The sequence below is a fragment of the Geobacillus sp. DSP4a genome (genome assembly GCF_013096875.1).
GTDB lineage: Bacteria > Bacillota > Bacilli > Bacillales > Anoxybacillaceae > Geobacillus > Geobacillus thermophilus.
Genome location: NZ_SDLD01000024.1, coordinates 1 through 53,904, shown reverse-complemented (window position 1 = coordinate 53,904; position 53,904 = coordinate 1). Strand labels below are relative to the sequence as shown.

Annotated in this window: 43 protein-coding genes, 2 rRNA genes, 2 pseudogenes, 1 CRISPR repeat array and 1 riboswitch; of the genes and pseudogenes, 13 read left to right on the top strand and 34 right to left on the bottom strand. The window is 53.8% G+C overall.

Translation table 11 applies throughout. The features are described 5' to 3' along the window. Positions 1–265 precede the first annotated feature (265 nt). From ETC02_RS10045 to ETC02_RS10035, 3 genes and pseudogenes are all read right to left on the bottom strand, one after another. The gene (locus ETC02_RS10045; protein ID WP_021321902.1) at positions 266–1,150 is read right to left on the bottom strand and encodes an Rpn family recombination-promoting nuclease/putative transposase; all 885 of its coding nucleotides are present in this window, start codon (positions 1,148–1,150) and stop codon (positions 266–268) included. Positions 1,151–1,316: 166 nt separating this feature from the next. Then, positions 1,317–1,526, bottom strand: coding sequence for a hypothetical protein (locus ETC02_RS10040; RefSeq protein ID WP_042382650.1), 210 nt, complete (start codon positions 1,524–1,526; stop codon positions 1,317–1,319). A 545-nt stretch (positions 1,527–2,071) separates the two neighbouring features. Then, a pseudogene (locus ETC02_RS10035) lies at positions 2,072–2,533 on the bottom strand (RpnC/YadD family protein); the annotation flags it as partial. A gap of 309 nt (positions 2,534–2,842) precedes the next feature. Between ETC02_RS10035 and cas9 the strand changes: the two are divergent. The 3 genes from cas9 to cas2 are packed head-to-tail and all read left to right on the top strand — an operon-like array spanning position 2,843 to position 7,248. After that, positions 2,843–6,106: a type II CRISPR RNA-guided endonuclease Cas9 gene (gene cas9 / locus ETC02_RS10030; protein ID WP_050368141.1), complete on the top strand. Its 3,264-nt coding sequence runs from the start codon at positions 2,843–2,845 to the stop codon at positions 6,104–6,106. Continuing rightward, the gene (gene cas1, locus ETC02_RS10025) at positions 6,036–6,935 is read left to right on the top strand and encodes a type II CRISPR-associated endonuclease Cas1 (protein WP_050368140.1); all 900 of its coding nucleotides are present in this window, start codon (positions 6,036–6,038) and stop codon (positions 6,933–6,935) included. The genes cas9 and cas1 overlap by 71 nt, the downstream gene beginning before the upstream one ends. A 4-nt stretch (positions 6,936–6,939) precedes the next feature. Further along, positions 6,940–7,248, top strand: a complete 309-nt coding sequence (cas2, locus tag ETC02_RS10020) for a CRISPR-associated endonuclease Cas2 (RefSeq protein WP_033016933.1) — start codon at positions 6,940–6,942, stop codon at positions 7,246–7,248. Positions 7,249–7,348: 100 nt separating this feature from the next. After that, a CRISPR array of direct repeats spans positions 7,349–8,833; the repeat unit is 36 nt; unit sequence ATTATACCACAGCGATAATCTCAGGGGAACTATGAC. 90 nt (positions 8,834–8,923) lie between these two features. On the opposite strand, the pseudogene ETC02_RS10015 reads toward cas2, so the two are convergent. The 5 genes and pseudogenes from ETC02_RS10015 to ETC02_RS09995 form a co-directional block, all read right to left on the bottom strand. Beyond that, positions 8,924–9,307: pseudogene (locus ETC02_RS10015) on the bottom strand (RpnC/YadD family protein); the annotation flags it as partial. A 49-nt stretch (positions 9,308–9,356) separates the two neighbouring features. Then, positions 9,357–10,577, bottom strand: coding sequence for a TIGR02679 family protein (locus tag ETC02_RS10010; protein WP_050368139.1), 1,221 nt, complete (start codon positions 10,575–10,577; stop codon positions 9,357–9,359). Beyond that, positions 10,574–14,695: a TIGR02680 family protein gene (locus ETC02_RS10005; RefSeq protein WP_050368138.1), complete on the bottom strand. Its 4,122-nt coding sequence runs from the start codon at positions 14,693–14,695 to the stop codon at positions 10,574–10,576. Before ETC02_RS10005 ends, ETC02_RS10010 begins: the two co-directional genes overlap by 4 nt. Beyond that, entirely contained in the window at positions 14,655–15,851 is a 1,197-nt protein-coding gene (locus ETC02_RS10000; protein WP_050368137.1) for a TIGR02678 family protein, read from the bottom strand. The genes ETC02_RS10005 and ETC02_RS10000 overlap by 41 nt, the downstream gene beginning before the upstream one ends. 2 nt (positions 15,852–15,853) lie before the next feature. Then, positions 15,854–17,344 (bottom strand): TIGR02677 family protein, encoded by a 1,491-nt coding sequence (locus tag ETC02_RS09995; protein WP_171698243.1) that lies wholly within the window; start codon positions 17,342–17,344, stop codon positions 15,854–15,856. Between the two features lie 145 nt (positions 17,345–17,489). On the opposite strand from ETC02_RS09995, the gene ETC02_RS09990 reads away from it, so the two are divergent. The 4 genes from ETC02_RS09990 (at position 17,490) to ETC02_RS09975 (ending at position 21,515) form a co-directional block, all read left to right on the top strand. Further along, complete coding sequence (locus ETC02_RS09990; protein WP_050368135.1) at positions 17,490–18,179, top strand: hypothetical protein; 690 nt, start codon at positions 17,490–17,492, stop codon at positions 18,177–18,179. 435 nt (positions 18,180–18,614) lie between these two features. Then, positions 18,615–19,517: a glycine betaine ABC transporter substrate-binding protein gene (locus tag ETC02_RS09985; RefSeq protein WP_050368133.1), complete on the top strand. Its 903-nt coding sequence runs from the start codon at positions 18,615–18,617 to the stop codon at positions 19,515–19,517. A 16-nt stretch (positions 19,518–19,533) separates the two neighbouring features. After that, positions 19,534–20,661 (top strand): ABC transporter ATP-binding protein, encoded by a 1,128-nt coding sequence (locus ETC02_RS09980; RefSeq protein WP_050368132.1) that lies wholly within the window; start codon positions 19,534–19,536, stop codon positions 20,659–20,661. A 224-nt stretch (positions 20,662–20,885) separates the two neighbouring features. After that, entirely contained in the window at positions 20,886–21,515 is a 630-nt protein-coding gene (locus tag ETC02_RS09975) for an ABC transporter permease (RefSeq protein ID WP_050368131.1), read from the top strand. A 216-nt stretch (positions 21,516–21,731) separates the two neighbouring features. On the opposite strand, the gene ETC02_RS09970 is transcribed toward ETC02_RS09975, so the two are convergent. The 4 genes from ETC02_RS09970 to gatC form a co-directional block, all read right to left on the bottom strand. Further along, complete coding sequence (locus ETC02_RS09970; protein ID WP_050368130.1) at positions 21,732–23,036, bottom strand: homocysteine synthase; 1,305 nt, start codon at positions 23,034–23,036, stop codon at positions 21,732–21,734. Between the two features lie 177 nt (positions 23,037–23,213). Beyond that, on the bottom strand, positions 23,214–24,644 hold the full coding sequence (gene gatB / locus ETC02_RS09965; protein ID WP_063210864.1) for an Asp-tRNA(Asn)/Glu-tRNA(Gln) amidotransferase subunit GatB: 1,431 nt from the start codon (positions 24,642–24,644) through the stop codon (positions 23,214–23,216). 13 nt (positions 24,645–24,657) lie between these two features. After that, on the bottom strand, positions 24,658–26,115 hold the full coding sequence (gatA, locus tag ETC02_RS09960; protein ID WP_050368129.1) for an Asp-tRNA(Asn)/Glu-tRNA(Gln) amidotransferase subunit GatA: 1,458 nt from the start codon (positions 26,113–26,115) through the stop codon (positions 24,658–24,660). Positions 26,116–26,127: 12 nt separating this feature from the next. After that, positions 26,128–26,418, bottom strand: a complete 291-nt coding sequence (gene gatC / locus ETC02_RS09955) for an Asp-tRNA(Asn)/Glu-tRNA(Gln) amidotransferase subunit GatC (RefSeq protein ID WP_014194780.1) — start codon at positions 26,416–26,418, stop codon at positions 26,128–26,130. 365 nt (positions 26,419–26,783) lie between these two features. Between gatC and ETC02_RS09950 the strand changes: the two genes are divergently transcribed. The 3 genes from ETC02_RS09950 (at position 26,784) to ETC02_RS09940 (ending at position 28,903) form a co-directional block, all read left to right on the top strand. After that, entirely contained in the window at positions 26,784–27,359 is a 576-nt protein-coding gene (locus tag ETC02_RS09950; protein WP_044742364.1) for a Uma2 family endonuclease, read from the top strand. A 169-nt stretch (positions 27,360–27,528) separates the two neighbouring features. Further along, positions 27,529–28,098 (top strand): hypothetical protein, encoded by a 570-nt coding sequence (locus ETC02_RS09945; protein WP_050368128.1) that lies wholly within the window; start codon positions 27,529–27,531, stop codon positions 28,096–28,098. Positions 28,099–28,126: 28 nt separating this feature from the next. Beyond that, positions 28,127–28,903 (top strand): VOC family protein, encoded by a 777-nt coding sequence (locus tag ETC02_RS09940; RefSeq protein WP_050368127.1) that lies wholly within the window; start codon positions 28,127–28,129, stop codon positions 28,901–28,903. A gap of 121 nt (positions 28,904–29,024) precedes the next feature. On the opposite strand, the gene ETC02_RS09935 is transcribed toward ETC02_RS09940, so the two are convergent. The 8 genes from ETC02_RS09935 to ETC02_RS09900 form a co-directional block, all read right to left on the bottom strand. After that, positions 29,025–29,291 (bottom strand): LOG family protein, encoded by a 267-nt coding sequence (locus ETC02_RS09935; RefSeq protein WP_445236771.1) that lies wholly within the window; start codon positions 29,289–29,291, stop codon positions 29,025–29,027. A 240-nt stretch (positions 29,292–29,531) separates the two neighbouring features. After that, on the bottom strand, positions 29,532–30,755 hold the full coding sequence (locus ETC02_RS09930; RefSeq protein ID WP_050368126.1) for a CamS family sex pheromone protein: 1,224 nt from the start codon (positions 30,753–30,755) through the stop codon (positions 29,532–29,534). Beyond that, complete coding sequence (ligA, locus tag ETC02_RS09925; protein WP_033016671.1) at positions 30,752–32,764, bottom strand: NAD-dependent DNA ligase LigA; 2,013 nt, start codon at positions 32,762–32,764, stop codon at positions 30,752–30,754. Before ligA ends, ETC02_RS09930 begins: the two co-directional genes overlap by 4 nt. A 21-nt stretch (positions 32,765–32,785) precedes the next feature. Then, entirely contained in the window at positions 32,786–34,960 is a 2,175-nt protein-coding gene (gene pcrA, locus ETC02_RS09920) for a DNA helicase PcrA (protein WP_044744023.1), read from the bottom strand. Between the two features lie 28 nt (positions 34,961–34,988). Beyond that, complete coding sequence (gene pcrB, locus ETC02_RS09915) at positions 34,989–35,690, bottom strand: heptaprenylglyceryl phosphate synthase (RefSeq protein WP_033009957.1); 702 nt, start codon at positions 35,688–35,690, stop codon at positions 34,989–34,991. 99 nt (positions 35,691–35,789) lie between these two features. Continuing rightward, positions 35,790–36,116, bottom strand: a complete 327-nt coding sequence (locus ETC02_RS09910; protein ID WP_050368125.1) for a YerC/YecD family TrpR-related protein — start codon at positions 36,114–36,116, stop codon at positions 35,790–35,792. A 102-nt stretch (positions 36,117–36,218) separates the two neighbouring features. Then, positions 36,219–37,235: a DUF3048 domain-containing protein gene (locus tag ETC02_RS09905; RefSeq protein ID WP_050368124.1), complete on the bottom strand. Its 1,017-nt coding sequence runs from the start codon at positions 37,233–37,235 to the stop codon at positions 36,219–36,221. A gap of 27 nt (positions 37,236–37,262) precedes the next feature. Beyond that, complete coding sequence (locus ETC02_RS09900; protein WP_050368123.1) at positions 37,263–39,008, bottom strand: adenine deaminase C-terminal domain-containing protein; 1,746 nt, start codon at positions 39,006–39,008, stop codon at positions 37,263–37,265. 94 nt (positions 39,009–39,102) lie between these two features. Here ETC02_RS09900 and ETC02_RS09895 point away from each other — a divergent pair, with 94 nt between their 5' ends. Beyond that, a complete protein-coding gene (locus ETC02_RS09895; protein ID WP_033009953.1) occupies positions 39,103–39,348 on the top strand; it encodes a YgaP family membrane protein in 246 nt (81 codons plus the stop codon). A gap of 294 nt (positions 39,349–39,642) precedes the next feature. Next, complete coding sequence (locus ETC02_RS18375; protein WP_325048220.1) at positions 39,643–39,747, top strand: EYxxD motif small membrane protein; 105 nt, start codon at positions 39,643–39,645, stop codon at positions 39,745–39,747. Here ETC02_RS18375 and purD read toward each other — a convergent pair. The 12 genes from purD to purE all read right to left on the bottom strand — a co-directional run bounded on the left by purD (position 39,701) and on the right by purE (position 52,506). Then, positions 39,701–40,993: a phosphoribosylamine--glycine ligase gene (gene purD / locus ETC02_RS09890; protein ID WP_050368122.1), complete on the bottom strand. Its 1,293-nt coding sequence runs from the start codon at positions 40,991–40,993 to the stop codon at positions 39,701–39,703. The two genes, ETC02_RS18375 and purD, sit on opposite strands and share 47 nt — an antisense overlap. Positions 40,994–41,019: 26 nt before the next feature. Beyond that, positions 41,020–42,558 carry a bifunctional phosphoribosylaminoimidazolecarboxamide formyltransferase/IMP cyclohydrolase gene (gene purH / locus ETC02_RS09885; RefSeq protein WP_044744031.1) on the bottom strand — a complete coding sequence of 513 codons (1,539 nt, stop codon included), beginning with the start codon at positions 42,556–42,558 and terminating at the stop codon, positions 41,020–41,022. Beyond that, positions 42,521–43,153: a phosphoribosylglycinamide formyltransferase gene (gene purN, locus ETC02_RS09880; RefSeq protein ID WP_049624731.1), complete on the bottom strand. Its 633-nt coding sequence runs from the start codon at positions 43,151–43,153 to the stop codon at positions 42,521–42,523. The genes purH and purN overlap by 38 nt, the downstream gene beginning before the upstream one ends. Further along, entirely contained in the window at positions 43,150–44,190 is a 1,041-nt protein-coding gene (gene purM, locus ETC02_RS09875) for a phosphoribosylformylglycinamidine cyclo-ligase (protein WP_050368121.1), read from the bottom strand. Before purM ends, purN begins: the two co-directional genes overlap by 4 nt. Positions 44,191–44,255: 65 nt before the next feature. Continuing rightward, a complete protein-coding gene (purF, locus tag ETC02_RS09870) occupies positions 44,256–45,668 on the bottom strand; it encodes an amidophosphoribosyltransferase (protein WP_033009946.1) in 1,413 nt (470 codons plus the stop codon). Further along, on the bottom strand, positions 45,644–47,872 hold the full coding sequence (gene purL, locus ETC02_RS09865; RefSeq protein ID WP_050368120.1) for a phosphoribosylformylglycinamidine synthase subunit PurL: 2,229 nt from the start codon (positions 47,870–47,872) through the stop codon (positions 45,644–45,646). Before purL ends, purF begins: the two co-directional genes overlap by 25 nt. Beyond that, positions 47,856–48,542 (bottom strand): phosphoribosylformylglycinamidine synthase subunit PurQ, encoded by a 687-nt coding sequence (purQ, locus tag ETC02_RS09860; protein ID WP_033016682.1) that lies wholly within the window; start codon positions 48,540–48,542, stop codon positions 47,856–47,858. The genes purL and purQ overlap by 17 nt, the downstream gene beginning before the upstream one ends. After that, positions 48,539–48,793: a phosphoribosylformylglycinamidine synthase subunit PurS gene (purS, locus tag ETC02_RS09855; protein WP_025948703.1), complete on the bottom strand. Its 255-nt coding sequence runs from the start codon at positions 48,791–48,793 to the stop codon at positions 48,539–48,541. Before purS ends, purQ begins: the two co-directional genes overlap by 4 nt. Continuing rightward, entirely contained in the window at positions 48,781–49,509 is a 729-nt protein-coding gene (gene purC, locus ETC02_RS09850; RefSeq protein WP_050368119.1) for a phosphoribosylaminoimidazolesuccinocarboxamide synthase, read from the bottom strand. Before purC ends, purS begins: the two co-directional genes overlap by 13 nt. Before the next feature lie 75 nt (positions 49,510–49,584). Then, positions 49,585–50,880: an adenylosuccinate lyase gene (purB, locus tag ETC02_RS09845; RefSeq protein ID WP_033009942.1), complete on the bottom strand. Its 1,296-nt coding sequence runs from the start codon at positions 50,878–50,880 to the stop codon at positions 49,585–49,587. Then, a complete protein-coding gene (gene purK, locus ETC02_RS09840; RefSeq protein WP_050368118.1) occupies positions 50,877–52,034 on the bottom strand; it encodes a 5-(carboxyamino)imidazole ribonucleotide synthase in 1,158 nt (385 codons plus the stop codon). Before purK ends, purB begins: the two co-directional genes overlap by 4 nt. After that, positions 52,018–52,506 (bottom strand): 5-(carboxyamino)imidazole ribonucleotide mutase, encoded by a 489-nt coding sequence (purE, locus tag ETC02_RS09835; protein ID WP_033009939.1) that lies wholly within the window; start codon positions 52,504–52,506, stop codon positions 52,018–52,020. The genes purK and purE overlap by 17 nt, the downstream gene beginning before the upstream one ends. A 110-nt stretch (positions 52,507–52,616) precedes the next feature. After that, a riboswitch (purine riboswitch) is annotated at positions 52,617–52,718 on the bottom strand. A 147-nt stretch (positions 52,719–52,865) separates the two neighbouring features. Here purE and ETC02_RS09830 point away from each other — a divergent pair. After that, entirely contained in the window at positions 52,866–53,309 is a 444-nt protein-coding gene (locus ETC02_RS09830) for an Hsp20/alpha crystallin family protein (protein ID WP_050368117.1), read from the top strand. Positions 53,310–53,549: 240 nt separating this feature from the next. Here the strand turns inward: ETC02_RS09830 and rrf are convergent. Both rrf and ETC02_RS09820 read right to left on the bottom strand, forming a co-directional pair. Then, positions 53,550–53,666: ribosomal RNA gene (gene rrf, locus ETC02_RS09825) — 5S ribosomal RNA — on the bottom strand. Between the two features lie 105 nt (positions 53,667–53,771). Beyond that, positions 53,772–53,904, bottom strand: a 23S ribosomal RNA gene (locus ETC02_RS09820); the annotation flags it as partial.

Sequence of the window (53,904 nt, the reverse complement as noted above, 5' to 3'; positions counted from 1 at the left end):
ACTATATTATACTATATTTTACTGAATCTATCCTATTTTCAGCAAAATATAGTTAAGGCGATTCATCTCCCACTTACTCCGCTTCGCTTCGTTGAAGTGGGAGTCTTCTCGCCTAATTAAGATAAAAATCACGTGGTACGATTCTCACGGAACAAGCGGCTGAAGTCAAACTTCATGAAAAAAAGGCGGTGGATAACCGCCTTCTTCTTTCCCTCTTACTCATTCAACAGGAAACACCAGGATGAGATCGACCCCCCTTTCCCTCTTACTCGCTCAGCAAGCTTCGAACCTCTTCTTCAGAAAGATCAACCAACCGGGCAATCTCGGCGGCCGTCATCCCTTTTTGCGCCATCGTCTCAATGAGCCGCTTCATTCCTTGCTTCATCCCTTGCTCAAGGCCGCGTTTTACCCCTTCTTCCAGCCCCTCTTTCTTCCCTTTTTGCTCGTAGGAGATGATCAGCTCCAACACTTTCTCTCGTTCTTTCGTTTCCATCGCCTTCACCTCGCTTTGCAGCTGTTGTTCCTCTTCCTCCGTCAGCTTCACGTACGTCTCAAAAAACCCAAGCAGCAGCCGCTGCCTTGCCTCATCGAGCTCCAACCGCACCAGCATGCGCAAAAACTCTTTTTTCAGCTCCACCTTCTCTCTTTCAGTATACCCCATTTGACTGAGCAGCGCAGCCGCGACCGGGTTGTCGTGCCGGATGTACTCCCGCCACTGCTTCTTCCGCAACGCCACCGGAAAAAAGCGAAACTGCAGCACTTCCCCAAACGGAAATTCCATCGAAAACACAGACGGTTCCTCGCGGAGAGAATCATAGTGGAAGACGGCGATCGGGACGATGCGGGTCCGGTAGGTTTCATACAAGCGGCTGAAATAGAGGAACATGCGCTCGGCAAACGTCGGCTGGACATACCCTTGCGTTTCCACGTGCACGATGATCAGCCCGTCTTCGCCTTTCAACTTCGTCTCGACCAGCAAATCAACGCGGTACTTTTCACCGGCCGTCACATCGGTAAACAGCTCTTCGGATAAAAAGGACAGATGGTGGAAATCGATATGCTCGTGCATGTCGGGGAAAAAGAGGAGCAGAAACTCTTCGAAAAACGTGCGGATCAGCTCTTTGAACAGCCGATCATGGTCAATCGCCATTCAATCACCTCACCTTGATGGTCTCTCTTTTTCTATTCGCCGTCCCCAAGGCGGCATCCTGCTCACAGTGAGAAATTCGTCATAGGTACGATAAAAACGGCAGAAGGAACTCCAATTGTCACGACCGGGATGACGTTTCAATCCCTTTATAGGTACGATAAAAACTTCACATTTTAAGACCGTACATATCCACAAAAAACTGGTACACTTTAGGTTCGCCTAGTTGTAGGATTTCGACCACCGCTTTTTTGACTTCTTCTTTCACCTGTGATGTCCAGACAGACGTTTGAAAGTACCATCGACTGATGATTTCATCCAATTTGTCCATGTTGTCCATGTTTTGAATGTAGCCGATCAAGTCATAGATCGTGATCATGGTTTCTTCACCCCCAGTTCATTCATTGCAACTAGTAGACACAAGCAGATTTCCCGGTTCGCTGTGCCGAATCTAATCCCGGATTCCAGGCCTTCTTTGATCATCTGCCGAAGTTTCAATCCCTCATAGGTACGATAAAAACCGAAGTGTTATTTGGCAATTCGGTTACGAAAGAAACACCGTTTCAATCCCTCATAGGTACGATAAAAACTTGATCCAGTTCCCCGATATGAAAATGAGGCTCCTGAGTTTCAATCCCTCATAGGTGCGATAAAAACTGTCAACGTCTCGGAATTCCTTATCACTATTTCCAAGTTTCAATCCCTCATAGGTACGATAAAAACCCCAAAAATGCTTGTTCCATCAAGCTTTTCGGTTTGGAGCTGTTTTCAGCATACCACGTTTCGAAAATTCTGTCAACGGCTTTCAACCTTGATGGCTGTAGGTTTAGGGCGCTAAAAACCATTGTCGTCGATCCCCGGGGATTTTTGCACGATTGGGGGTCGACGACAATGTGAGGCTCGACGGCGAAGAGTCTGCTCTGCTTACCCCTTCACCCGTTCGATCTTCTCAACCGGTAGCCCGGTCAGTTCGTGGATCGTGTCGACATCATACCCTTTCGCCAGCATTCTCTTCACCACGTCGAGCTTCCCTTCCTCAATCCCTTGTTGGCGCCCTTGTTTAATACCTTGTTTGATCCCTTGTTTGACCCCTTGTTCGATTCCCTTCTCGATTCCCTTTTCCATTCCCCGCTGTTCGTATGAGACGATGAGCTCCATCACACGTTTCGCTTCCTTCGTTTCCATTTGGCTCACCTCGTTTCGCCGTTTTGCTTCCTCCTCTTCAGATAGCCGCAAATACGTCTCGAAAAAACCGAACAACAGCCGCTGTTTCGCTTCATCCAGCTCGAGACGGACGAGCATGCGCAAAAATTCCTTTTTCACGTCGACTTTCTCCTCTTCATTATACCCCATTTTGCTTAGCAAGACGGTGGCAACCGAATTATTTGGTGGATGCAGCGCTAGGGCAGACCCATACGAGTGGGTTTCCCTCCACTCAAAATGATCTAACTTTTGAAAAAATGCTTGCGTTTTCTAAAATTCCCCATTATTATAGTAATAGGATCATACCACAGCAATGATCTCAGGGTTACTATGATAAGGGCTTTCTGCCTAAGGCAGACTGACCCGCGGCGTTGGGGATCGCCTGTCGCCCGCTTTTGGCGGGCATTCCCCATCCTTGCGCAAACTCAGACCTTGGCGGAAAACGCTAAGGTCTTTTTTACTACATATCTCTATTAACGGGAGGGGATCGACATGAGATACAAAATCGGCCTTGATATCGGCATTACCTCTGTGGGGTGGGCAGTCATTAACTTGGATATTCCTCGCATCGAAGATTTGGGCGTCCGCATTTTTGACAGAGCCGAAAATCCGCAGACGGGAGAATCCCTAGCTCTTCCCCGACGCCTCGCCCGCTCCGCCCGGCGTCGCCTGCGCCGCCGCAAGCATCGGCTGGAGCGCATTCGCCGTCTGATCATTCGTGAAGGAATTTTAACGAAAGAGGAACTGGACAAGCTATTCGAGGAAAAACACGAAATCGACGTCTGGCAGCTGCGTGTTGAGGCATTGGATCGAAAATTAAACAACGACGAGCTGGCTCGCGTCCTCCTTCATCTAGCCAAGCGGCGCGGTTTCAAATCCAACCGCAAAAGCGAGCGCAGCAACAAAGAAAACAGCACGATGCTCAAACATATCGAAGAAAACCGGGCCATTCTCTCAAGCTACCGGACCGTCGGCGAAATGATTGTGAAAGATCCAAAGTTTGCTCTCCATAAGCGCAATAAAGGAGAAAATTATACAAACACGATCGCCCGCGATGACTTAGAACGCGAGATCCGACTCATTTTCTCCAAACAGCGTGAGTTTGGAAACATGAGTTGCACGGAAGAGTTTGAGAATGAATATATCGCCATTTGGGCTTCCCAGCGTCCTGTCGCTTCCAAAGATGACATCGAGAAAAAGGTCGGCTTTTGTACCTTTGAACCGAAAGAAAAACGGGCGCCAAAAGCAACCTATACATTCCAATCGTTCATCGCCTGGGAGCACATCAATAAATTGCGGCTCATCTCCCCATCAGGAACACGGGGGCTCACCGATGAGGAACGACGCCTTTTGTATGAACAGGCATTCCAAAAAAACAAAATCACCTACCATGATATACGGACGTTGCTCCATTTGCCTGATGACACTTACTTTAAAGGCATTGTGTATGATCGAGGTGAATCACGAAAGCAAAATGAAAACATCCGATTCCTTGAACTCGACGCCTATCATCAAATTCGGAAAGCCGTCGATAAAGTGTATGGAAAGGGGAAGTCAAGTTCATTTCTCCCCATCGATTTTGATACATTCGGTTACGCCCTGACATTGTTTAAAGATGATGCCGACATTCGCAGCTACTTGCGAAACGAATATGAACAAAACGGAAAACGGATGCCAAATTTAGCGAACAAGGTATATGACAACGAGCTAATTGAGGAACTATTGAACTTGTCATTCACCAAATTCGGCCATTTGTCGCTAAAGGCGCTTCGCAGCATTCTCCCGTACATGGAACAAGGAGAAGTCTACTCTTCGGCTTGTGAGCGGGCGGGATACACATTTACAGGGCCAAAGAAGAAACAAAAAACAATGTTGCTACCAAATATTCCGCCGATCGCCAATCCGGTCGTCATGCGTGCATTGACACAGGCGCGGAAAGTGGTGAATGCTATTATTAAAAAGTACGGTTCGCCGGTATCCATTCATATCGAGTTGGCCCGCGATTTATCACAAACGTTTGACGAACGGCGGAAAACAAAAAAAGAACAAGACGAAAACCGGAAGAAAAACGAAACCGCCATCCGCCAACTCATGGAGTATGGATTGACGCTAAACCCAACCGGCCATGACATTGTCAAGTTCAAACTTTGGAGTGAGCAAAATGGGAGGTGCGCCTACTCGCTTCAACCGATCGAAATCGAGCGGCTGCTTGAACCAGGGTACACGGAAGTAGACCATGTAATTCCATATAGCCGGAGCCTAGATGACAGCTATACCAATAAAGTGTTGGTATTGACAAAAGAAAACCGCGAAAAAGGCAACCGCATTCCTGCCGAATATTTAGGCGTCGGAACCGAACGCTGGCAACAGTTTGAAACGTTTGTGTTAACAAACAAGCAGTTTTCCAAAAAGAAACGGGATCGGCTGCTCCGACTCCATTATGATGAAAATGAAGAAACAGAATTTAAAAATCGAAATTTAAATGACACCCGGTATATTTCACGCTTTTTCGCCAACTTTATTCGCGAACATCTGAAATTCGCCGAAAGTGATGACAAGCAAAAAGTCTATACGGTCAACGGCCGCGTTACCGCCCATTTGCGAAGCCGCTGGGAGTTTAACAAAAACCGTGAAGAATCGGATTTGCATCATGCCGTCGATGCCGTGATCGTCGCTTGCACAACGCCAAGCGATATCGCCAAAGTCACCGCCTTTTACCAACGGCGCGAACAAAACAAAGAACTGGCCAAAAAGACAGAACCGCACTTCCCGCAGCCTTGGCCGCACTTCGCCGACGAACTGCGGGCGCGTTTATCCAAACATCCAAAAGAGAGTATAAAAGCTCTCAATCTTGGAAATTATGATGATCAGAAACTCGAATCGCTACAGCCGGTTTTTGTATCCCGAATGCCGAAGCGGAGCGTTACAGGGGCGGCTCATCAAGAAACATTACGGCGCTACGTCGGTATCGATGAACGGAGCGGGAAAATCCAAACTGTTGTCAAAACGAAACTGTCCGAAATCAAGTTGGATGCGAGCGGGCATTTTCCGATGTACGGCAAAGAAAGCGACCCAAGGACATACGAAGCGATCCGCCAGCGTCTGCTTGAACATAACAATGACCCGAAAAAGGCATTCCAAGAGCCTTTGTACAAGCCGAAAAAGAACGGCGAACCCGGGCCTGTCATTCGGACCGTAAAAATCATCGACACAAAAAACCAGGTCATCCCGCTCAATGACGGCAAAACCGTCGCCTACAACAGCAACATCGTTCGGGTTGACGTATTTGAAAAGGATGGGAAATATTATTGTGTCCCTGTCTACACCATGGACATCATGAAAGGGATTTTGCCAAACAAAGCCATCGAGCCGAACAAGCCGTACTCCGAATGGAAGGAAATGACAGAGGACTATACGTTCCGATTCAGCCTGTACCCAAATGATCTCATTCGCATTGAGCTTCCGCGGGAAAAAATAATCAAAACCGCCGGAGGCGAGGAAATCAAAATTAAGGATCTTTTTGCCTACTATAAAACCATTCATTCGGGAACAGCAGGACTGGAATTAGTCAGCCATGACTGTAGCTTCTCCCTCTCAGGCGTCGGTTCAAGAACCCTCAAACGATTCGAGAAATACCAAGTAGATGTGCTCGGCAACATCTACAAAGTGAGAGGGGAAAAAAGAGTTGGGTTGGCGTCATCTGCTCATTCGAAAACCGGGGAAACTATCCGTCCGTTACAATCAACTCGTGATTGAACAAGAAGAAAAAGTTTCGATCCCGCTCGAGGATATTTGTTCCATTATCATCGAGGAACAAGCTGTCAGCGTGACAGCAGCCGCTTTAAGCAAAATGGCCGAACATAACATTACATTATTCACCTGTGACCAAAAACGGCTTCCCAATGGGGTGCTGCAGCCATTTCAAAAACATTCCCGCCAAGTGGGCGTGCTGCACATGCAGTACGCCTACTCCAAGCCTTTTAAAAAGCGAATTTGGCAGCGAATCGTGATTCAAAAACTCATCAATCAAGGAAAGTGTTTGGAGTTCCTGAACAAAGAAGGAGCCGACGACCTATACCGCATCAGCAAAACCGTCGACTCTGGGGACAGCAATAACCGTGAAGCGTATGGAGCGAAAAAGTACTTCCAGTATTTATTTGGCAGCGAATTTACTCGGCGAAGCGACTCTGTGGTGAACGCTTCTTTGAATTATGGATACGCCATTATGCGGGGACTCGTCGCCCGCTCTCTCGTTGGGTATGGTTTTCTCCCATGCTTAGGAATTTACCATGATAACGAGTTGAACAAATTTAATCTCGCCGACGACTTTATGGAAGTATTGCGTCCGCTCGTTGACCTATACGTGGCTCAACATATTCAACCGGATGATGAATTTTCTCCATCCATTCGGGCAGACTTATATAATTTAGTCAACATGGACATACTAGTGAATGGAGAGAAACTGACCGTCGTGAACGCGGTGGAAGAGATGACAAAAAGCTTCGTCACGGCAAGCCGAAGCCAAGACCCTTCGTTGTTGAAATTGCCGGAACTTCTCCCGTTGCAACTGCACGTATATGAGTAAGTTTATGCGGTTGCTCGTCTTTTTCGATCTTCCCGTCGTGACCAACCGGGAGAAGCGCGAATACCGGCGATTTCGCACATTCCTGCTGAACGAAGGGTACGATATGTTGCAATTTTCGGTCTACAGCCGCGTCTGCCACGGACATGAAGCAACGGACAAACATTTGGCAAGATTAAAACGCAACTTGCCCCCTCGAGGATCGATTCGGGCGATGGTCGTAACGGAAAAGCAGTACGCAAAAATGCAGCTGCTTCTCGGGGAACCAACGGCGCAAGAAAAGAAAGTGACATCCACCCAGCTGACGCTTTTTTAAAAAAAACAGAAATGGTTCCTCTTTTTGCATAAGCGCCTTTGCATTTTTTGAAAGCAAAAAAGCCTGCGATCCTTGAGATTGCAGGCTTTTTTGGATACGTATTATACCACAGCGATAATCTCAGGGGAACTATGACTTTATTTGTTGACTATAAAAATCTAGGACAATTATACCACAGCGATAATCTCAGGGGAACTATGACAAGATACAGACGATATTCACTTGAAGCGAAATTATACCACAGCGATAATCTCAGGGGAACTATGACTTTTTCTGAAAATGGAGCGAGGTGCTCCAAATTATACCACAGCGATAATCTCAGGGGAACTATGACAACCTCCATCGCCCTTTCTACTTGCTCAACATTATACCACAGCGATAATCTCAGGGGAACTATGACTCCGTGTGCGTGCTGATCGGCTGGCCGACCATTATACCACAGCGATAATCTCAGGGGAACTATGACAAAGGCGTCACTCAGTTCAAGGGGAACAGTATTATACCACAGCGATAATCTCAGGGGAACTATGACTTTATTTGTTGACTGTAGAAGTCAAGAACAATTATACCACAGCGATAATCTCAGGGGAACTATGACACCATACGGCACCAATGAGACTAAAGACATATTATACCACAGCGATAATCTCAGGGGAACTATGACCCGTATTCGAGCCGCTACGGCCTAAAAACTATTATACCACAGCGATAATCTCAGGGGAACTATGACGCAGTTTGTCGTCAAAAGACTGCTGGAAATATTATACCACAGCGATAATCTCAGGGGAACTATGACCCCACAGCCGGCCAAGGTGGATAAAAAAGCATTATACCACAGCGATAATCTCAGGGGAACTATGACGAAATGAAGGAGCATGCCGTCGCATGGGCAATTATACCACAGCGATAATCTCAGGGGAACTATGACCTGATTTGAAGATGTCAGAGTTTCATATTTATTATACCACAGCGATAATCTCAGGGGAACTATGACTTACCACCGGCGTAGGGAAAATCATTGTTATTATACCACAGCGATAATCTCAGGGGAACTATGACTTATGTCTGTAGTCCCCGTCTATCATTTGTATTATACCACAGCGATAATCTCAGGGGAACTATGACATCACCTGCGCCAGCATTCTCATGTCTTTGATTATACCACAGCGATAATCTCAGGGGAACTATGACCAGCGCTTCGGTTATGTCCCTCACCAACGATTATACCACAGCGATAATCTCAGGGGAACTATGACACTAACTGATGAATTATAGCTTTATCGCTGATTATACCACAGCGATAATCTCAGGGGAACTATGACTAGGGATTTGCGTTATTGGCGATTATCGATATTATACCACAGCGATAATCTCAGGGGAACTATGACCTTCTGGTTTTCGTGTAAATGCATACTGCGATTATACCACAGCGATAATCTCAGGGGAACTATGACCCATAAATCAACTAAGTAATCATAAGCCTTATTATACCACAGCGATAATCTCAGGGGAACTATGACGGACATGGTGGAAACTGTTGCGAGTGAGGATTATACCACAGCGATAATCTCAGGGGAACTATGACAAACGCATAAAACCATTGTCGTCGATCCCCCGGGGTTTTGGCACGATTGGAGGTCGACGACAATGTGGGGCTTGACGGCGAAGGGCCGTCTCACCCCTTCATCCTTTCAATCTTCTCCATCGGCAGCCCGGTCAGTTCGTGGATCGTGTCGACATCGTATCCTTTCGCCAGCATTCTCTTCACCACGTCGAGCTTCCCTTCCTCGATCCCTTCTTGGCGTCCTTGCTTCATCCCTTGCTTTAACCCCTGTTCGATTCCTTGTTGGATTCCCTTTTCCATCCCCCGCTGTTCGTATGAGACGATGAGCTCCATCACACGCTTTGCTTCCTTCGTTTCCATTTGGCTCACCTCGTGTCGCCGTTTTGCTTCCTCCTCTTCGGATCGCCGCAAATACGTCTCGAAAAAACCGAACAACAGCCGCTGTTTCGCTTCGTCCAGTTCGAGACGGACAAGCATGCGCCAAAATTCCTTTTGGAGAAGGAGACCCGATCGCTCCGGGCTCCTTCTCTGGCTCGTGGATGGACTACCCGTTGATATCCTCTGTCAGCCTCCCGATAATTGCCTCTTGATACCCCGCTTTTTTCGTTTCCGCCATCTCCTCTTTCAGCGGCTGCAGCGGCGTCGACGTTACGGATGCGAGCTTGGCGAGGCGCTCGGGGGTGAGGTCGACGACAGGGTTGGCGGCCCTATAATCCTCGACGGAAAAGCGCCAAAGGGTGACGGCCTGTCCATACCGTTCAAGCAGCCGCTCTGCCATGGCCAATCCTTCCGGATCGAAGTCGCCGGAATAATACAGCTTGGCGCCAGAGGCCGCGAGCAAATCGAGCAGCTTCATCGTCGCCAAATTCATTTGCCCGTTCGTGCTGACAAGCGGGGCGCGGGTGTCAAGCAACGTCGAAAAGACGCCCGCGTTTTCGACGATGTACACCGTCCCCCCATGGGCAGGGCGGGCGCGGACAAGCGACAGCACATCTCTAAGCGGCATGTTCAGCGCCGTGTTCGCCTCCCAGGCAGCGGAGAAAACAGGATGCGGGCCGCCCTCGGTTTCAGCGAGGATGTTGGCGCATGTGACAAAGTTCAGGATATCCTCACGGAGCAAGCCGACGGACTGGAGCAACTCGTTGACGCTCTCTACAGATGCCATGTCCCAATCCCCGGGCACGGTCGCTTGCAATGCCGAAAGCAACAATCTCCCCGGTAGCGTGGACAAATCGAACGCATGCGGGTCTCCCGCCACTTGCTGGGCAAAGAGCGGGAGGCGCATGTATGACGGGAGCGGGAGGCGGCCCAAAGCCGCGCTGACAAGGCGGATGGCCTCCTTCAGGCTGCGGCGGTCGGTTTCGTACGCCGTTTGGACGAAGCGCTGAGGGCGGACAGACTCAACCCAATGATGCTCCTCGGTCAGACGCGCAAAAAAACGATCCCGTTCCTCTTCCTCCGCCTGGCGCCGTTCTTTGTTTGAGACAAGCGGGGCGCCGAAATACTGTTCAAGCAGCTCGACAAGCCCAACGCCCGCAAACCTCGTCTGTCCGAGCTGTTTTTCAAACGCGATAAGGGAGACGCGGGAGACGTCTTTGCCGAAAAAGGCGGCCACCGCCTCCCGCTCTTCATCGGTGAACGCCTCTAAAGACACCGCGCCGCCGACGCGGCCGAGCGACTCGTACTTGTGCTTCATCTCGATAAACAGACGGCGGAAGCCCGGTTCAGAGCGGAAAAAGGCAGCCGCCTCCTTGGCCGTGCTCACGTCTCGATCGTCTCCCATTCTTTATCATTGACCATCAGCTGTTTGACGCGGCCGTTCCAACGGTAATGAATGACGGTCACAAACGACGCATTGCGCGGGCGGACGAGTTCGCAAATGGACAACGCGGGCACGGTGTCGTAGTCGCCCCAAAGCGCCTGCGAGTTCATGATGTAGTTAAAGCCGAGCTGTTCGACAAGTCCGAACAGGTTGCGGATGTTGTTTTCATCGACGCCGGCGAACGCCTCGTCGAGCGAAATGATGTACGGGGCATCATCGCCCGCTTCTTGGTAGCGCGAATACGCCGCGGCGAAAAGCGGAATGTACATCGCCATCGCCTTTTCCCCACCGCTGAATTGGTAAAAGCGGTGGTTCGTCAGCTCGCGTTTCGGCTCGTTTGTTTTTTCATAGTACAAAGTGAAGGAAAACCATTTCCGATAGTCGAGCACTTCTTTAATGATTTGATGGAGCGTGCTGCCTTGGCCGCGCTCTTCAAGCAATTCACGGGCGCGGGCGATTTTCGAGCGGAAATGGTTCGTCACTCGCTGTAAATCTTCCTCTCTAAGCAGCCGCGGATCGAGCCGCAACAGGCGCACCAATTCTTTCGTATCGAGCTCCGCTTCCGTCTCCGCCGTTTTCGGCTTCCATTGAATGGACAGCACAAGCCCTGATGATGTGTCGAGGCCGCCCATCAGTTTATTCATCTCATTCACCCACCGTTCGGCGCGCTGAATGCGGCTGCGCAAAATGCGGCCGACTGATTTTAAGATGACGTCCTCATACAGCTCGCGGTCTTGTTCTTTCATATACTCGTGCTGCAAGACGATGTCGCGCTCCACTTCCGCCAGCACCGCAAACGGCGTGGCGCGCTCGCCTTTGTAGTCGAGGTAAATGACGTGCCGTTCTTGTTTCTCCCGCCAGTCCGCGGCTTTCATGGCCATCTCATCGTCTGGGGCAGCGGCGGTCCATTCGGGCTTCGTTTGTTCTTCCAGCGGCTCGAAGGACGCCCGGTATTCGGTCAAGTTGGACGACTCTTGGAAAAAGACGGTGTTCAGCCGCGCCAGAAGCGAGGAACGCGTCTCTTTTAACACTGCTTCGTACCGTTGTTTCGCTTCTTTCGCCTGCTCCAGGAGGGAGCGGGAACGATCAAGATCCACAAGCCCAAGCGCCGCTTCACGGGCAAACGACTTTTCCCACATCGCGGCGAGCTCGCGGGCGAACGCTTCCCGCCGCGCCTCTTTTTCCCGTTCTTCGGCCAGGCGCATGAGCTGCTGTTCCGTCCGCGCCCGTTCGTTGACAAGGCGCGGAATTTCGCGGCGCAAAGACGCCAACCGTTCTTGAATGCGGGCGATTTCGGCGCGAATGTCATCCGCTCCCATTTGTGCGAGCGTCCGCTCCATCTCCGCGATTCGCAAGGTGAGCCGCTCGGTTTCATCCCGAAGTCGATTTCGTTCGCCTTTCGCCTCGTCGATCTCCGCTTCCAGCGCCGCAAGCTGCTCGCGCTGCTGAGCGATCACGGCTTCGGTATGGCGCGTTTCGCGGTAAAGCACTTCGAGTTCGTGCACATGGCGGACGTACGATTTCATGGCGAGCATGGCTTGTTCGCAGCCGTCTAAAGTAAAGGCCAAATCGAGCTCGGCCGACTCGTCGTGGAGCTGTTGTTTGATTTGTTTCCATTCGCGCGCCAAGAGAGCGGCTTTTTCTTCTTGCCGCTTCCATTCCCGTTCTTTGCTTTCGGCTTGGCGGCGCGCTTCTTGCGCTTCGTCAAACGCGGTGCGCACGTCGCGGTCCGCCGGGAAGGACGCCAACCAGTCGGCGAGCGCTTGAATGGCCGCTTCCACGGCCGCATGCGCCCCACACAGACGGTCGATCTCTTGCCCCATCGCGGCGATCTCCGCTTCCAGCGCCGCGATGTTTTCAAGCCGCCACCGTTCGCGCGCCGCACGGCCAATGAACGCCGCCTTCGATCCCCGCGGTGCATGGCCGCGGACAAGGCCGAGCGAATAGCGCCCCGTTTCATCGATCGTCATGCCGCCTTCTTGGTCGGCATCGGTGATGACGATGCTTCGGAGCACTTCGTCAATCCGCTCCATTGACACAGGGGCATTGGCATCTGGGCGCAAATAATCAGCAAGCGTGTGCGCCATATGGACCGGTTTCGGAATGAGCACACGGTCGCAGGCGACGTCGATCTCGCGAGCAGTAATGAGGGCGTCAAGCAGCCCCGCGTGCGAAAGCGCCGATTCGATTCGCTCGCGCACATCGTCAGGCACATCGTCGACAAATTCGACCGCGGCATAAAGCGGGACAAACGGAATGCCTTTCTCCTCCAACGCCAACCGGGCGGCAGTGGTTTGTTCATCCCGTTCAGGCTCGGGGTCGCGTTGTTCCCGCCATTGACGCAGTTCGGCCTCGCGCTCTGCCCGTTTTTCTTCCAACAGACGGATGTCATGCTCGAGCCGCCATTTCTCATCCTTTTTCTTGCCGACGGCATCGTAATACGCTTGCACGAACGGGCGCTTCAGATCATCGAGCGAATACTGCTCATAGAGGGCGTCCATTTGTTGCAAAAACGCCTGAATGTCCGTTTCGGAAACGTCGATTCCTCCCTGCTCGACCCAGGCAAGCACGGCTTGTTCAAACCGCTCTTTCTCCTCTTCGAACAGCTCTTCCCATTTCCATTGCTGGTGGCGCCATTCGTCCATTTCCCGCCGCCTTTCGCCCGCTTCGCTGCTCGCTTCTTCATAGCGTCGTTTCACCTCGTCATGCCTGCGCCAAAGACGCGCCAACTCCTCGAGCTGCTCGATATGGCGATCGGCTTCCTGTTTCCAAGCGGCAAACGAAAACTCTTGTTGCTTTTGGCGATGGCGGTGAAAGTCGCCTTCGTTCGTTTCATGCAAGGAAAAGGATCCTTCGTCGGCATCCATACGCAGCTGCTCCAGCTCGTCTTCAAGCTTCCGCTCAAGGTCATCCAGCCGCGCTTCCGCTTCATCGAGGCGGCGGCGGTGCTGACGTTCCTGTCGTTCTTTTTCCGCAATCGTCTGCTCGTGCCGCTCCCGCCGTTCCTCTAGGCGCTGCCGTTCGGCTTTCAGCTGTTCATACTTTTCCGCCTGCTGGAACACTTCATGGCCAGCCAAGTCGATTTCGCGCGCTCGCAGCACGTCTTCTTCGCGGCCGAGGCGGGTGATGGACTCCTCAAGCTCATCAAGCGCCTTTCGCGTCTTTTCTTCTTCATCGTGAAGGCGGTGTTGTTCAGCAGCGAGCTGTTCGGCCTGCTTGACCGCTTTTACGTATTCTGCCGCCTTTTCGGCGATCATATATTCGTTGTACAGGCGGTATTGATCGCAAAGGCGCTTCAACGCCCGTTCGTCGCGTTCGAGCTGCTCAAGCTGCTGCTTGGCTTGGTCCATGTTTTCAATCGTTTCGGATAAATGGCGGAGCTCGTCATCGGTCAACGGAGGCAGCGAGCTTTCCAAAATCTCATAAATCACCGTCGGCTTAAAGTCTTTCGACAGCTTCGGGCTGCGCAGTTGAATGAGCAGTTCGATCAATTCTTGAAACGCCTCGAGCGATTCAAAGCGAAACACATGCTTATTGACGAGCTCCATATACTCTTTTTGCGTCTCGACGACCGTCCCGCCCGCACCGAGCAATGCGGCGAGCTCGCGTTTCGTCAGCGGGATTTTTTCACCTGTTTTTTCTTGTTTATACAACTGAAGGTCATAGCCGATGCGGCGGTTGTCGAACATGACAAACCCCCAAAAGTCGAGGCTTTTTTGCCGCTTTGCCCGCAGGCCGATGCCCGTTGTGACGTATTGGTCGGATGCTTTTCGTTTGTATTCCAAAAACAAATACCCCGTCCGCTCATCGCGATTGACGACGTCTTTTTCCCCAAGCAAGTAGTCTTCCATGCGCCGCGCCCGTGAGCCGAACGGATCGAGGCGATCGGGCGTCTTCTTGCCGTCTAAAAGCACCGGGATCAAGCTTTGCATCGTCACCGACTTGCCCGCCCCGTTGCTTCCCCGCAACAGCAGCTTGCCGTCAGCGAAGTGAAAATACTGCTCGTCGTAATACCAAAAATTAATCAGCCCCGCACGATGAAGCACCCATGGATTCGCCATGTTCTCCTCCCTCTTTCGCGTCAAAATCATCTGGATACCGTCCCGACACCCGCCCGAGGAGGGGATAAAGGACGATCATTCCGGTGTCGTGCTCCACATCGGCCATGCGCCATTCGCAAAGCGCCGCAAGCACTTCGCGGACAAGCTCGGCAGCCGACATGTCGCGGTACGTTTTCCCCCACCCCGCCCCGTAACGGCGGCGGCAATCGGCAAGCCAAGCGGAAAATTGTTCAGACGTCAACCGGATGCGGCCGTATTCATCCGGCGGATAGTCCTGAAGCCGCTCGCGCACCAAGGCGGCAAAATGAAGGATGATCTCCGACGTTCCTTTCTGATCAGGAAATACGGTGTACGGCGCCTGCCGCTCAGGCAACGTCAACATGGCGGCGTTTTTGTACAACTCGTACCGAAACGGCGTATGCGCTTCGATGTCATCGCGCAGCCGATGGCGGAAGTTGCGCAAGTAGTAAAAATCTTGCTCGTCCCCTTCCGTCCGATGCACCGCCGGGGATAAAAACAGCTTCCGATACAGGCGATGGCGCCGATAATCTTGCGGCGAGGCTTTCCACTCCTCGGCGAGCAATTCGTCGATCGATTCATATTGCAACAAATCTTTCGGATGCGTACGCATAAAATAGCGGGCGAGCACCGGCACTTCGTACAGCGCTTCTTCCTCCGCATGTTGCGCGAACGCTTCAATCTCCCCATCCATCCGGCGGACAAGACCGATTTGTTCCGCCGTTTTCAACACGCGGATGAGCGCGCGCCGATGCGCGTAGTTCGTCCAATCGACTGGTAGATCCCCCGGGTACATGGCGCGAATTTCTTCGCATACGTCAGAAAGCAAAAACTTTTCTTCCACCGCCTTGCCTTCCAAATACGCCATCAAGCAGCAAAACAGCGCATAATCGAGCGGCTCTTGGAACGACTCGATGCCCATCCACGGCTCGGGATCGGCGGGAATTTTCTCGAGCTTGGCGAAATAGCGGTGGACGATGAGTCGATACCCAAACTTCTCCTCCACATACCGTTTCAACACATGTTCACGCTCGCGGACGAGCTGGTACAAATCCGGCTCTTGGTCGCGAATGATCCAAAACTGCTCAAACAGCGCGGCGAGCGCTTCTTTCGCCTTGTCGTCAAACGCCGTCTCCACGCTCATTCACCTCCTGCCAGCACGTGGATTTCATAGTTGGGCATTACGAGTTCCCCGTCTTCCGCCCGAAGGCAAATCGTCCCCTCTTTGTTCACCACTTTGACCACCCACCCGTTTTCCGTCTTCATTGCTTGCCCCTCGCGCCCCATCGCCTTGGCGATCCAACCGAGCAGCGTTTTTCGTACATATGGAGTCACCTCGGGAAGGTCAGCCATCACGATTTTCCCATCGGTCACAAGCTGTCTGAGCGCCGCTTCCTCGCGCGCTTTTTCTTCCAAATAGCGAAGGCGCGCTTCTTCTTTCTCCCGTTCTTTGTCTTCTATTGCCTGCGGCTTTTTCTTTTCTCCGTAATGGCGGACGCGCGGCTTCGTCACCCACTCGGCTGGCGGCTCGTCCCATACGTCGCGGTATATGTTGTCGGTCGCCTCCGCATCAGCGACGAGATGTTTCGTATGGAAGCAGCCGAACACGACCGCTGACAGGCAGTGCGCCTCTTCAATCGATTCAAGGCGGGAAAACCAGCGCGCCAAATGCAAGTAGTCGCCTTTGCGGCTGCGAAAATGATGATGCCGCTCGCCAAGCCGCTGCACGACGCGCGTCAGACGGCGAATCGCCTCATTTGTCTGGTATTGCAAAAACGAAAGCTCGCTCTCGCGCCCGTTGCGGCCTAAAAACCATTCACACAAGCTGCGCCACGTCTCCCATTTTTCTTCAATCTGCACAGCGCGCGGCGGCAGCGCATCGGCAAAGCGCGGGATCGACCGCTCATAGTCGACGACATGCCCGATGAACTGCCGAACCCCTTCTTCCGGCAGATCTTCAAGCAATTGTTCAATCTGCATCGACGTTTTTTGCAAGGCGACGATAAAATCGCGCAAGTACGCCGTAAACTGCTCTTTATAGACGAGAAACGACTCGGACGTCATCCGCTCTTCCACGTTTTCGCTATGTAAATAGGCCATATAGTCTGCGGAATTTTGGATGATTTTCTTGAAATAATCGAACGTCTCTTCCCATACTTGGTACATTTCATCTCTCTGTTCCTGAAACCCGGAGGCGATGATCGCCTCGATGCGGGAAAGGGAAGCATACAAGCGGTCAAACCGCGTTTTCTCAAGTGATCCTCCGAACGAATCCCCAAGCTGCTCAAGCGTGCGGATCATCCGCTCGATCTCCACCGTGTACGGACTGCATTGGTAGCGAAACCGCTTTTTCTTAAACTCTTCAATCGTCCGCACGTGGGACGTCTCTTGACGGGCGATCAAGTTGTTCCATTTCACGAGCTGGTCGAGGTCTTGCTGCAAATCGTCTTCCGTGTAATCCGCAAACTCCTCGTGCTGCTTTAAAAAAGCGTACACTTCTTCTGGAAACAAATATTGCCGCATCCGCTCGTGCTGAATGTAGAAATAGCGCAAAATCGCCCGGTAGCGGTGCGCGTTTTCCGTCGATAAATATTTGGTTTCGACAATGGGTTTGAGCCATGTGGCATCCATTTCCGTCCACCTTTGCTTCGGTTTTTTCCTACTGTTTATTGTAACGATTTTCTCCGCTCTTTTTCTAGCAAAAACCGTTTTCCTATTTTTTCTCGCCATCGGCGCGCGTTTTTTGTAAAATAGAGGGGAAAAGGAGGTGAAACGAATGGAAGCGTTGCTGCGGGAAATTTTGCATGAAGTGAAAGCGACGCGCGCGGCGGTCGAATCGCTCGAGCAACGGGTTGGCGCCTTGGAGGGGCAAGTGGCCCAGCTCAATGAACGAACAGGTGCTCTTGAAGCTCAAATGACCAAGCTGAATGAGCGCACGAGCGTTCTCGAACGCCAGGTCGCACAGCTTAACGAACGAACAAGCGCCCTTGAGCAGCAGTTCACTCAGTTGAATGAGCGGACAAGCAACCTTGAGCACCAAGTTGCTCATCTCAACGAACGCATGGGCACTATCGAACATCAAGTCGCCCAACTCAACGAACGCATGGGCACTGTCGAACACCAAGTCGCTCAACTCAACGAACGCATGGGCACTGTCGAACATCAAGTCGCTCAACTGAACGAGCAGACGACCACGCTTGCGCAACAAATCGACTTGCTGGATGAGCGCACGAATGAAACGAAGGCGATCGTTGAAGCGCTCCGCCATGGGCAAGAAGTGCTGACCGCCAAATACGAGGCGATGGCGCACGACCTTCACCATATGAAAGGCGACCTCACCCATATCACATCCATCCTCGAAGACAAAGTGCTGCCTGCCCTCGCCGAACATGAAGCGGGACTGCACGTCTTGAACGCCCGCGTTTTCAAAACGGAAAGCACCCTTCATCGCCTTGTTCATGCCTAACGCGTTTCCCACAGAGAAATGTTCAACACCTATTCCCTTTTTCACCCGGCAGCCGTGGGCTGCCGTTTTTTTTGTTCACGTGTCGATCCGTTCGTCTTCGCCATGGAGCCTGCCAACCTTTCGATCAACGGCGCGGGGGAATGCATAGCCAGCATGTTGATGGATAAACGGCGGGCTTGTTCGGACATCTCGAATTCGGAGCATTCTGAAGGATTCGCCAGCATTCCGGAGCATTTTTTAGGATCAAGGAGGAGAGGGCCATCATCACCGCGAGAGCAGGCGAGAGGCAAACATATCGGCTGATACCAAATTTGCCAGTTGCACCCAAATTGCGGTATCCTTTGTTTGTGACGCTTTTTCATCCCCTCCGCGTCTTGTTGCCGCCTTTTTTCATCCCCCTTTATTTGTATGACAACAGCCGAAAAAGGAGGAATTGTGTTGCGAAAATGGATTCGATCTTTGCTCGCTGTCGGGCTTGTGTTTGGGTTAGCGGCCTGCAGCGAAACGAGTGATGCGAAAGGGAAAATCGTCATTAGCGGGAAGAAGTTTACCGAGCAGGTGATTTTGACGCATTTGTTGGCGGAATATGTAAAGGCCAACACCGATTTGGATGTGGAAGTGAAAGACAGTTTGGGCGGCGCGTTTATGTTGCAGCAAGCCATTGAAAATGGCGATGTCGACATGTACGTTGAGTACACCGGAACGGGATACTTAAACATTTTAAAACAGCCGTACGATCCTAAAAAGACGCCCGAACAAATCTACAATGAAACGAAGAAATTATATAAGAAAAAATACAACATCGCTTGGCTCAAACCACTCGGATTTAACAACACCTACGCCTTGGCCATGCGCAGAGACTTGGCGGAAAAGCTCGGGGTAAAAACGTACTCCGATTTGGCCAAACATTCGTCCTCCCTCACCTTCGGGTCGGACGCCGAGTTTTTTGAGCGAAGCGACGGCTATGATGGGCTTGTCGATGCGTACGGATTTCAGTTCAAGAAAAAAGTGACGATCGATCCAGACCTGCAATACGAAGCGGCGAAAAACGGGGAGATTGACGTCATCACCGCCTATACGACTGATGCAAGAATCAAAAAATATGATTTGGTCGTGCTAAAAGATGATAAGAACTACTTCCCGCCATACCACTCCGTGCCGATCATCCGCCAGGAAGTGCTCGATGCCAATCCCGGGCTTGAGGAGAAACTGAACAAGTTGGCCAACATTTTGACCGATGAAAAAATGATGGAACTAAACGGCCAAGTGAACTTGGAAGGAAAACAGCCACGTGAGGTGGCAATCAACTTTTTGAAATCGGAAGGACTGATCGACTAGAAAGCGAGGAATGTCAATGATTCGGTTTGAAAACGTGACGAAACAGTATGAGGACGGCTTTGTCGCCTTAAAAAATATGAATCTTGAAATCCGCAAAGGCGAGCTGGTCGCCTTGATCGGGCCGAGCGGGTGCGGGAAAACGACGACAATGCGGATGATCAACCGCCTGATCGAGCCGACATCGGGCAAAGTGTACATCGACGGGCAAGACATTTCTGAGCTCGACCCGGTTGAGCTGCGGCGCAACATCGGCTATGTCATCCAGCAAATCGGCTTGTTTCCGCACATGACGATCGCGGAAAACATCGCACTCGTGCCGAAGTTGAAAAAGTGGGAAAAACACGTCTATGAAAAACGGGTCGACGAATTGCTTGAGCTCGTCGGATTGGATCCAGCGACGTTCAAGCACCGCTACCCGTCAGAGCTCAGCGGCGGCCAGCAGCAGCGCGTCGGCGTCGTCCGCGCCTTGGCCGCCGAGCCGGATATTATTTTAATGGATGAGCCGTTCAGCGCTCTTGACCCGATCAGCCGCGAGCAGCTGCAAGATGACATCATCCGTCTGCAAGAGGAGATTCACAAAACCATTGTCTTTGTCACCCACGATATGGACGAAGCGATTAAAATCGCCGATCGGATCGCCTTGATGAAGGACGGGGAAATCGTCCAATTTGCGACGCCCGACCAAATGCTTCGGCGGCCGGCGAACTCGTTCGTCCGCGAGTTTATCGGCGAAGACCGGCTGCGGATCCGCCAGACGGCCGTGCCGACGGCGGAAGATTTAATGTCGGTTGATGTCGCGACGATCTCGCCGCGCCGCGGTTTAGCGGAAGCGTTCCGATTGATGAAAGCGAGAAAAGTAGACAGTTTGATTGTGGTCGATAAAAAGCAATCGTTTCTCGGCATCGTGACACTCAAACAAATCGAACAACGATACAATGAGGAACATTTGCTTGTTGCGGACATCGCTGATTACGATGTGACGACATTACAAAAAGAAGCGGGTGTCACCGACGTCGCTGCTTTGTTCCAAGACTCGGATGTACGCATCATTCCAGTGCTCGACGGCGACCGTCTTGTTGGCGGTATTACGCGCTCGAGCATGATGCGTGCGCTTGCTGAGTGGACGTTCCAGCAGCACGCATAACGGGCAACGGAACATGCGCAGGCAAATCACAGCCGGAAAACTCGATGCCGCAATCGCCTCGCTTGAACAACATGCCTCATGTTGAAAAGGAAAAATGGCCTCGAGCGGTTTGTCAACGGAATTCGTTCTGCTTGCGAATAAAAAGGGATGACCGTTTTTATCTGAACTTCTCACGACGAAGCAGCAGCCATCCGCTGCCGCTTTTTCCGCCAAGGAGGGATACAATGGAATTATTGCAGACGTTGATCGAACGAAAGAACGATATTTGGATCGCCTTTCAAGAGCATGTGCTCTTATCCGCTATCGCCATGGGCATTGCGATCGTCATCGCCGTGCCGCTTGGCGTCGTATTGACGCGGTATCGCAAACTCGCCGAGCCGATCATCGGCGTGGCCGCCATCATTCAGACGATTCCGAGCCTGGCCTTGCTTGGATTTATGCTTCCGATTTTCGGCATTGGCAAACTGCCGGCGATTATCGCCTTGACGCTTTATGCTCTATTGCCGATTTTGCGTAACACGTACACGGGCATTCTCGGCGTTGACCCGGCGCTCGTTGATGCCGGACGAGGAATGGGGATGACATCGCGGCAAATTTTATGGATGGTGGAGCTTCCTCTCTCGCTTCCCGTCATTATGGCTGGCGTGCGCACGGCGACGGTGCTGACGATCGGCGTCGCCGCCTTGGCGACCTTCATCGGCGCCGGCGGTCTTGGCGACTTGATCGACCGCGGCTTGCGCATCGCCGATAAAAACTTGATTTTAGCCGGGGCCATTCCTGCGGCGATCTTAGCGATTGCCTTTGACTGGCTGCTGCGCAAAGTCGAAAAGAAAGTGACGCCGAAAGGGTTGTGACGGGCCATTGGCCCCAACATGAAAACACAAACCTTGAGGAAGCCATGTTCCCAGCTTGCCTGCCTGGAGGAAACGAGCCGGCATCGACTAGTAAACATGATGGTACGCGTACCAAGCCAATCTGGAACCGTAAGACGATGTCCCATTAAAAAAAACAGGCTGTCTCTGCGCTTACGAAAGCCACCCAGCAAGCGGGTGGCTTTCCTTGTGCATCCACTACTTCACCCCCACCGTCTGGCTTTGGCGAATGGCTTGGCGCAAGTCGTCCAAAATGTCGTCGATCGCTTCCGTGCCGACGGACAGACGCACAAGGCCCGGGGTGACGCCGGCGGACAGCTGTTCGTCCGGGCTCAGCTGCTCGTGCGTCGTGCTGGCCGGGTGGATGATGAGCGATTTCGAATCGCCGATGTTGGCCAAATGGGAGAACAGCTTGACCGAGTCGATCAATGTTTTCCCGGCTTCGACGCCGCCTTTGATTTCAAACGTGACGATCGCCCCTTGGCCGTTTGGCAAATACTTTTTCGCCAATTCATGCGACGGGTGGCTTGGAAGCCCCGGATAATTGACCGATTCGACGGCTTCTTCCTCTTCTAAAAACTTGGCGACGGCAAGGGCGTTTTCGCTATGGCGCTGCATCCGCAAATGGAGCGTCTCCAGCCCTTGCAGCAGCAAAAACGCGTTAAACGGCGACAGCGCCGCTCCTAAGTCGCGCAACAGCTGGATGCGCGCTTTCGTGATGTACGCCGCTTCGCCGACGGCATCCACATACACCAACCCGTGATAGCTTGGGTCTGGCTCGGTGAACTCCGGGAACTTGCCGCTCCCTTTCCAGTCGAACTTGCCGCTGTCGACAATCACGCCGCCGATCGAATTGCCGTGCCCACCGATAAACTTTGTCGCTGAGTGGACGACGATGTCGGCGCCGAATTCAATCGGCCGCAACAAATAGGGGCTGGCCACCGTGTTGTCAACGATGAGCGGAATGGCGTGGCGATGGGCGATGTCGGCCACCGCTTCAATGTCAAGCACATCGTTTTTCGGGTTGCCGATCGTTTCCGCAAACAACGCTTTCGTTTTGTCGGTGATCGCCCGCTCAAAGTTTTCCGGATCGGACGGATCGACAAACTTCACCGTAATGCCGAACTTGCGCAGCGTATGAGCGAACAAGTTGTACGTGCCGCCGTAAATGGACGACGACGACACGATTTCATCGCCCGCCGAGGCGATGTTGATGATCGAATAAAACACCGCCGCCTGTCCCGATGAGAGCGCAAGCGCCCCAATGCCGCCTTCAAGCGCCGCGATCCGCTTTTCGAACACATCGTTCGTCGGGTTCATAATGCGCGTATAAATAAACCCTTCCTCTTTCAAGCCAAACAAATTGGCTGCATGCTCGCTGTCGCGAAATACGTACGAACTCGTCTGATAGATGGGCACCGCCCGCGCTCCCGTTTCCGCATCCGGTTTTTGCCCGGCATGGATGGCAAGCGTTTCCGGGCGGAAGGTTTGTTCATGGCTCATCGTTTCCTCTCCCCCTCTTTGATCCCTCGAGATCTCATATCCTACTAAATCAATTGGTTTTTTCTTATAAAAAATCTATCATTCGATCACAACGTTTGTCAATTGTATTTTTTTAATAGTGCAAAAATTTTTATTGAAAACAGAGCCTGCCGGTGGGCAGGCCCCCTATTTGTTTCATTACCGTTTTCCAATTTCCTCTATTAACAGCTTATTGACAAGCGGCGGATTCGCTTGCCCTTTTGTTGCTTTCATCACTTGGCCGACGAGGAAGCCAAGCGCGCGGTCTTTGCCGTTTTTATAGTCTTCGACCGACTGCGGGTTGGCGTCGAGCACTTCGAGCACGATTTTGCGCAGCGCTCCTTCGTCGGAAATTTGCACGAGCCCTTTTTCTTTGACGATTTTCTCTGGATCGCCGCCTTTTTCAACAAGCTCTTTGAACACTTTTTTCGCGATTTTCGACGAAATCGTGCCGTTTTGGATGAGTTTGATCATGCCTGCTAGGCTTTCCGGCGTCAAGGCGATGTCATGCAGCTCTTTTTGCTCGGCGTTTAAGTACCCGGATACTTCGACCATGAGCCAGTTCGACGCCAGTTTCGGATCGGCGCCGTTGGCGACCGTTGCTTCGAAGAAGTCGGCCATTTCTTTGGTCAATGTCAGCACTTTGGCGTCGTATTCCGGCAGGCCCCATTCTTCGACATACCGCTTCCGGCGGGCGTCCGGCAGCTCCGGAATCGAGGCGCGGACGCGCTCTTTCCATTCGTCGTCAATATAAAGCATGACCAAGTCCGGCTCCGGGAAGTAGCGATAGTCTTCCGAGCCTTCTTTGACGCGCATGAGGACGGTCGTTTTTGTCGCTTCGTCAAAGCGCCGCGTTTCTTGACGGATGACGCCGCCCGAGAGCAAAATTTTCTCCTGCCGCTTCGCTTCGTACTCGAGCCCCATGCGGACGAAGTTGAACGAGTTTAAGTTTTTCAACTCCGTTTTTGTACCGAATTGGTCTGATCCGATCGGCCGGAGCGAAATGTTGGCGTCGCAGCGGAGCGATCCTTCTTCCATTTTGCAGTCGGAGACGCCCGTGTATTGGATGATCGCTTTTAATTTTTCCAAGTAGGCGTACGCCTCTTCCGGCGAGCGGATGTCTGGCTCGGAGACGATCTCAATGAGCGGCGTCCCTTGGCGGTTAAAATCCACGAGCGAATAGCCGTCGCCTGTATGCGTCAATTTGCCCGCGTCCTCTTCCAAGTGAATGCGGGTGATGCCGATTTTTTTCTTTTTTCCGTTTACTTCAATTTCAATCCAGCCATTTCGGCCAAGCGGCTGATCGTATTGCGAAATTTGGTACGCTTTCGGGTTGTCCGGATAAAAGTAGTTTTTGCGGTCGAATTTCGTCTCGGTCGCGATTTCGCAGTTTAACGCCATCGCTGCTTTCATCGCAAACTCGACCGCCTGCCGGTTCAACACCGGCAGCACGCCCGGATACCCTAAGTCGATGACGTTCGTTTGCGTGTTTGGGGGCGCTCCGAACGCGTTCGGGCTGCTGGAGAAAATTTTCGATTTCGTTTTCAGCTCGACGTGCACCTCAAGTCCGATGACCGTTTCAAAGTTCATCACCTAACCCCCCTTACAACACCGGTTTTTGCTTATGGTAGTCGGTCGCCTGTTCAAAGGCGTGGGCGACGCGGTAGACCGTGCTTTCATCAAAGTGCTTGCCGATGATTTGCAAGCCGACCGGCAAGCCATCGACAAAGCCGCACGGCACGGAAATGGCCGGCACGCCTGCCAAGTTGACTGGAATCGTTAAAATGTCGTTCATATACATCGTCAGCGGATCGCTCGTTTTCTCGCCGATTTTAAACGCCGGCGTCGGCGTTGTCGGGCCGATGATGACGTCATATCGTTCAAATACGTTTTCGAAGTCGCGCTTGATCAACGTCCGCACTTTTTGCGCTTTTTTGTAATACGCATCGTAATAGCCCGAGCTTAACGCGAACGTCCCGAGCATAATGCGGCGCTTGACCTCCGCCCCGAATCCTTCGCTCCGTGTGAGTTTATACATATCGATCAAGTTTTTCGCGTTGTCCGTCCGGTAGCCGTAGCGGACGCCGTCAAAGCGGGCGAGGTTCGCCGAGGCTTCCGATGAAGCGAGCAAGTAGTACGTCGCCAAGGCATATTTCGAATGCGGCAGCGACACTTCTTCCCATGTTGCGCCAAGCTTCTCAAGCACGGCAAGCGCCGCCAGCACCGACTGGCGCACGCCTTCGTCGACGCCTTCCCCTAAATATTCGTTCGGCACGGCGATTTTCAATCCTTTGATGTCCCCGGTCAACGCCTCCACATAGTTCGGCACCGGCACGTTTGCCGATGTCGAATCCATCGGATCGACGCCTGCAATCGCCTGCAATAAGTAGGCGTTGTCTTCGACCGTGCGCGTAATCGGACCGATTTGGTCAAGCGATGAGGCAAACGCGACAAGCCCGAAGCGCGAGACGCGGCCGTATGTCGGCTTCAAACCAACAACCCCGCAAAACGCCGCCGGCTGGCGGATCGAACCGCCCGTATCCGAACCTAAAGCAAACGGCACTTCCCCTGCCGCCACCGCCGCCGCCGAACCGCCGCTCGAGCCGCCCGGAACGCGCTCCAAGTCCCACGGGTTGCGCGTCAGCTGAAAGCCGGAGTTTTCCGTCGACGAGCCCATGGCGAACTCATCCATGTTCAGCTTCCCGATCGTAATGGCGCCCGCAGCGTTCAGCCGCTCCATAACAGTCGCGTCATAGATGGGGTCAAAGTTGTACAAAATTTTGCTGGCGCATGTCGTGCGCAATCCTTTTGTGACGATGTTGTCTTTAATGCCGATCGGCAAGCCGAACAGCGGGTTCGTTTCTTCGCCTTTGGCGAGCTGGTCATCCAACTCCTTCGCTTTCGCCCGCGCCTGTTCTTCATTTAATGTTAAAAACGCTTGCACTTTTTCTTCCACTTCGCCGATGCGTCGGTACGATTCGTCGACTAAATCGGAAATCGACACTTCTTTTTTCTGCAGCAACGTATGTAATTCTGATACGGAATGGTCAAAAAGCGACATAAATCCCCCTCCTTACTCTAAAATGGCCGGCACACGGAACTGGCCGTCTTGCTGATCCGGCGCGTTTTTCAACACTTCCTCGCGCGGCAGCCCCGGTTCTGGAATATCCTCGCGCATCACATTTCTCATATCAAGCACGTGCGAAGTCGGCGGAACGTTCTCCGTATCCAATTCATTCAACTGCTCGGCAAACGTAATGATCGCATCGAGCTGTTTCGTAAACATCTCCGCCTCTTCATCGGTAATCGCCAACCGCGCCAAATCGGCGACATGTTTCACTTGGTCAATGGAAATTCGCGACATAGTTTCACCTCCAACGAGTTCGACCTATCACAATACCATGATGATACCAAACTTTTATCCAATGAAGCAACCGTTGCCACGTGTTCTGGGCGAGAATCAATCTATATATTCACGATGCAAACGAATATACGTTCTATAACATCTCCCAATAGCGAAGGCAGGCGTGAAACCGGGGGGATTTGATGTTTGATGTAGGAATATTTCGTTTTCCTGAACAGCGCACGATGGGATGGCACACGCATGAGTAAACGGTTGATGGGAGGAAAAGGACGCGCTCCTATTTTAGACACAGGAAGGAATCGTTCGTGACGCCTTTTTTTATTCAAAGAAATACGATAAAATGAAAGCACAAGGAGGGAAATTGCATGTCGCTGCCAAATCAAAATCATCCATGGACATATGCAGATTACGTAAACTTCCCTGAGGAAAAACGATATGAGGGAATTGACGGCGTCCTATTTATGACTCCTTCACCTACACCAAGACATCAACGTATCGTGACAGCTTTGTCAGCACAGTTTTTCGACGTTCTACACCATTCCTCGTGTGAAGTATTTGTCGCACCAATCGATGTATGTTTATTCGCAACAAAAGATACTCCTCTTCATGACATTAAAGATTGGTATATTCCCGATTTAATTGTTGTTTGTGACAAACAAAAAATTGGTGATGAGCGAATTTATGGAGCGCCTGATCTTATCGTAGAAATTCTTTCTCCATCTACCGCCAAACACGACCGCATTACGAAATTTCACAACTACGAACAAGCTGGTGTCAGAGAATACTGGATTGTCGATCCGGTTCATGAGACCGTCGAAAAATATGCGTTGCAAGATCAAAAGTTTCACCAAGTGCGAGTGCACTATAAAGATGAAACGATTTGCCCTCATATTTTTCCAAACCTCTTCATCGCATTGCCAAAAGTATTCGCTTCCATGTGAGAACCCTCCTGACAAAAATCGGGAGGATTTTTTTGCACCGATATGGAATAAATCCTTGACAAACAAGGAATGTGAAGGAGTTTGTCCGCCATGGATGTTCAAATTTTCTTGATTGACAATCCCGAACATATGTACTATAATGGCTGTAACGGACGAAAAAGGGGGAATCATGACGATGAGTGACGCTTTGCTCGCCCAAGTGCTCGACCGCCTAAGCGCCATGGATGGCACGCTGCAAAAGCTCGTAGAGGGCCAAGAGCGGCTCGAGCGGGAACAAATCGCCATTCGCCACGAACAAGAAGAAATTCGAAAAGAGCAACAAGAAATTCGGAGAGAACAGCAAGAAATCCGAAAAGAACAACAAGAGATTCGAAAAGAACAACAAGAGATTCGAAAAGAGCAGCAGGAAATCCGCCTGGAACAACAGCGTCTGCGTCAAGAACAAGATTCGCTTCGCGCTGGGCAAACGGAATTAAACGGCATCGTGGCTGCTCTCCTCCACCGCCAAGACGAAACAGACGCCAAACTGGAAGCTCTCGCCGCCGACGTCCACCAGCTTCACCGGGAATTTTCCTCATTGAAACAAACGGTGGACCGCCTCGAACAAAAAATGGACTCCCGTTACGAACAATTGGCTGCCCAAATCGAAGACATCAAGCTGGACTTGAATTTTATCGCCCACCGCACCGTCGACAACGAACGAATCATTTACAAGCTGAAAGAAATGCTGTTCCGCTGATCGATTCATCTAAGAGGAGGCCGCTGCCATGCATGTCGCGTTTGACCATCTCGTCCATCTCGTCGAACGACCGGAGCAAGTGAAAATGGCGTTTGAACAATGGGGGCTTGTGGCCATCCACGGCGGCCGTCATCCATCATGGGGAACGTACAACGCCTTATGTTACGTGGAGCATTTGCGCTACATCGAGTGGATCGGCATTGCCGATATACAGACGGCGAGAACGTGCGGAAACCCGCTCATCACTCAGCTTGTCGCCGACCGCCAAGAAGGAAGCGGCTTCTCCCAGTTTGCCTTTCGCACGAACGACATCGAAGCGGTGGCGGCGCAGCTCAAAAGCAAAGGATTCGCCCCAGTCGGTCCGCTCCCCGGCAGCCGCGAGCGCGATGACGGCAAGCAGCTCACATGGTCGATGCTGTTTATCGAAGACGACACAGACGGCGCGTTTCGCTATCCGTTTTTCATTCAATGGGGCGACCGTGATGACGTACGCATGAACGAGCTGGCGCCGCTCATGAGACACCCGATTGGCTCTGTTTCGCTGTCGTCAATTAGCCTCTACACCCTCGATCTCCAGCGGACGGTCAACGGCTACCGCCGGCTGTTTGACTTGCCCGAACCCGATGTCGGGCGCGATGAAGCGGGAGCATACGCGGAGCTCGCTGTCGGCGGCATTGCGATTCGGTTCTATGAGGCTGACCGCCGTCATCCATCGACGCGCCCGTTTTCGTGCCGGCTTGTGGGCGTGCAGAAACCGCGCCGCATCGAAATCGAGGGCGCCACGTACATCATATCTGGCCCTTGACGGCCATTGTATTGCCACATGCTGCGCGCCCCCTCGCGCTAGGCGCCGTGCCAGCCCTTGGCGAATGCATTCCCACATACTCCCCTTTGCCGCTGAATAAGATGGAGTAACCGCTTCTTGATTATCGCAAACCATAGATGGCAAAGGGGGAGTCCAACCGTGTCCCACCCGTATGTTTCTCCAAAACTTTCAGTGGAATGATCCCAACCACGCGCCCTTGATGACGCAGCGCCGCCTCAGCAACCTCTCCCATCAAGCCCCGTGTCCCTCCGCCGTAAATGAGCGTAATGCCGCTTCGGGCTAAAAACGTTCCGAGCGCTTTCGCCGCTTCCTTATATCTCCCATCGTTTCCATTGCTTGATCCGCAAAACACGCAAATCGCCTTCAAGTCTCACACCCGCCTCCTGCCATAACCTGTTGCTCGTTTTGCATCCGTTTTCGAGTGCTGCGCTCATTTTCCTACCGTCATTATACAATGCTCTCCCTGTTCTTTCCACCATCGTTCGGACGGCCTTTTCGCGCAAAAAAGGGCCGCTGCTGCAGCCCTTTCCGCTTCCTTCATTTTTGGAGAATCAAATGTTCGGATCACTCCGTTCGCCGTATCCCAAATAACGCGATGATGCCGACCTTATTGATAAATATGCACAAACGGCTCGTCTGCTTTCGCCTGGCGCACGATGAGGCTTTCCGGCTGGCCGGCTGAGGCGATGTAGACATTAACGGTGATGTAGTCCGGGAATTTTTCCATCACCAAGCCGGTCACGTATTGGGTAAAGCCGATCACTTCCGCTTTGCCGTAAAACGGCATTGTAATGTTGATCGTTAACTTCTGAAGCTGATCGTTGACGTACAATCCTCTGCCGACGATGCCGGTGTAGTTCGGGAAAAAGTCTTCAACGTCTGATTTAAAATTATTGAATTTGAGCCAGTCATCGCGATGGTTCTTTTCCGCCTCATCGGACGGGAATAAATAATATTCCTCGTTCACCGCTTCCCAATCATCGATCGTGGCGCTTCCGTCGTCAACATGGGTGACCGCGAAAAAGTGGCCCGGAATCACGGACGAGCGCGGCGCCTGTTTGTACAAGGCAATCGTGATGGGCACGTTGCCGAGCCCTTTGATGTTCCGCAGCCGCTTCAACACCTCGGCGGCGATCCGCTTCCCTTCCCGTTCGATGACGTCATCTTTGATTTTCACTTCGCGTGGATACCCTTGCTCGGTTGAGTAGTAGTGGACGGAGTTCAACGCCAAACCGATGGCGACGCCGCCAAGCTTCACCTTGTCGTTATCGACTTTCACTAAGTAGTCGTGCTCCAAAATGCTGGCCAGGTAAATCGGGCTTTGTTTGTTTTTTTGCTCATTCGTTCCTTTGTCGCTGATCGGCGGGTTTAAGCCGATGTTGTCTTCCGGTTTCATTTTCTCTGCCTTCAGCTGGCTGTCCGTCCGCTTGCGGGCGAGCCAGCGCCCGATCGTTTCGCTGTCCAAATATTGCCCTTCCTGAAACAAATATTCATCCGGGGAAAATTGCTCAGATGCCAAGCGCATCAGCCCGGTTTCAAATTCATCGACATCAAGCCGGGTGTTGACGTCGTTGACGACCCGCCCGCGCGCCCCGGACGGCTTAAAGGGCAAGACAACGCGGTAATACGAATCAGAAATGTTGTATTTCGGGATGACCGCTTCTTGCTCTTTGCTTCCTTTGTCTTGCACGACTTCCTCACCTTTGTCAAACTTCGGCGCACACGCAGACAACAAACAAATCGAAGCGAGCCCGACAACGGCCAACCGCTTTCGGGCCCGATTCGTCCAACGACAAGCAACGAAACTGCGCAGTAGTGAGATTTGTTTCATCGTTTCCCCCTGTTGATCTCTTGCAAAAATCGTGATTCGTCCCAAATCTCAATGCCAAGCTGCTGGGCTTTCTCCAGCTTCGATCCGGCATCCTCGCCGGCGATGACAAGGTCGGTGCTGCGGCTGACGCTGCCGGTGACGCGCCCGCCAAGCCGCTCAATTTGTTCTTTTGCTTCATTGCGCGACATCGACGCGAGCTTGCCGGTCAAGACGACCGTTTTGCCGGCGAAGGCAGAGTCAGCAGGCGCTTCAGCCGACCGCTTCGGCCCTTTGTAAGCCATATTGACACCGTAAGCGCGCAGCTCCTGGAGCAGCTCAGTTGCTTCGGGTTGGGCGAAGAACGCCGTGATCGCATCCGCCATTTTCTCTCCGATTTCGGGGACGGCCATCAACTCCTCTTTCGTCGCCCGTTCGAGCCGCTCCATCGTTTCAAAATGCTCAGCCAAAAGTTGGGCGGCTTTCGCTCCGACGTAGCGAATGCCAAGGCCAAACAGCAGCCGTTCAAGCGAGTTTTGCTTCGACGCCTCAATCGCCGCAAGCAAGTTGGCCGCCGACTTTTCCCCCATCCGTTCCAACCCGACAAGCTGTTCCTTCGTCAGGCAGTACAAATCGGCGACATCGCGGACAAGGCCGGCGTTAAACAGCTGGGTGACGACTTTTTCGCCCAAACCCTCGATGTTCATCGCCGCCCTTGAGGCAAAATGGATGAGCCGCTCGCGCAGCTGGGCCGGGCAGTTCGGGTTCAAGCAGCGGAGCGCCACTTCCCCCTCGAGACGGACGAGCTCGCTTTCGCATTCCGGGCAGTGCGTCGGCATCGCAAACGGCGTTTCATCCCCATCGCGCCGGTCAACGACGACGCCGACCACTTCCGGGATGATGTCGCCCGCTTTTTTAATGATGACCGCATCGCCGATGCGAATGTCTTTTTCCCGTATAAAATCTTCATTGTGAAGGGTGGCGCGCTGCACTGTCGTGCCGGCGACGCGCACCGGCTCTAAAATCGCCGTCGGCGTGACGACACCCGTGCGGCCGACGTTCACCTCAATGCCGATTAACGTCGTCACCACTTCCTCGGCTGGGAACTTGTAGGCAATCGCCCAGCGCGGGCTTTTCGCCGTCGCGCCAAGCGCCCGTTGCTGAGCGAATGAGTCCACCTTAATAACGATGCCGTCAATCTCATACGGCAGCTGCGGCCGCTTGTCGTGCCACTCGCTGACAAAGGCGATCACCTCATCGATATTGGCACAGCGCCGTCGCTCTGGGTTTACTTTAAACCCGAGCGCCTGCAAATAATCAAGCGCTTCGCTGTGTGAAGCGATGCCGAGCGCCTCGGCGTCGGCTAAGCCATATACAAACAAATCCAGCTGACGCGAGGCCGCCACTTTCGGGTCGAGCTGGCGGAGCGAGCCAGCCGCGGCGTTGCGCGGGTTGGCAAACAGCTCCTCGCCGCGGGCTTTTCGCTCCTCATTCAAGCGCAAAAACGACGCTTTCGGCATAAACGCCTCGCCGCGCGCTTCAAGCGACACCGGTTCTTTCAGACGGAGAGGCAGCGAGCGGATCGTTTTCAAATTTTCCGTAATGTCTTCACCCGTCGTCCCGTCGCCGCGCGTCGCCCCTTGGACGAAATAGCCGTCTTCATAGCGGACCGAGACGGCGAGGCCGTCGATTTTCAGCTCGCATACGTACGCCGCTTCCCCGACTTCCTGACGAACGCGGCGGTCAAAATCGCGCAAGTCTCCTTCGCCAAACGCGTTCGCCAAGCTCATCATCGGAACGCGATGCGCCACTTTGCGAAACGCCTCAAGGGGCGGACCGCCGATACGCTGGGTTGGCGAATCGCTCGTTTTGAGCTCCGGATATTGTTCCTCAATGGCGATGAGCTCTTGCATCAACCGGTCATACTCGGCATCTGGAACAGACGGGCGGTCAAGCACATAATATTCGTACCCGTAGCGGTTCAACAGTTCGCGCAGCTCGGCCGCGCGCCGTTCGGCTTGTTGGCGGTCCATACGTTCACCTGTTCTCCTTTCCTACACTTTCTCAATCGGCGCAAATTTGGCAAGCAGCCGTTTAATGCCGATCGGGCTCGGGAAGGCGATGTCGAGCTCTTGGTCGTCGCCGCCGCCGCGGACGCTGACGACGGTGCCGATGCCCCATTTCCGGTGGTTCGCCCGATCGCCGACTTTCCACGATCCCACGGCGCCGCTTGCCTGCGGGCGCGAAACGGCCGGGCGGGAGGCGCCCGCTTGGCGGCGCGAGGCTGTCTCAAGCAAATGCGCCGGAATTTCATTCAAAAAGCGCGACGGCGGGTTCATTTGGATGTTGCCAAACAGCGTCCGCATTTGCGCGCTCGTCAGCACAAGTTCTTCCTCCGCGCGGGTGATGCCGACGTACGCCAGCCGCCGTTCTTCTTCCATCTCATCGTCATCCTCGAGAGAGCGGTTGTGCGGGAAAATGCCTTCTTCCATGCCGATCAAAAAGACGACCGGAAACTCGAGCCCTTTGGCGGCATGCAACGTCATCAACATGACGGCATCTCCTTCAGCGGCCTGTTCCGTCCCGTTCAGCTCGTCCAAATCGGAAATGAGCGCCAAGTCGGTTAAAAAGGCGATGAGCGATTTATCGTCGCTCACATTTTCAAAATGCTTCGTCACCGACAAAAACTCATCCAAGTTCTCAAGCCGGCTTTGTGCTTCAATCGTCCGCTCCGCCTTGAGCATCTCGCGGTAGCCCGATTTGTCGAGCACTTCTTCGACGAGTTCGGTGACGGAGACGTATTCTTGCAGCTGCGTCCATTGCTCGAGCTGGCTGCGGAACGCGGCGAGCGCCCCGGCCGCTTTGGCGCCAAGCCCGATCATCTCTAGCTCGCCGAGCGCCTCAAACAAGGACAGCTCATGCTCGGCCGCATAGCGGACGAGTTTGTCGATCGTCGAGGCGCCAATGCCGCGTTTTGGCACGTTAATGATGCGAAGCAAGCTTAAATCATCGTCCGGATTGGCGATGACGCGCAAATAGGCGAGAATGTCTTTAATTTCTTTCCGGTCATAGAACTTTAAGCCGCCGACAATTTGATACGGAATGTTCGCTTTCAGCAACATTTCCTCCATGACACGCGACTGGGCGTTCGTCCGGTACAAGACAGCAAAATCACGGTAGCGGCGTTCGCCGCGCTCCACCGCCTCGCGGATGCGTCCAGCGACAAACTGCGCTTCGTCCGCTTCGTTCATCGCCTCATAATAAAGAATCGGCTTTCCTTCCGGGTTTTCCGTCCAAAGCCGTTTCGGCTTCCGGTTGACGTTATGCTCGATGACTTCGTTCGCCGCTTGCAAAATGCGCTTCGTCGAGCGGTAGTTTTGTTCAAGCAAAATGACTTTTGCGTTCGGATAGTCGCGCTCGAACGACAAAATGTTTTGGATGTCCGCCCCGCGCCACCGATAAATCGATTGGTCGGCGTCGCCGACGGCGCAAATGTTTTGAAAGCGTTCCGCCAGCTTTTTGACCAGCGTATATTGAGCGCGGTTCGTATCCTGGTACTCATCAATATGGATGTACTGAAACTTATATTGGTAATAGTGAAGCACATCCGGCACGCGGTCAAACAGTTGGATCGTCGTCATGATCAAATCGTCAAAATCGAGCGAATGATTGCGAAGCAGGCGCTGTTGGTATTCTTGATACACATCGCTGACGACTTTTTCGTAATACGTCGAGGCCCGCTTCGCGAATTGCTCCGGAGGCAACAGCTCGTTTTTCGCCGCGCTGATCGTGCCTAAAATCGTCCGCGGCTCAAATTTTTTCGGGTCTATGTTTTTTTCTTTTAAAATCGTTTTCATGACCGAAAGCTGGTCCGTCGGATCAAGGATGGAAAAATTGCGGTTGATGCCGATGCGGTCAATGTCGCGGCGCAAAATGCGGACGCACATCGAGTGGAACGTCGAAATCCAGACGTCTTCCGCCGCCCCACCTAAGAGCGACTGCACACGTTCCCGCATTTCGCGCGCCGCCTTGTTCGTAAACGTAATGGCCAAAATGTTCCACGGCGCCACATGCTTTTCCGCCATCAAATAGGCGATGCGGTGCGTCAACACCCGCGTTTTCCCGCTTCCCGCCCCCGCCATAATGAGCAGCGGGCCTTCCGTCGTCCTGACGGCTTCTTGTTGCTCTTTGTTTAAATGGGCGAGCAGCTGTTCCGATAAAAAGTTCATTGTTTTCACCACCAATACACCATATGTTCTATTTCGCCTCATTCGCCCGCTTTACGGCGTCCACGGTCAGCAGCGCCTGTTCAAACGATTCGTAAACGGCGTTGCCGACGACAACAGTATCCGCCCGGCGCGCCATCTCAGCCGCCTGCTCCGGTGCGGTGATGCCGCCGCCATAAAACAGCTGCGTCTCGCCGAGCGCCTGTTTCACTTTTTCCACCAAGGCGGGGTCGCCGTATATGCCGCTATATTCAAGATAAAAGATCGGCAGCTTGTACAAATGTTGAGCGAGGCGAGCGTAGGCCACCACATCGTCTTCGCTCAGGCCGGCGTCGGCTTCGGTGAGCTTCGCCGCCTTGCATTCCGGATTTAAAATGCAATACCCCTCGGCAAAAATCTCATCCCAATTCATGATCTCGCCATATTGTTTCACCGCCTCATGATGGCGGCCCACCACCCAGTCGACATGGCGGCTGTTTAACACGATCGGAATGAAATACGCATCAAACCCCGGCGTCAAGGCCTCAAGATTTGTGACTTCAAGCGCGCATGGCACCGAAAACCGGCGGATGCGGGCCAATAAATCGAGCACACCATCGAGCGTCACCCCGTCCGTTCCGCCGACGATGACGGCATCTGTCCCCGACTCGCAAAGGCGCTCAAGGCGCTCATCATCGATCGGTTTGTTCGGGTCGAGCTTAAACACATGGCGCCAGGCGCGAATCTCTTCCATGACAATACCCCTTCCACTCCGTTCTCCATTGTTTCATTATAACAAATCCGCAAAAAGAAAAGGAGTTCCTTTGTGAATGGAAGGAATCTCCTTACCTGCTTAGTCTGTCACCGCTTCATTCTCTTCTTGCGGTTGTTCCTCTTTAATGCGGTCAAGCGCCATGGCATAGGCATCGTTTCCATAGTTGAGGCAGCGTTTGACGCGCGAAATGGTCGCCGTGCTCGCTCCGGTTTCCATTTCAATTTTATGGTACGTATACCCTTCCCGCAACATGCGGGCGACTTCCAGACGTTGGGCAAGCGCCTGAATTTCGTTGACGGTGCATAAATCATCGAAAAAACGGTAACACTCTTCCAAATCGCGCAGCGACAAGATGGCTTTAAACAGTTGATCAAGCTCTCTGCCGCGCAGCTTGTCGATTTGCATGTTTGTCTCCTCCTTGCTTTGGCGAAAAACGATTTGGTGGACTGTTGGCGCTCTCCTCTTTATGTTTATGGTTTGGAAAACCCGCCGGCGGCCGTTTTCGGGTCACCGCCATTGCACGATCGCCAGTTCCGGAACGATATTGATCCACGTTTTGCCTGGCACGAACCCGACCGGCGCCCCATCGCGGTATGGCAGCAGCCGGCCGTCGACATTTTTCCATTCAATCGGCTGGATGACGCCGTTTTGCAGCAAATAGCCTTGGCCGCCGGACGTGAGGTCAACGTCGCGCCGCCCATGGCTGTCGATCACTTGATGGCGGGCGGCGATGATCATCACGTTTTGCGCCACAACCGGGTCGCGCGTATCGTAATCGACCGTCTGCTCGCCGCCGCTGTATCGGTAATACCCATGCCGTTCCGGAGCATAGCGGTATTCCACTTGGGCGTACGAGCGGTGCGAATAGGCGATGCGGACCGTCCCTACCTTTTCCCCGCTCGGTTTGTCCGCGCGAAACGGCAGCGGAGCGACATCGTCCGTCCAAGCATACCCGTTTTGTTCCGCCCCTTTTTCAATGTTGGCAAACGTAATGTACGAGTTGTGCGGTGCCTTGCGGAAGGAAACGCGCTTAAACAGCGTTCCGTCATAAAAGAGCCCGTTCAAATAATCGGTTTCCCCCTGCTCGAGCCGCGCTTTCGCTTCCGGGCTCCATCCATGGCAAACATAAATGGCATTGTAGCCCTCGCTCAAATCAATATAATAATCACGCGCACTCCGCACCGGCCCGACTCGTTCCGGCTGTTCGCTTTGGTAAAGCGCCAAAAAGCGGGTGATATCCCCCTCAGCGAGCACCTCATACACGATGTCCGCCTTGCTTAATCCCGACTGTGGGCGCGCCTTCGGATGGTTGTTGACCATCACGCCGACAACCCGCTGATGAACGTCCCCTTTCGCCGGCAGCCCGGTCAGCGGGAACGTTTGTTTTTCCTCCGCCGGAGGCTTGGGCGGCTGCTCCTGCCGAGGAGCCGGTTTGGCTGGTTCAGCCTGCTTCGGCTCGCTTTTGGTCGTGCAGCCCCCTAACAACAATGCCGCGCAGCTGATGACGAACAGCCAATGTTTCAATGGACACACAACCCTTTCTTTTTTATTTTACCGCATTATCGAAGGAAAGAGTACCGTTTTGTGCATGACATCGTAAATGCCGCGCTGGGTGATGCGCACATACGGCAAATGGGTCGACTGCAAAAAGAGCAGCGAATACACAGGGTCTTCAAAGCGGTATCCCCTCTCCCGCAACAGACGGACGAACTCTTTTTCCTTGTCGATCAATGACTCCATCTCCAGCGCGGACATCATGCCGCCAAGCGGAAGCGGAAGTTCAAATACGATTTCGCCATTTTCGGCAAGCACCAAGCCGCCGCCGATTTCCTTCATCCGTCGGAAAGCGAGCAACATATCTTCCTTATGTTTGCCGATTAAAACCAAATCGCCCGTATTCGAGTACGAGCTCGCCAACCCGCCGAGCGCTGATGAAAAGCCTTTGAGCATCGTGTTGACGTGCCAGCGTCCATTCCGGTCAAGCAGCACCAAAAAGCTTTCATCATGATCATGCCCTAGCCGGTCGCGCGATGTGTCGATCGAGACGGAATACGGTTTTAAAATAACGGCATTTTCCATTCGCAATCCCATCGGCATCGAAAACTGCAAATCATCCCACCCGAGTTCCCATAACAGCGACAGCGGCCGGATGCCGAACTGTTCCCATGCGGGCGCCGTCCATGGGATCGGCGCTTCTCCGTCGCGCTTCACCCATTCGCCTTTGGCGAGCACTTGCACCGGAGTCGGATCGTGGGCCGAACGCAGGAAGTTGATATGGGCGATGCGGCCGGTGGCAATGCTGCCGTGAAGATGCTCGATGCCGTAATGGCGGGCGGCGTTGATCGTCGCCATCGCGTACGCATCGATCACCGGAACGCCATGCTCAATGGCGATGCGAATGAGCCAATCGATCACCCCGCCTTCGTAAAAGGACGGCGGCGAACCGTCGGTTGTCAACAAACATTTGTCGTAATGCCGAATGCCGAGCGCTTTCATTTCCTCAAGCAGCACCGGCAAGTCCGGACGAATCGAAGAATGGCGGAGCGTGACCGTATAACCGTGCCAAAGACGGGTTCGCACCTCTTTTCCCGTCATGGCCTCATGGTCGCCATCCACGCCAAACAGCGCCATTTTAACAAGCGTTTTTTCCGACGCTCCCGGAAAATGCCCTTCGATTTTGCGACGCCGCTGTTTCGCCTCTTGCATCCAATACAAAACGATGTCATCGCCGCTGACGAGTCTCGGCCATGATGTCAGCTCGCCGCCTTGGAGGACCGTTTCCTGGTCAAGCCATCGTTTGATCCGTACGTTGGACAATTGCTCATCCTCGCGCTCCAGCTCCGTTTGGCCATCAAACCGGCACCACCAATACATCGAAGTTGGAAGCGCATTCATTTGTTGCGAAAATAAAAGCGCCTCGTCATCATTCAGATGCAAAAGGAAAAACAAGTTATCGTTCACTAGCGTCGTCGTCCCGCGCGCCGCTGCATAACGGGCAAAGGAATGGGGATTATATAATTGAAATGGATGGACATGCGGCTCGATGTAGCCGGGAACGAGCACATACCCGCGGCAGTCGACGACTTCGCATGCCTCGTCGACCCGGTCGGGAAGACGCTCTCCGGCATACACGATGCGGTCGCCATGAATCCATATATTTCCTTTTACCCATTCACGAAAATACGAGTGCAAATACGTCGCATTCACCAATACTTTCGTTGGTGATTGTTTGCCTTCAATCACTGCTGCTTGTTCACGCAGTTCGCTGCCTTTCCAGCGGTAACGTTGTTCGCCCATTGACACCCCGTCCCTTGTTTCCTAATCATTCCATATAATCATTTTAACGTACGAAAGCGATTTTCACAATAAAAAGATGAGGAGGGGCAAGCCAATGGCAAATATCGGCATTGTGAATGCGCTCATTCGCATTACGCTCGGTTTGACTGTCGTCGCGTGGGCGACCGCCCGCCTGGCCCGGCGGCCATGGTGCACATCGTACTTGTTCGCCGCTTTGCTTGGGGCCATGAAAGTCGGTGAAGGGATTACCCGTTTTTGCCCGCTGACGGCCTTGTTTGACAACATGCAGCGCCAGCAGCTGCTTGAAGAACAAAAAGAAGCCGTTGTCAATCCAACGTAACGAACATCATGCGGTCAACTTGGAACAAGGTTGCATATGGCACCTGTTTCCTGTCGTGCTGGCGTGTGTTGCGCCGGCGGACGAAGATGCTGCGACCGCGTCTCGTCAAGTTCGGAGGCATCCACTTTGCGGGGAACTGGCTTCGGCCTTGTCGTCCATTTACTTGGAACTTGCGTCTTGAGCCGCCCGGACTTCTCAGGAAAGTTGGCTTCGACCCCGCCCGAATTGTTCCATTATCACGCCAAAAAGGTGTCCCAGATTCGGGACACCTTCCACCCAAAGGAGTGATTGACCATGTTGCTGGAATATATGACCGATATGTCGTTCGTATTGGCCGCGTTAATCGGGGGAATTATCGCTCTTTCATACGTGTATATGCGGCGGAGGCGCGTTCGATAGCGCGCCGGCCGATGTCGCGGCGGTAAAACAGCCCGTCGCTCTCGATTCGCGTCAACTGTTCATACACTTTTTCCTTCGCCTCAACGAGTGTACTCCCTTTCGCTGCTGCCAGAAGAACGCGGCCGCCGTTCGTGTACAGTGCACCGTCTTCTTGCTTCGTCCCGGCATGGAATAGCAGCACATCGGAATCAAGCCGATCCACCCCCCGAATGGCCGCTCCGCGCTCATAGGCGCCCGGGTAGCCTTTGGCAGCCAGCACGACGCCGAGCACCGCTTCGTCCGTCCACTCAAGCGCCAACTCTTTTCCTTCCATCACCGCGAGGATCGCTTCAACCAAATCGGTTTTCAGCCGCGGCAGCACGACTTGCGCCTCGGGATCGCCAAAACGGGCGTTGAATTCGATCACTTTCGGCCCGGTTGCCGTTTCGATCAGCCCAGCATACAGCACGCCGGTAAACGGCCGGCCTTCAGCCACTAACGCTTTGGCGGCCGGGCGCAAAATCGTTTCCATCGCTGTTTCCACCGTCTCCGCTGAGATTTGCGGCACTGGCGAATACGCTCCCATCCCACCGGTGTTCGGACCTTCATCCCCGTCATACGCCCGCTTATGGTCTTGGGCGATGGCAAGTGGATACACTTTCTCGCCGTTGACAAACGCCATAAACGAAAATTCTTCGCCTTCCAAATACTCCTCGATCACGACTTGGCAGCCGGCTGTGCCAAACTGGCCATCGACAAGCGCTGCCTTCGCGGCGGCCAGCGCTTCTTCCACCGTTTGGGCGACGGTCACGCCTTTTCCGGCAGCCAATCCGTCCGCTTTCACGACGATCGGCGCGCCTTTTTGTTCAATGTACGCTTTCGCCTCTTCATACGACGCAAAGGTCGCATGATCCGCCGTTGGGATGCCGTATTTCTTCATCAGCTCCTTCGCAAACGCCTTGCTTCCTTCGATGAGCGCTGCCGCTTGAGTTGGGCCGAAAATGCGAAGCCCCTCAGCCAGAAACCGATCGACGATGCCGGCAGCCAGCGGCGCTTCCGGCCCGACGATCGTCAAACCGATTGCGCGTTGCTTGGCAAACTGCACAAGCGCGTCGATATCGAGCTCATCAATGTCGACGAGCTCCGCCACTTCCCCGATGCCCGGGTTGCCTGGCGCCGCGTACAGCTTGTCCACAAGCGGGCTTTGCGCCGCTTTCCAGGCGATGGCATGCTCGCGCCCGCCGCGTCCGACTACCAGAACGTTCATTGTCTTCCTCTCCTTTTTGCCGCCGTTTAATGTTTGAAATGGCGCACACCGGTAAACACCATGGCCATGCCGTACTCATCCGCTTTGCGAATCGAGTCGGCGTCGCGAATCGAGCCGCCCGGCTGAATGATCGCGGTAATGCCGGCTTTTGCTGCTGCTTCAACCGTGTCGTCCATTGGGAAGAACGCATCGGACGCCAACACAGCGCCAACCGCCTGTTCCCCGGCTTGTTCAATGGCAATGTTGGCCGCGCCGACTCGATTCATTTGCCCGGCGCCCACGCCGACCGTCATCCCATTTTTGGCGAGTACAATCGCATTCGATTTCACATGTTTGACAACCTTCCAAGCAAATCGAAGCTGTTCGCGCTCCGCCTCGGTCGGCTCGCGTTTCGTGACGACGTTCCATTCGGCGTCTTCAAGCGTATACTTATCGGCCTCTTGCACAAGCAAGCCGCCATTGACGGAAACGAGCGTTTTTTCCTTAACGTCCGGCGCGGCAAAATCAAGCGTCAACAAGCGGATGTTTTTCTTTTTCGTCAAAATGGCGAGCGCCTCGTCGCTGAACGATGGGGCGATGACGATTTCCAAAAAGATGTCGTGCATCCGTTCGGCTGTTTCTTTGTCCACTTCCCGGTTGACGGCGACAATGCCGCCGAAAATCGAGACCGGATCGGCCTCGTACGCTTTCGTAAATGCCTCAAGAAGCGTGGCACCGACCCCGACGCCGCACGGGTTCATATGTTTGATCGCCGCTGCGGCTGGCTCTTGAAATTCGCGAATGAGGTTGATGGCCGCATTGGCGTCGTTGATGTTGTTGTACGACAGCTCTTTTCCGTGCAGCTGTGCCGCTTTGGCAATCGAGAACGCCGCGCCGAGCGGTTTGGCGTAAAACGCCGCCGATTGATGCGGATTTTCGCCATAGCGCAACGACTGTTTTTTCGTGTAGGTGACGGTGAGCGTTTCCGGATACTCTTCGCCGGTGAGACCGGTCAAATATTCGGCGATCATCGCATCATACGCCGCCGTATGGCGGAACGCTTTCGCCGCCAGCTGCTGCCGCGTCTTTGCTTGGATCGAACCGGTTGTTTTCAGCTCTTCGATCACCATTGGATAGTCGGCCGGGTCAACGACAATCGCGACATCGGCATAGTTTTTCGCCGCCGCCCGCACCATCGTCGGGCCGCCGATATCGATGTTTTCAATCGCCTCGGCCAGCGTCACGTCCGGTTTGGCGATCGTTTGCTGGAACGGGTACAAGTTGACGACGACCAAATCGATCGGGCGGATGCCGTGCTCTTTAAGCGCCGCTTGGTGGCGCTCATCGCTGCGCACCGCCAAAATGCCGCCATGGATGGCTGGATGCAGCGTTTTGACGCGCCCGTCCAAAATTTCCGGAAACCCGGTGACATCGGAGATCGAAATGACCGGAACGCCGGCCTCTTCAAGCGCCCGTTTCGTCCCGCCGGTCGAAATGATGTCGACGCCAAGTTCCGCCAACTGCTTTGCAAACGGAATGATCCCTTCTTTATTGGACACGCTGATCAATGCTCGTTTCACTGCCATCATTCTCGATCCTTTCTTCCTGTTGTTCCTTCTCCCCTAGCAGCATGCGCAACACCGCTGGATACAGCTCATGTTCAACTTGATGGATGCGCGCCTCAAGCACCTCGATCGGCTCACCGGGCACGATCGGGACGGCGCACTGGGCGATGACCGGCCCGGTGTCCATCCCTTCATCAACATAATGGACGGTGACGCCTGTTTCCAAAACGCCCGCCCGATACGCTTGGCCGATCGCATCTTTGCCCGGAAACGCCGGCAGCAGCGACGGATGAATGTTGACGATTTTCCCTTCATAGACGGAAAGCAACGTCGGCCCGATCAAACGCATATAGCCGGCGAGCGCAATCCAGTCGATGCGCCGCTCCTTCAGCTCGCGCAAAATTTCGCTTTCAAACGCCGCCTTCGATGGATACTCTTTCGGCGAAAACACGAACGCCGGCACGTTTTCACGCGCCGCCCGTTCAATGACTTTCGCCCCCGGGCGGTCGCACACCAAAAGCGCTACTTCCGCGGGCACCTCACCGCGCTTGGCTGCGTCGACGATCGCTTGAAAGTTCGTGCCGCTCCCGGACGCAAAGATCGCCAACCGTTTCATGCGCCGTTCCCTCCGGCAAACGACACGCCTTCCCCTTCGACGACTTCGCCGATCATGTATGCGGCCTCCCCTTGCTGGGCCAGCGCATCGACAACCGAGTCCGCCGCCTCCGGGCTGACCGCCATCACAAGGCCGATGCCCATATTAAAGACGGAAAACATCTCTTCTTCCTCAAGCCCGCCGTTTTGGCGCAACAAATCAAAAATCGGCAGCCCCGGCCATGAGCCGCGCTCAATGCGCGCACCCAGCCCGGAAGGCAGCATGCGCGGAATGTTTTCGATAAATCCGCCGCCGGTAATATGAGCCATCCCTTTGATCGTAAACGTCTGCAGCAAAGAACGCAACGGTTTCGCATAAATGCGTGTCGGCTTCAATAACTCCTCGCCGAGCGGAACCGCAAGCGGCTCGTAAATGCGGTCAACGTCCAACTTCGCTTGGTCAAACACGATGCGGCGCACGAGCGAGTAGCCGTTGCTGTGGAGACCGCTTGAAGGCAGTCCGATCAGCACATCGCCCGCTTGAATCGTTTGCCCGGTCACCAATCGTTCTTTTTCCGCAATGCCGACCGCAAACCCTGCCAAATCATACTCATTTTCCTCATACATTCCCGGCATTTCCGCCGTTTCCCCGCCGATCAAGGCGCAGCCGGCTTCGACGCAGCCGTCGGCCACTCCTTTGACGATGGCGGCGATTTTTTCCGGCACCGCCTTGCCGCAGGCGATATAGTCAAGGAAAAAGAGCGGTTCCGCTCCTTGGACAAGAATATCGTTGACACACATCGCGACGCAGTCGATGCCGATTGTATCATGTCGGTCAAGCAAAAACGCCACTTTCAGCTTCGTGCCGACGCCATCCGTGCCGGAGACAAGCACCGGCTGGCGATAGCCAAGCGCCGATATATCGAACAAACCGCCAAAGCCGCCGATCCCACCCAGCACTTCCGGGCGCATCGTTTTTTGTACGTGCTGTTTCATGAGAGCGACCGCTTGGTAACCCGCCTCAATGTCAACCCCTGCTTCTTTATATGCGTTTGCCACATTCCATCCTCCCTTTGGCCGCCATGCAGCCAACTTCACACCGAATCGCGTTCTCCATCGCGATGTTATTTCACCGTCAAGCACGGTCGGACAGCCCGGCCGATGCGGGTTGGGTATTGGCCAGTGAAACATGCCAAACATTGCCCGCGCTCTGGCGAGACGTCCGGGCGCCCGATCGCCTCAAGCATCCCTTCCTGGCTGAGAAACGCCAGTGAATCCGCACCGATCAAGCGGCGAATCTCTTCGACCGAATATTTCGCCGCGATCAATTCTTCCCTTGATGACGTATCAATGCCGTAAAAACAAGGATGGGTGATCGGCGGGGCGCTGATGCGCACATGCACTTCCACGGCCCCCGCTTCACGGAGCATCGTGACGATGCGCCGGCTTGTCGTCCCGCGCACGATCGAATCGTCGACCATCACGACCCGCTTGCCGGCCACAACCCCGCGCACCGGTGACAGCTTCATTTTCACGCCTTGCTCACGAAGCGCTTGTGACGGCTGGATGAACGTCCGGCCGACGTAACGGTTTTTGATGAGCCCTAATTCATAGGGGATGCCGCTCGCTTCCGCATAGCCGATGGCGACCGAAATGCTCGAGTCCGGCACGCCGGTGACGATGTCGGCCTCTGCCGGCGCCTCAAGCGCCAGCCGTTTCCCTAAGTTTTTGCGGGCCGTATGGACGTTGATGCCGTCGACATGGCTGTCCGGGCGGGCGAAGTAAATGTATTCCATGCTGCAAATCGACCGCGGCTGCCTAGGAGCAAACCGTTCCGAACGCACCCCTTCATGACTGATGATGAGCAATTCCCCAGGCGCCACTTCCCGCTCGTATGTGGCGCCGATGACGTCGAACGCGCACGTTTCCGACGCCACGACATACGCCGAGCCGAGCCGACCGAGCGACAGCGGCCGGAAGCCGTGCGGGTCAAGCGCCACATAGAGCGCTTCTTCCGTCAGCAGCAAAAACGCAAACGCCCCTTCGATCTGGCTGAGCGCCTCTTTCATTTGCCCGACAAACGTCGGCGCTTGGCTGCGGCGGATGAGATGGGCGAACACTTCCGTATCCGATGTCGTCTGAAAAATGCTTCCTTGTCCTTCAAGCGCGAGCTTCAACTCGATGGCGTTCGTCAAGTTGCCGTTATGGGCGAGCGCCATCGATCCGGTTTGCGAGCGGAACAAGAGCGGCTGCACGTTTTCATAGCCGCCCCCGCCCGCCGTCGAATAGCGGACATGACCGATGGCCGCCGCCCCTTTGAGTGCATCGAGCGTGCCGCTTTGAAACACGTCCGTCACCAGCCCCAGCCCTTTATGACCGGATAAGCTCCCGTTATGCGCCGCCACGATGCCGGCCCCTTCCTGCCCACGGTGTTGCAGGCTGTGAAGCCCGTAATATGTGAGCCGGGCGGCGTCTTCATGCCCCCAAATGCCGAAAATGCCGCACTCCTCGTTCAATCCTTTGATTTCAGCAAGCATGGAATAGCCCCTTTCCAGACGTTTCGCATCTCGTCAACCGAAAGGCGGATGACCGTTTCCCCCTGTTCCCCGTTCACTGTCAAGATGCCGTCGCCTGTCACTTCGCCGATTCGCTTCGCTTCCACGAGCTGTTCAAACGCTTCCTGATGTTCTTTTTTCACTGAAACAACAAAGCGCGATTGCGTTTCGCCGAACAGTTCACTGACGAGGTCGCCACCGACCGTCACCTTGGCGCCAAGCCCTAAAGCCCCCATCAGGCACTCCGCCAACGCGACCGCCAACCCACCTTCCGCCACATCATGCGCCGACGCCACGACCCCAGCGCGGATCGCCGCCAGCAGCTGGCGCTGGCGTCTTGCCTCCACCTCTAAGTCAATCTCCGGTGCTTTTCCGAAAATGCGGCCTTCCAGCCATTTTTGCAGCTCGCTGCCGCCAAACTCCGGCTTCGCCTCGCCGATCACGTAAATGAGGTCGCCCACTTGCTTAAATAGCTGGGTGGTAATATGCGAAAGGTCCTCAATGAGCCCGACCATGCCGACGACCGGTGTCGGGTAGACGGCCACACCGTTCGTTTCATTGTACAGCGAGACGTTGCCGCTCACCACCGGCGTCCCGAGCGCCCGGCACGCCTCGCTCATCCCGTCGACCGCTTTTTCGAGCTGCCAGAAAATCTCCGGCTTTTCCGGGCTGCCAAAGTTAAGGCAGTCCGTAATCGCGAGCGGCTTCGCCCCCGAACAAACGACGTTGCGCGCCGCCTCGGCGACGGCGATTTTCCCGCCCACTTCCGGATCCAAGTACAAGTAGCGCGAATTGCAATCCGTGGTGAGCGCAAGCGCCTTGTTCGTGCCACGGATGCGCACGACGGCCGCGTCCGATCCGGGGGCGACGACCGTATTCGTCCGCACCATGTAGTCATATTGGTCGTACACCCATTCTTTGCTCGCAATCGTCGGCTGGGCGAGAAGCCCGAGCAATGTTTGGTTGTAGTCTTCGATGTGCGGAATATACGGCGGCATCGCTTGAAATTCGCGGTAGTAAACCGGCTCTTTCGACGGCTTATGGTAAACCGGCGCGTCTTTCGCCAGCGCGTCCACCGGAATTTCCGCCGCCACCTCGCCGCGGAACCAGAGACGAAGCATTTTGTCATCGGTCACTTTGCCGATCGCTTTTGCTTCCAACCCATACTTGGCAAAAATCGCAGCGATTTCGTCTTCCCGCCCTTGCTTGACGACAAGCAGCATCCGCTCCTGCGATTCAGACAGCATCATTTCATACGGCGTCATGCCGGTCTCGCGCTGCGGGACGAGATCCAAATTCATTTCAATGCCAAATCCGCCTTTGCTTGCCATTTCGGCGGATGAACTCGTGAGCCCTGCCGCCCCCATATCTTGAATGCCGACTAACGCATCCGACTTGACTGCTTCCAAACACGCCTCCAGCAGCAGTTTTTCCATAAACGGGTCGCCGACTTGCACGGCCGGGCGCTTTGCTTCCGACTGTTCGCTCAACTCTTCCGATGCAAACGTCGCCCCGTGGATGCCGTCGCGGCCCGTTTTCGCCCCGACGTACATGACCGTGTTGCCGACTCCCGTCGCAATGCCGCGCTGAATATCCTCATGGCGGATGATCCCGACGCACATGGCGTTGACAAGCGGATTCCCTTCATACGACGGATCAAACTGCACTTCACCGCCGACCGTCGGGATGCCGACGCAGTTGCCGTACCCGGCAATGCCGGCGACGACCTGCTCGAACAAATATTTGACGCGCGGCGACGTCAGTTCGCCAAACCGAAGTGAATTGAGCAGCGCGATCGGCCGCGCCCCCATCGAAAAGACGTCGCGGATGATGCCGCCGACCCCGGTCGCCGCCCCTTGATACGGCTCGATCGCCGACGGGTGATTGTGGCTTTCGATTTTAAACGCCACCGCCAACCCGTCGCCGATGTCGACGATCCCGGCGCCTTCGCCCGGCCCCTGCAGCACGTGCGGGCCGTCGGTCGGGAATTTTTTCAGCACCGGCTTCGAGTTTTTATAGCTGCAGTGCTCCGACCACATTACCGAAAAAATGCCGGTTTCCGTGTAGTTCGGCAGCCTTCCTAAAATCGCCTCAATGCGCGCAAATTCGTCATCCGTCAATCCCATCTCGCGGTACAATTGTTGTTCTTTGATCATCGCCGCGCTCGGCTCAAGCAGTAACGACATGCGTCTCCCTCCAATAGTTGACGATCGATCGAAATAGTTTCAGCCCGTCCGCGCTGCCGAGCAAGGCGTCGACCGCCCGCTCCGGATGCGGCATCATGCCAAGCACATTGCCCCGCTCATTGACGATGCCGGCAATATCCATGAGGCTGCCGTTCGGGTTTTCCCCGTGGTAGCGGAACACGATTTGCTTGTTTTCCACTAAGCGCTCGAGCGTCTGTTCATCGCAATAATAATTCCCTTCGCCATGGGCGATCGGAATCGTAATGACTTCCCCTTTTTCGTAGGCGGATGTAAACATCGTCCCATTGTTTTCCACCACAAGCTGCACCGGCCGGCAGATGAACTTCAACCCTTGATTGCGGCGCATCGCCCCAGGAAGCAAGCCGGCTTCAAGCAAAATTTGAAACCCGTTGCACACGCCAAGCACCGGTTTTCCGGCATCAGCCGCCTGTTTGACGGCAGCCATTACTTTCGAAAAGCGGGCGATCGCTCCGGAACGCAAGTAATCGCCGTACGAAAATCCGCCCGGAAGCAAAACGGCGTCAAACCGGTCCAAGTTGTCCTCATCATGCCAGACGTACTCGACTTCCTCGCCAAGCTCATCGGCGATCGCATGATACATGTCGACGTCGCAATTCGATCCCGGAAATACAACGACGGCAAACTTCATCGGGCGACGGCCTCCTCAATTTCATAGCGGTAATCTTCAATCACCGGATTGGCGAGCAGCTTTTCGCACATCTCGCGAACGAGCTCGTTGATGTCGCGGCCGCTCTCTTCCATCACAAGCTCCATGAACTTCCCGATTCGTACATCTTTCACTTCCGTATATGACAAGCTGTGCAGCGCCCCTTTCACCGCGGTCCCTTGCGGATCCAACACACTTTCGCGCAGCGTCACATATACTTTTACCTTGTACATGCCGATTCTCCCCCTAACCGTTGTAAAATGACTTCATACGCCTCCGTCAAGCTGCCGAGATCGCGGCGAAACACGTCTTTATCGAGCTTCTCGTTCGTGTCAGCGTCCCACAGCCGGCACGTATCGGGCGAAATCTCGTCGGCTAAAACAATCGACCCGTCCGCCGTGCGGCCGAACTCCAGCTTAAAATCAATTAATCTCACCTTTCGTTCCGCAAAATGGGCGCCCAGCACGTCGTTCACCTTGAGCGCTTCGCGTTTCAACTGGTCAATCTCCTCGCGGCTGGCAAGTTTTAAAATCGCAATATGGTCTTCCACGAGCAGCGGGTCGCCAAGATCATCGTTTTTGTAGTAAAACTCGACAAGCGGCGCCTCAAGCGGCGTTCCCTCCGCCAAGCCGATGCGTTTCGCTAAGCTGCCCGCTACAACATTGCGCACGACCACCTCAAGCGGAATGATCGTCACCTGTTGGACGAGCTGCTCGGTCGGCGACAGCTTTTCAAGAAAATGATTGGCGATGCCGGCTTCGCGCAGCTTCAAAAACAACAAGCTGGAAATCTCGTTATTGAGCCGCCCCTTGCCGGCGATCGTCGCCTTTTTCCCGCCGTTAAATGCGGTCGCGCTGTCTTTGTACTCGACCCAAAGCACGCCCGGCGCATCGGTCGCGTAAATCTTTTTCGCTTTCCCTTCGTACAGCAGCTGTTGTTTTGTCGGCATGATGAACGCCTCCGTTATCCAGAAGATTGAAAATTTTCCGCTCGGACAGCCGGCCCAAAGCCAGCCGTTTTCTGCTCAATCCAATCCTAAGCGGGCAAAAATCGTATCGACGTGTTTCAAATGATGGCGGTAGTCAAAGCAATCATCGAGTTCCTCTTTGGTAAGCCGGCTTGTAATCCGCTCATCCGCCTCAAGCAGCGAGCGGAACGGCACTTGTCGCTCCCACGCTTCCATCGCTTTCGGCTGCACCAAATCGTACGCTTCCTCGCGCGTCATCCCTTTGTCAATCAAAGCGAGCAACACGCGTTGCGAGTAAATGAGCCCGAACGTGCGCTCCATATTTTTCTTCATATTTTCCGGGTAGACCAACAAGTTTTTCACAATGTTCGCGAACCGATTCAGCATATAGTTCAACGCGATCGTCGCATCCGGCAAAATGATGCGCTCAGCCGACGAATGGGAAATGTCGCGTTCATGCCAAAGCGGCACATTTTCATACGCTGTCACCATATAGCCGCGAATGACGCGCGCCATGCCGGTCATATTTTCCGAACCGATCGGATTGCGTTTATGCGGCATCGCTGATGAGCCTTTTTGCCCTTTCGCGAAAAACTCCTCGACTTCACGAACCTCGCTTTTTTGCAGGCCGCGAATCTCAACGGCGAACTTTTCAATCGATGTCGCGATGAGCGCGAGCGTCGCCATATAGTAAGCGTGGCGGTCGCGCTGCAGCGTCTGCGTCGAAATCGGCGCTGGCGTCAGTCCGAGCTTCTCGCACACATATTGCTCGACAAACGGGTCAATGTTGGCATACGTGCCGACCGCTCCGGAAATTTTCCCGACTTCCACCATCTTAGCTGCTTGTTCAAACCGCTCCAAATTCCGGAGCATTTCGGCATACCAAAGCGCCAGCTTCAGCCCGAACGTCGTCGGTTCGGCATGGACGCCGTGCGTGCGCCCCATCATGACCGTATATTTATGTTCGCGCGCTTTCTCTTTCAATACTTGAATGAAGTTTTCCAAATCGCGCCGCAAAATCGCGTTCGCCTGCTTTAACAAGTAGCCGAGCGCCGTATCGACGACATCGGTCGACGTGAGACCATAATGCACCCATTTCCGTTCCTCGCCGAGGGTCTCCGAAACCGCCCGCGTAAACGCTACGACATCATGGCGCGTTTCTTCTTCGATTTCCTTAATGCGGCGGATGTCAAACGACGCGTTTTCCCGCAAGCGGCGGACGTCCTCTTTCGGAATGACGCCAAGTTCGGCCCACGCTTCGCAGGCAAGCAACTCCACCTCAAGCCACGCCTTAAAGCGGTTTTCCTCCGTCCAAATGGCTCCCATTTCCGGTCTCGTGTAGCGTTCAATCATCTTCGTTCCAGCCTCCGATCTTGCCAAATTTGCCACGACTCGATTCGCCTCAGCGCTTCCTCAACATCGTCTGCCAGCACCGTCACATGCCCCATTTTCCGCTTCGGCTTCGCTTCGTGTTTGCCGTACAGATGGACGTAGGTCCCCCCGTCGAACGCACCGATATGCCGAATGACCGGCTCGACGTGCTCGCCTAAAATATTGACCATCACCGCCGGCTTCAACAACTCCGTCGAGCCGAGCGGCCAGTTGCAGACGGCGCGGATGTGCTGGGCGAACTGCGACGTCGCACATGCATTGATTGTATAATGACCCGAGTTGTGCGGTCTAGGGGCCAACTCATTAATATAAATATCCCCGTCCGCCGTCAAAAACATTTCAACGGCCAGCGTCCCAACGAGCGAAAACGATGCGGCCAACACTTCCGCGTAGCGAATGGCCCGCTCTTGCACGCTTTCCGGAATTCGGGCCGGAACGATCGTTTGATGCAAAATGTTCTCGACATGAATATTTTCCGCCACTGGAAAAACAGCCGTCTCACCATCGAGGTTGCGGGCGACAATGACCGACATTTCTTTCACAAACGGCACCCAGCCTTCCAAAATGCATGGGCCAAGTCCAAGCAAATCAGCCGCTTTGGCTAGATCGCCTTCGCCGCGCAGCACATATTGCCCTTTGCCGTCATAACCGCCGCGCCGCGTTTTCAAGACGCACGGAAAGCCGGTCATGGCAACGGCCTGTTCCAACTCATCCCATCCGTCCACTTCCCTATACGGCGCCACCGGCAACCCGGCTTCGACAATCGCCGCTTTCTCCAGCGCCCGGTCTTGCGTCACCGCCAGCAGCCGGCTTCCTTGCGGGACATAGGCGTTTGCCTCCAGCCACTCAAGCGCCTGCGCATCGATATTTTCAAATTCGTACGTAATGACATCGCTCACGCGCGCCAGTTCAGCTATCGCATCCAAATCATGGTACGGCGCGGTGATTTCCACATCGGCCACTTGCCCGCACGGGGAATCAGACGTCGGATCCAGCACGGCGATGCGAAACCCCATCTCACGCGCCGCCAAAGCCATCATCCGCCCGAGCTGCCCCCCACCGATAATGCCGATCGTCTGTCCGGGAACAATCCACCGCTTAGCCAAGCTGATCACTGCTTTCCACGACTTGTTTTCGAATCGCTTCCCGCCGCGCTTTGAGCGCCTCCATATAGCGCGGCTCAAACAGTCCAACGATCGACACCGCGAGCAACCCGGCGTTCGTCGCCCCCGCCTTGCCGATCGCCACCGTCGCCACCGGCACCCCACCCGGCATTTGCACGATCGACAATAATGAATCCAAACCGTTCAACGCCTTCGACTGCACAGGAACCCCAATCACCGGCAGCGTCGTTTTCGCCGCAATCATCCCCGGCAAATGAGCCGCACCGCCGGCCCCAGCAATAATGACTTTAATGCCCCTCTCCTCCGCCGTTTCTGCATACCGAAACATCTCATCCGGCGTCCGATGCGCCGACACGACTTTTTTCTCAAACGGAATCCCCAATTCCTCAAGAACAGCGCAAGCATGCCGCATCGTTTCCCAATCCGAATGGCTTCCCATCACAACCCCGACGATCGGGCTCATACGTTCCACCCCTTTAATGCAAAACAATAAAGCCCAGAACATACATTCCCTCTTATAAGCGAGGGAAAGCATCGTTCTGGGCTTTGACAGTTGCTGATCGAAAAAAAGCCAAAACCGATCCTTTCCCTCATAGTCCAATCATTTACGGTGATTGGGTAGAGACTTTTGGGCCATATTCCCAAAATTATATGAGGGACATTGCGATACACTATGAAGCTACTTTTATATTAACAAGTTTTGAAACAAAGTGTCAAGGCAAAATCGAACATTTAATATTTTTGAAAAGGAAATGTTCGTATTTTATCAATCACCAAACAGACGGGGCGGCATATGATGAAGGAGCAGAGGAGGGAAACGCCATGGCTGATCAAAACCCGTTCACACCGTTTTCCGATTGGACAAAGCATTGGCAGCAGTTTTTCCAAACCGATTTTTGGGGGAGCATTCAGCCGTTGCTGCCGTCGGCAAACAAATCATCATCCGGCATGAACCTATACAAGAAAGACAACGAACTGCTCATCGTCATTAGCCTTCCCGGACTGAAAAAAATCGAGGACGCGGAAGTGTATGTATCATACAAAACGCTGGAAGTGAAGGCGACAGTCAATCTCAACTTTAAAGGGTTTGAATTAGTAGAAGAAGGCATTTTCCAAGGCCGGTTTGAAAAAACCGTTCCACTGCCATTCCCGGTCAAAGAGGACCGCATTGAAGCGACATACCATCATGGCCTGCTCTTCATTCACTTGCATCGCCTCATTCCCGAAGAACCCAAAAAGAAAATTATGATTAAAAAAGGGGAATGATCGTCCCAATAGGCAGCAGACCGTCAACCGCCGCATATAAAAAAAGAGGGTGTCCCATGGCGTGCAGGACACCCTTTCGGGAGTTTCCGTTTCCTATCGCTTTTATGAAAAAGGGGGTCTAGGAAACGATGATCACGCTTTACATTTTGGGGGAGAGGATTAAAAATGGCGTCATTCAAAATGACTCATTTGAAATAGGCAAAAAAATGAGAGAACCAAACAGCTCCCTCATTTTTGCCTGCCTAGCAGCGACCTACTCTTGCAGGGGCGCTGGCCCCAACTACCATCGGCGCTGGAGGGCTTAACTTCCGTGTTCGGGATGGGAACGGGTGTTTCCCCTCCGCTATCACCACTAGGCAAGCGATTCAGTTTCGACATCATTTATTATACTTAAAAAATAAATGTTGTCAAGAAGGAAAGTCATTCCTTCAAAACTAGATAACCGTCGGAAGAAGCCGCTTATAGGTCAAGCCCTCGATCGATTAGTATCCGTCAGCTCCACGTGTCGCCACGCTTCCACCTCGGACCTATCGACCTCGTCATCTTCGAGGGATCTTACCCGCCTGACGCGGTGGGAAATCTCATCTTGAGGGGG

What these genes read in the sequence shown, in the direction of transcription:
- ETC02_RS10045 (WP_021321902.1), bottom strand. Translation starts at nt 1,150, where the DNA reads ATGGCGATTGACCATGATCGGCTGTTCAAAGAGCTGATCCGCACGTTT.
- ETC02_RS10040 (WP_042382650.1), bottom strand. Translation starts at nt 1,526, where the DNA reads ATGATCACGATCTATGACTTGATCGGCTACATTCAAAACATGGACAAC.
- cas9 (WP_050368141.1), top strand. Translation starts at nt 2,843, where the DNA reads ATGAGATACAAAATCGGCCTTGATATCGGCATTACCTCTGTGGGGTGG.
- cas2 (WP_033016933.1), top strand. Translation starts at nt 6,940, where the DNA reads ATGCGGTTGCTCGTCTTTTTCGATCTTCCCGTCGTGACCAACCGGGAG.
- ETC02_RS10005 (WP_050368138.1), bottom strand. Translation starts at nt 14,695, where the DNA reads ATGGCGAATCCATGGGTGCTTCATCGTGCGGGGCTGATTAATTTTTGG.
- ETC02_RS09995 (WP_171698243.1), bottom strand. Translation starts at nt 17,344, where the DNA reads ATGGATGCCACATGGCTCAAACCCATTGTCGAAACCAAATATTTATCG.
- ETC02_RS09990 (WP_050368135.1), top strand. Translation starts at nt 17,490, where the DNA reads ATGGAAGCGTTGCTGCGGGAAATTTTGCATGAAGTGAAAGCGACGCGC.
- ETC02_RS09980 (WP_050368132.1), top strand. Translation starts at nt 19,534, where the DNA reads ATGATTCGGTTTGAAAACGTGACGAAACAGTATGAGGACGGCTTTGTC.
- ETC02_RS09975 (WP_050368131.1), top strand. Translation starts at nt 20,886, where the DNA reads ATGGAATTATTGCAGACGTTGATCGAACGAAAGAACGATATTTGGATC.
- ETC02_RS09970 (WP_050368130.1), bottom strand. Translation starts at nt 23,036, where the DNA reads ATGAGCCATGAACAAACCTTCCGCCCGGAAACGCTTGCCATCCATGCC.
- gatB (WP_063210864.1), bottom strand. Translation starts at nt 24,644, where the DNA reads ATGAACTTTGAAACGGTCATCGGACTTGAGGTGCACGTCGAGCTGAAA.
- gatA (WP_050368129.1), bottom strand. Translation starts at nt 26,115, where the DNA reads ATGTCGCTTTTTGACCATTCCGTATCAGAATTACATACGTTGCTGCAG.
- gatC (WP_014194780.1), bottom strand. Translation starts at nt 26,418, where the DNA reads ATGTCGCGAATTTCCATTGACCAAGTGAAACATGTCGCCGATTTGGCG.
- ETC02_RS09950 (WP_044742364.1), top strand. Translation starts at nt 26,784, where the DNA reads ATGTCGCTGCCAAATCAAAATCATCCATGGACATATGCAGATTACGTA.
- ETC02_RS09945 (WP_050368128.1), top strand. Translation starts at nt 27,529, where the DNA reads ATGACGATGAGTGACGCTTTGCTCGCCCAAGTGCTCGACCGCCTAAGC.
- ETC02_RS09940 (WP_050368127.1), top strand. Translation starts at nt 28,127, where the DNA reads ATGCATGTCGCGTTTGACCATCTCGTCCATCTCGTCGAACGACCGGAG.
- ETC02_RS09930 (WP_050368126.1), bottom strand. Translation starts at nt 30,755, where the DNA reads ATGAAACAAATCTCACTACTGCGCAGTTTCGTTGCTTGTCGTTGGACG.
- ligA (WP_033016671.1), bottom strand. Translation starts at nt 32,764, where the DNA reads ATGGACCGCCAACAAGCCGAACGGCGCGCGGCCGAGCTGCGCGAACTG.
- pcrA (WP_044744023.1), bottom strand. Translation starts at nt 34,960, where the DNA reads ATGAACTTTTTATCGGAACAGCTGCTCGCCCATTTAAACAAAGAGCAA.
- pcrB (WP_033009957.1), bottom strand. Translation starts at nt 35,690, where the DNA reads ATGGAAGAGATTCGCGCCTGGCGCCATGTGTTTAAGCTCGACCCGAAC.
- ETC02_RS09910 (WP_050368125.1), bottom strand. Translation starts at nt 36,116, where the DNA reads ATGCAAATCGACAAGCTGCGCGGCAGAGAGCTTGATCAACTGTTTAAA.
- ETC02_RS09900 (WP_050368123.1), bottom strand. Translation starts at nt 39,008, where the DNA reads ATGGGCGAACAACGTTACCGCTGGAAAGGCAGCGAACTGCGTGAACAA.
- ETC02_RS09895 (WP_033009953.1), top strand. Translation starts at nt 39,103, where the DNA reads ATGGCAAATATCGGCATTGTGAATGCGCTCATTCGCATTACGCTCGGT.
- ETC02_RS18375 (WP_325048220.1), top strand. Translation starts at nt 39,643, where the DNA reads ATGTTGCTGGAATATATGACCGATATGTCGTTCGTATTGGCCGCGTTA.
- purD (WP_050368122.1), bottom strand. Translation starts at nt 40,993, where the DNA reads ATGAACGTTCTGGTAGTCGGACGCGGCGGGCGCGAGCATGCCATCGCC.
- purH (WP_044744031.1), bottom strand. Translation starts at nt 42,558, where the DNA reads ATGGCAGTGAAACGAGCATTGATCAGCGTGTCCAATAAAGAAGGGATC.
- purN (WP_049624731.1), bottom strand. Translation starts at nt 43,153, where the DNA reads ATGAAACGGTTGGCGATCTTTGCGTCCGGGAGCGGCACGAACTTTCAA.
- purF (WP_033009946.1), bottom strand. Translation starts at nt 45,668, where the DNA reads ATGCTTGCTGAAATCAAAGGATTGAACGAGGAGTGCGGCATTTTCGGC.
- purL (WP_050368120.1), bottom strand. Translation starts at nt 47,872, where the DNA reads ATGTCGTTACTGCTTGAGCCGAGCGCGGCGATGATCAAAGAACAACAA.
- purQ (WP_033016682.1), bottom strand. Translation starts at nt 48,542, where the DNA reads ATGAAGTTTGCCGTCGTTGTATTTCCGGGATCGAATTGCGACGTCGAC.
- purS (WP_025948703.1), bottom strand. Translation starts at nt 48,793, where the DNA reads ATGTACAAGGTAAAAGTATATGTGACGCTGCGCGAAAGTGTGTTGGAT.
- purC (WP_050368119.1), bottom strand. Translation starts at nt 49,509, where the DNA reads ATGCCGACAAAACAACAGCTGCTGTACGAAGGGAAAGCGAAAAAGATT.
- purB (WP_033009942.1), bottom strand. Translation starts at nt 50,880, where the DNA reads ATGATTGAACGCTACACGAGACCGGAAATGGGAGCCATTTGGACGGAG.
- purE (WP_033009939.1), bottom strand. Translation starts at nt 52,506, where the DNA reads ATGAGCCCGATCGTCGGGGTTGTGATGGGAAGCCATTCGGATTGGGAA.
- ETC02_RS09830 (WP_050368117.1), top strand. Translation starts at nt 52,866, where the DNA reads ATGGCTGATCAAAACCCGTTCACACCGTTTTCCGATTGGACAAAGCAT.